The organism is Halobacteriovoraceae bacterium, assembly GCA_020635115.1.
Taxonomy (GTDB): domain Bacteria; phylum Bdellovibrionota; class Bacteriovoracia; order Bacteriovoracales; family Bacteriovoracaceae; genus JACKAK01.
The window spans coordinates 1-57,671 of record JACKAK010000001.1; the positions used below are offsets into that span (position 1 = coordinate 1).

The window sequence follows — 57,671 nt, forward strand, 5'->3', positions numbered from 1 at the left end:
TCCTGATTACTTATTTTAGCAGGAGGAAAAATTTATAAGATTTTAAATAGTTAACAAGGCACATGAACAGGTTTGAATAGGTTTTTAATCAACAGCTGAAACCCTGATACTCAATTTTTCTACTGCATTGTTTCTTCTATTTCAAGGTTCAAACTATTGAACAAGTTGTCTCTTTTAATAATCTAAGAAATTAATTTCTTCAAAATGTAGTCGATTTTTATGAAATCTATAATCCTAATTTTTGAATTACATTTTCAATCTCATCTTTCATTTCTTCAAAGTCAAAAGGTTTTGAAAATAACTTCAAATTCCCAATATCTTTCGCTCTTTTGTTGTACTCTTCAAGATCAAGAGCACTGGCCATATATATTATGAGATCAGGATATTCTGATCTTAACTTTTTCACAAGCGTAAAGCCATCCATTTTAGGCATAGTTATATCACTAAAAAGAATTTTAATATTTGTCGAATTTGAGTTAAGTTTGAAAAAATCATAGCATTCTGAACCATCCATAAAATGATGAAAAATATAGCGCCCCCCAGAAATTTCCTTTCTAAACTTTAGATCAAAAATCTTGTGTAAGGTTACTTCGTCATCAACGAAAGCTATTTCTATGGCCATTATGTTTTCTCTTGTTTTGGTAATTCAATTGTAACCTCACACCACTTTCCTTCTTCTGCATCCACATGTATTGTACCACCAATACTATTAATTGTATCAGAAGCTAAATACATTCCTAATCCAGTTCCCTCTCCTACACCTTTGGTTGTAAAAAATGGGTCAAATATTTTTCTCAGCTCGACTTGTCCCATTCCAATACCGTTATCGTATATCTGAACAACAAGCTGATCTCCTTTTTGTCTCGAGCTTACATTAAGTTTGGGAATAAAATTCATATCTTTTTTTAGTTTTTTATTTAATGAATAAAATGAATTTTCAAGTAACCCTAAAATAACTCTTTGAAAAAGTGATTCAGAGACGTAAAAATCCTCTGCTCCAGAGATGTCTTTATGAATGGTAACATCAATCGGATTTTTTGCTCGCATCGTATGATAGGCCAAATCCATTGATACGTTCAATATTACTTGGGCACTTTCCTTCTTACCTGAGTCCTCTTTTGCATGTCCTAACATATTATCTATAACATCATTAGCTCTTTTACCACTATCAATAACAATTTGTGAGGCCTCATTCAATCCATCTTTAAGTTCTTTATCCTCAATATTAATTTCATTTAATAATTCCTGTATAACCTGTCCGGAACCAATCACAAGATTTAGTGGATTTCTCAATTCATGCGCGATTCCTGCTGTTAACGTTGCCAATGTTACCATTTTTTCTTGTTGAATAAGTTTTTTCTGTGCATTTTCAAGTTTTTTAGTTCTCTCTTCAATGACGGCCTTCAATTCATCATTAAAATTTTCTATTTTCTTAAGCTGAGTAAGTACACTATGCTTATCAAAAATCATCGCTGTAATAACACCTATCGAATGTACAAACTGCTTTTCTCTTTCGCTCCAACTTTTTTTCTGTTTCAAGTATTCTAAACATAGAACTCCAAGAACATCATCCACTCCCCAAATTGGTACATCATACATAGACTTTGACCTTAAACCATTGACTAGTCCAGTCTAAAGATGAGTTGCACTGAGTCTGTGTTTTACATCTTCTCGTTCCTTTTTGACAAATTCTTTAGGTGTTAAATATTTTAATGAACTGTGTATTCTCTCTTCATTGTATTCTTTTCTCCAGCTTTCAATTACAACTCGTGCTTCTGCCAATGTAGAAAACCAATTTTGATTTAGACATTCATCTCGAAAGCTACCATTAAAACTTTCAATATAAGCATTATCTGTTGGTTTTCCTGGACGAGTAAAATCTATTTCAATATTATTCCTGTAACTCCACTCCAACATGGCCTTAGATGTAAATTCTGGCCCATTATCTACTTGAATTCTTTTTGGTTTTCCATGTTCTTTTATCATTCGATCAAGTTCTTTGGTTACAATTATTCCCGAGATTGAATGATTAATATAAAAACCTGGGGAATACCTTGTGAAATGATCTATAACTGTCAATATTCTAATCTTTCTTGAATTTGCAAGTGAGTCTGAAACAAAATCCATAGACCAAACTTCACCCCCCATCGATGCCGAAGGTTTTACTATCCGTGGAAAAAATTGTTTTTTCTTTTTTCGTTTCAATTTTAAAGAAAATCCCTGCTCAAAATAAATTCTTTGGGTTCTCTTGCGATTTTGGACTATTCCTTCTCGATTTAGAATCACATGAACTCGTGGATATCCATATCTTCGATGTTTATGTACAATTTGTTGCATTCGATTAATAACAATTTGGTCATTCTTAATCAAAGTTAATTCATATCGATAGCTTGATCTGTTAATATCTAAAACTTGGCACGAATGCCGCTCACTGACCCCAAACTTATCAATGAGCATTTTAGCTGCATTTTTCTTTTGTTTGGGCCTTAAAAGTTTCCCTTTGTAACTTCCTTGAGCATTTGGTTATCTAAACTTAAATCAGCAACGAGTCGTTTTAAACGTCGATTCTCCTCTTCAAGACTTCTTAGTTTTTTAGCATCAGATACCTGCATCCCGTGATATTTTTTCTTCCACTTATGAACTGTTTGCTCGGCCATTCCATATTTGCGTCCAAGTTCTTTTGCTGGAATTCCAGATTCATATTCCTTTAAAATTTTGAAAATCACTTCTTCTGAAAATTTTTTTCCTTTCATTTTATTGTCTCCTTGTTTTATTTTTAACACAGTGAGACTCATCCTGAGAATGGACTAAATTTTGGGTTTATGGTCAACTTAATACCCAAAGGACGTAAATAGCCCTCACTAAAACATTCTGTGGACTCATTTTTACAAGCATCAGCAGCTTCTATAATCATCTTCTTTTCTAAAGCAGCAAAGTATTTTGGAAATTCAGACTTTCTCATCACTTGTCCATTTTCCTTTCTACCTTCTTTCAGTGTAAATAGACTTTGTGAAATAATCGCCTCTTTTTCATCAAAATAGGACCAAACTGAAACTCTATCCACTTTTAAGAAAGTACTTAAAGACTCAGTTACTTTATCTAAGTTTCTATAGAGATCACTTGATTTCTCAAAATTCAAATTTTTATATAAATTGATTAAAAACTCATCTATCGATCTCATATTATTCCTATTGCTATACTTATCGACATAACAAAAAAAAATATAAGAAACAGTTGATATTACTAAAGAATAAAATATAACACACCAAGCCGCTCAACTTCTTTGACTTAAATAAAGCAAATGTCTATCATGCTTCAAAATTTAAAATGGGGTCAAAATGAAAAAGATCACTCTCCTCTTTCCAGGGCAAGGCTCTCAATATGTTGGAATGGGAAAAAGCCTTGAGGGAAAACCAAGTTTCAACCTCTTTTCAAGGGCCAATCAAATTCTTGACTATGATCTTTCAAAAATATGCTTTGAAGGGCCCGAAGAAGAACTAAAACTTACTCAAAATACTCAGCCGGCCATCTTGACTCATTCACTCGCACTATTTAGTGAGATTCAATCATTTTTGGACAAAAAAGGTCTGGCCATTCATAGAGTACTTGGACATTCAGTTGGAGAATTTGCGGCACTCGTTGCGGCCGAAACTTTAAAATTTGAAGATGCGCTTAAAGCTGTTTACCTCAGGGGAAAATATATGCAAGAAGCCGTTCCGAAAGGTGAAGGCAAAATGATTGCCCTTTTAAAAATTCCAAATGAAATCGTCGAAAATTTCTGTAAAAAATGCAGTACAGAAAATGAAAAGGTGATGCCTGCCAATTTTAACGGGCCTGGTCAAATTGTAATATCTGGCCACACCACTGCATGTGATAAACTTCTGGAGTCCTTAAAAGAAAATTATACTGAACCCTATCGGGCCGTGGAATTGAGTGTTTCTGCGCCATTTCATAGTTCTCTTATGCAACCTGCGGCCAAAAAGCTTGCCACTTTTTTTAACGAAATTACGTTTAACAAAAATGATATTCCCTATATTGCAAATATTGATGCCAAAGAATATCCAGCTCAGACTAATGGAGCAATTATTAAAAACAACCTTATTGAACAGGTTTGCGGTAGTGTGAGGTGGGAGCAAAGCTTTTCTCTTATTTCAGAAAATGAACTGTGCTTAGAAGTTGGACCAGGCAAAGTATTAATGGGTCTAGGAAGAAAAATTAACCCAAAAGTGAAAATAATACCTATGGATAGCGAGGATGCTTTTGCCAAATTAGAGGAGCTACTATGAGTGCAATTTATAGCGACTTAGAAAATAAAACTATCCTTGTTACAGGAGCAACAAGGGGAATAGGAAGGGCCATTGCCCTTGAGTTGGCCCATCAAAAGTCCCATGTCATTTTTAATTTTCGAGAAGGTAAAGAACAGGCCGCCCAAGATTTGGTAAATGAAATAAAATCAATTGGAGCAAAGGCCGATGCTTTGATGTTTGATCTTACAAATTTAGAGCAAATGAATCATGCTTTAAGTGAGTTCTCCAAAACTGGAAATCTTATCCAAGGGCTAGTCAACAATGCTGGTATTTCAAAAGATACATTATTACTAAGAGTTAAAGAAAACGATGTTGATTCACTTATCAACACAAATTTAAAAGGCCCAATCATGCTCACACAGTCTCTGAGTCGTCAATTTCTGAAGGCCCAGAATGTGTCTATCGTAAATATGAGTTCTATTGTTGGACTCATGGGAAATACTGCACAGGCCATCTATTCTGCTTCAAAATCTGGTTTACTAGGATTTACAAAATCAATTGCAAAAGAGTTAGGAGGCAAAAATATCAGATGCAACGCAGTGTGTCCAGGTTTTATCACAACTGATATGACTGATGGACTTGATGAAAAGATAAAAGAACATTATATTACCGGGATACCAATGAGAAGATTTGGCGAAGCACAAGAAGTTGCCTCATTGGTTTCATTTCTCCTTAGTAATTCATCCAGTTATATAACTGGAGAAGTTATTAAGGTAGATGGTGGGATGTACATTTAATACTCAATACTCAAAATTTAGGAGAAAAAAATGGAAGAAAGAGTAATAAGAATAATCAGTGAAGCTACAAAAGTTGACCCTTCTAAAATCAATGCTAGCACAAGTTTTTCTGATGACCTTAACCTTGATTCATTGGACATTGTAGAACTTGTAATGAAAATGGAAGACGAGTTTCAAATAGAAATTCCTGAAGAGGATGCAGAAGGACTTAAAAAAGTTTCTGATGTTATCAGCTACTTGGAAACAAAACAATAGCATTACAAATTCATAATTTTTTTATAATGTTTAAGGGTCTTAATGGCCCTTTTTTTATACTTAGATGACAAGGAGTATCATATGGCGATTAATCCAAAAAAAGTAGCAATAACTGGTATGGGAGCTATCTGCGGTTTAGGAAACAATCTCAACGATATTTGGTCAAATTTAATAGAAGGAAAATCTGGTGTTAGCAATATTGAGGTAAATGCAATTGATGACCTGGCCGTAAAATTTGCAGGAGAAGTAAAAAATTTTTCACTCAGTAACGATTTGCTTCCAGAAAAAGAATGGAATCGATATGATCGATTCATTCATTTTGCACTTGCTGCCAGTGATGAAGCATTAAAAGATTCTAAAATCCTTGAAACCGATATTGATCGCAATGATATAAGTTGCCTATTTGGTGTAGGAATGGGTGGATTTACGACCATTGAAGAAAATTTCAAATTATATGAAAGCAAAGGGCCTAGAAGAGTAAGTCCATTTTTTATCCCGGCCATCATTCCCAATATGGCCTCGGGACTTGTAAGTATCCGTTTTGGACTAAAAGGAATGAACTATACTCTGGCCAGTGCGTGTGCCTCAGCATCACATGCAATTTCAGCAGCAGCTCAAGAAATCATGCTTGGACATAGTAAAGCTGTCGTCACAGGTGGTGCTGAAAGTGTAGTAACCAACCTACCAATGAGTGGTTTTATCAATATGAAGGCCCTGTCTAAACGAAACGATTCTCCACAAGAGGCCTCACGTCCATTTTGCGTGGGAAGAGATGGATTTGTTATGGGAGAAGGTGCAGGAATACTAGTTCTCGAAGATTATGAACACGCTCAAAAAAGAGGTGCAAAAATATATGCAGAACTTGTTTCATTTGGTGCAACCTCTGATGCCCATCATATAACTGCTCCCCATCCTGAGGGAGAAGGTGCAGTGAGATGTATGAGTGAAGCAATTAAAAGGGCCGGAATCAAACCAAATGACATTGATTATATAAATGCCCACGGAACATCTACCCCACTTGGCGATGTGGCCGAAACAAAGGCATTAAAAAATGTGTTTGGAGATCATGCATATAAATTAAAAATTAGTTCTACTAAATCAATGACTGGTCATCTTTTGGGTGCAGCAGGTGGAGTAGAGACAGTATTTACAGCAATGACCCTTCATTCAGGAGTAATCCCCCCTACAATAAATTTAACAGAACCTGATCCGGATTGTGACCTAGATTATGTTCCAAATATTGCTCAGAAAAAAACACTCAAGTATGGACTAAATAATTCATTTGGATTTGGAGGGACAAACTCTTCAATCATTTTACGCAATCCAAATATATAATTTACTCTTAAGTATATCTATTATAGATTCAACAAGTCTTATAACATTGGAGAAGAGCTATGTTTCATAAAGATGCTAACCTACTTTCGAATATGGACCCTGAAATTTCAGAACTCATAAAACTTGAAAAACAAAGACAAGAAGAAGGACTAGAGTTAATTGCATCAGAGAATTATACTTCTCCAGCTGTCATGGAAGCTCAAGGTTCGATTCTTACAAATAAATACGCTGAAGGGCTTCCTAAAAAACGTTATTATGGTGGCTGTGAATTTGTTGATACAGTGGAAGAACTTGCGATTGAAAGAGTTAAAAAACTTTTTAATTGTAAATATGCCAACGTTCAACCCCACTCAGGATCTCAGGCCAATATGGGAGCTTACTTTTCACTTATTCAACCAGGAGACACAATCTTAGGCATGGATCTTTCACAAGGAGGACATCTTACACATGGATCTCCTGTTAATTTTTCAGGAAAATTATTCAATGTCATCTCTTATGGACTTGATATTGAATCTGAAACGATTAACTACGAAAAACTTGAAGACATCGCTATTCAAAATCGTCCTAAGATGATTATAGCAGGAGCATCGGCCTATCCAAGAATAATTGATTTTAAAAAGTTTAGAGAAATCGCTGACAAAGTTGGGGCCTATCTCGTTGTAGATATGGCCCATATTGCTGGACTTGTGGCCGCGGGTGTTCATCCTTCACCTATTCCACATGCTCATGTTGTCACATCAACGACACATAAAACCCTAAGAGGTCCAAGGGGTGGAATTGTATTAACAAATGATGAAGAACTTTTTAAAAAAATCAATTTTAATATCTTTCCTGGAATTCAAGGTGGCCCACTTGAGCATGTTATTGCCGCGAAAGCGGTTTGTTTCAAAGAAGCACTTGAAGATCAATATAAAATTTATCAAAAGCAAGTTGTTGCGAATGCAAAAGCTCTTGCAGATGCCTTAAAAGCAAACGAAATTGATATCGTATCAGGCGGAACAGACAATCATCTCGTTTTGATAAAAACTGATTCAGTAAACCTCACAGGTAAAGAAGCAGAAGCTTGTTTAGAAAAAGCTGCAATTACATGCAATAAAAATATGATTCCAGGTGATAAAAGATCACCTTTTGTGACTTCCGGTATTCGTATTGGAACCCCTGCGATCACGACCCGTGGACTAAAAGAAAAACACATGGTCACTTTAGCAAATTGGATTAAAACTGCTCTTACAAATAGTACAGATGAAGCAATCTTAAAGAAAGTTCACTCAGAGGTAATGGAGCTTTGTAGGGAATTTCCGGTATATACTAAGGTGTAGATGTCAAAATTTGACGTTTTCTAGTTATATTTTGAGACTCTTGGTTTTCTCTAAAATCTTTCAATCTATTCAATTCATTAAAAGTTGAGAAGGACGGATAATATTGATTTTTTTCATTAGTTTCTGATAAATTTTCTTTGAACAGTGGTCTTTGTCCATAAAAGTCCTCTGGTGAAATTTCATATTCAATATCATTAAATCTATTAACTTCTCCTATAATTTGATTAAATCCAGGGCCGGCCAAATTGGCCGGAGATCTATAATTTAAAATATTATCATTTAAAAATTGAAGGTTTGAATCGACCTGTCCCATTGAGGCCTGAGATGTAAAAAGCCCATTATTATATCTCAAAGTATAATCATTTGAACCGAATGCATCTCCCATAAAGTTTATCAGTGCTACAAAACCAATCACAAATAGACTAAGCTTCATACCCACCTCCTCTTTCTAGCTTCTGATTGTTTAGTTCAAGACTGGTGCCAAAACGTCACTGATAAGTTTTTGAAATATGTTTGGGACTATAATCAACTTCATGAAATTCCTACACATTTGTCAAAATTTTAGTCACTTTTTAAATCACTTGAAAAGCTGGTGTCAAAAAATCTCCATATAAACATTACTTTGTGTTTTTTAAAAAAACTTTTATGAACAAAAACTTATTGTTACATTCCGGCCTATGAGTTGTTCCGACCCCATATGTCTTAAGGAGGCAAATATGAAAGGATCTTTTTTACCATTAGTTGCTTTATCTCTTTTAGCTGTTGCTTGTAACGATAAGAATACTTCAAGACCAGCTCCGACTTCATCAGTTTCTACTCCTCTGCCTTTTTTCGAAAAAGATGTTGCTCAAGAAGACTTTTCTCAAGAGGAAGTTTCTCTCATTGATGAAGAAACTCAACCACTTGTTCATGAAGAAATGATTAAATTTGAAGAAGCAAAAACATTTTCACAAGAAGTATGTGAGATTCAAAAACCAATTCTCGACAAAATTCTAGAAGAAACAGGAGCTGATGGATGTGAGTCAATTGCAAAGTCTGATCTTGAAGAGATTGATGAATTGGATTTAAGCTATAGTGATATTCAAAACGTCACTGAATCAGATCTTAAATATCTTCCAAATTTAAGAAGTGTAGAGCTTTATGGAAACCCTATTTATGATCTTAGAATTTTTGAGGCCAGAAATATTGAAGTTGATACAATTGATAATGGTGAAATGTTTTGGGAAAGTTTAGATGCTTCACCAGTCATCCAAGGTATTAAAAGTGCCTACAATTACTTCACTTCAGATGAACCAGAAATTGATGATTCAAAAAGTGATGTTGTACAACAAGATTAATTTTAACTCGCAAAAGGGTCAGGTCTCTGGCCCTTCAATTTTTAATACTATCTTCTTTTTCTCTATATCCCTTTGGAGATGTTTTAAACAAAACGCGAAAACTTTTAGAGAAGTTTTCATAATTATTCATTCCTAGATCTTTTGACACTTTATTTATTTTTTCATCACTATGAGTAATCATAAGTGCTGCTTGAAAGTATTTTAAATTTTTAAGATAGATTAAAGGTGTAACCTCATACATTCTCTTGAATACTCTTGTCATCACATCTGGTGAATAATTTAAGGCCAATGCTATTTCACTTATTGATAAGTCTTTTGAAAAATGTGAGTCGATATAGTGTTTTATTCTAATCGCAGAGCCCAGGCGTTCTTTTTCAAATCCTATATTGCACCAGTTTTTTTGATTTTGAGTGATTTCATCAATGATTGTTTCTTCATTAAGATGAAGTTTCCTTTCACAAGGAAACATGATGGGTACATCTGTTTTAATACAACCCATATTTGAAATTCCCTGATATGAGAACCATTCAAATTCATCAACATAAAAGTTCCATTTTAATATTGAAAAAGTGGGAACATAAATGGACATGTTCCCATAAATTCTTTTTTCTCCCTCTGGTGTTGAGAGTGAAACTTCACCGTTGAAATTTTTTTGAAAATAAAGCCAAAAATCTGGAAAACAATCAATAACACATGTACCTATTTCAGCTTTCTGTTCCCTGAAAAAAACACCTAAATCGGATCTTAAACGGTAGTAATGTTCTTTAAGCCAACATGAGCGTCGTATTGTTTTATTATAATTTTTAAAGTTATTTTCAAACACTTCCATCTATCAAAGGGCCTTTGTAAATTTTGTATAACTTTTTATTAATTTCTAAAACTTGTCAATTTCCGACTTTTTGTATTCCGGCCAAGGAATACGACTTCATGCAATGCTACAATAATGAATAAAAAAGGAGTACAAAATGGAGTCTATGAATAGTGATGATTTTAAGCATTTGACACTTATAGCAGGAGGCCATACAGCATTTCAACTAATGTGGTCAGGAATTGAACTTGGTCTTTTTGACCTATTAAACAAAGAAGGCCCTAAAAGTTTAGAGGAAGTTGCTGCTAAGTTAGGCCTTGATTTACGGCCTACAAGGATATTACTTACGGGTCTTGCGTCCTTAGATCTGCTTGATAAAGAAAATGGCCAGTATTCAAACTCAAGAATTTCTAAGAACTGGCTAATCGCAGGACACCCCGGAAATATCGCTGATATTATGGGTTGGCAGAGATACATTGTTTATGAAGGACAGATAGATTTCACTAGAGCTCTTAAAGAAAACAAAAATATTGGTATAGATTTTTTTCCAGGAAATGGAGATACATTATATCAAAGATTACAGAGTGATCCTTTTAAACAGAAAGTTTTCCAAGATTCAATGAGCGCCCTTTCAAAGATAGCAAATTCAGAAATGGTGAGGTCGCTAGATCTTAGTCAAGTTAAACATATAGTAGATGCTGGAGGTGGAAATGGAACGAATGCAATAGCTCTAGCAACAAAAAATCCACATCTAAAAGTTACAGTGTTAGATTCTGAACCAGTGTGTAAGTTAGCTCAAGAAAATATCCTCAAAAATAATCTTCAAGAGAGAGTTTTCACAAAAGTAGGAAACTTTTTTAATGCAGATTTTCCAGATGAAATTGATGCTGTCATTTATTGTCATATTATGACGATATGGTCTTTGGATGAGATCGTTCAATTATTAAAAAATACTTACAATGCTCTACCAAAAGGAGGACAAGTCATAATTTTTAATATGATGGGAAATGATGAAGACACAGGTCCACTTTCAACAGCACTTGGCTCACCTTATTTTCTATCAATTGCTACTGGCAAAGGAATGCTTTATTCATGGTCTGACTATATAAACGCTATGGAAAAAGCGGTTTTACACTTTCCAAGCAGATAAATAACCTTCCTCTAGATCATGGAATCATTTGTGGAGTAAAAAAATAACTAAACCAAATCTCCATCTAGAGCACAAAGTCTTTGGATGGAGATCAAATTTAATTAGATATTAACTTTTGTAAATGAGCTAGAAACTATAAACTTGATTTACAACGACGATTAAAAATAGGGCAACTACAATTTGAGCAAACAAACGCATAAATTCCTCTAAAAAAAATAGGTCCAAGCAACATAAGATTAATAGATAAATTCGTCAAGTTGCACTCGGTGATGACAGACCATAAATAAAAGTCTTTTATTTATGGGATTAGATAGTGCGAAACAACAATTCTCTTGCCATTCAAGTGAGTTACCGGATAAAGATGTTCTTGTAAATCAGAGGTTATATGCATATTCATCCGAAATCACTTTCAAGGTATTTTGCCTTCCAGTTTCTTTATCGCTTTTTTTTAGATAATTTTTCATCTAGTCTTCATGAAATACTGCAGTCCGATAAAAACACTAAAGAAGAAGATCTCCATCAATTAATAAATGAATTTGCTGAGGGTTTGTCCATTCATGACGATGAACAGATATATTCTGATTTTTCATTAAAAGTTCGCTCAATTTCAGAAATTTTAATTTTTGGAGTTATCAATCAATATCAAAAGTTGGTTGATACACTGAAACTTGTCTTAATTAAAAGAAATATAGAAAAAGTTGAAAAAATAGAACTCACACTTTTATTGCTTGGGACATATGAACTAAAAAATACTCAGGACACTGATAAAAAAATAATTATTAACGAATATATAGAACTTGCAAAAAAATTTGGGCCAGTTAATTCTCCTTCGTTCATTAATGGTGTATTAGATAAAGTTGCCAAGACGCACACTAATCTTTAAAATCTCTCTATGAAAGGAATAGATCTTTTAAAAGTCATAGGCCCTGAGGCCATTGGGTTAATTTGGATTACTCAAGATTATCTAATAAATGTTCCAGAAGGACTTCTGCAGATAGATTATCTTCTCGATGGACAACTTATAGATTACTTAAATAACAAAGATAAAGTTAACAGGGATTACAAAAAAAACTTATTCATTGGTGAGCAGTTTGGAAATCCTTTTTTCCTTGGTCATGTGAGAGAAGAAAATAATAGTGTTGCAAGCGATGTTTTTGAAATACTTGACGTAACAAAATCATTTCATTTAAAAGACAAAATAATCTTCACATATGGACTAGAAAAAGACATTTTAAATAGATGTAATCAAAAATACTCAGACTATACTTTCAAATCTATCTAAGTTTACTCAAACTCGATTTCAAGATTATTTAAGTATTCCTCAAACTTCGAAATATAATTAATCAAATCTTCACTTTTTTTGTTTTTTGCAGATAATTCGATCGCCTTCCCTAAAAGTCCAAGGTCTGAAAAACCATAACTCCCAGAAGCTCCTTTTATACGATGGCCAGCTAGTCTGATATTTTCAAAATCCATCTTTTCTCTAAGTTTTAAAAGCTCGTCGAGGTCTTCTTTTCTCTTTTGTAAAAATAAGTCCATGAGTGGTTCAAGATCTCTATCAATTTTAACAAGAGGCATATTAATACTCCATTAGTGAAATCATTGCACTTTCAACTTTCTTTGTATTGGGAAGGACAGCTCTTTCTAAAATTCTATTAAAGCCAACGGGTGTATACTCAGCACCAATTCTTCTTATCGGAGCATCTAAAAATTCAAACGCTTTTTCTGTTATCATCGCTGAAATCTCCCCTCCAAAACCTGCAAATACTTTATCTTCATGTACAATTAGGCATCGATTTGTTTTCCTAATAGAATTTAAAATTGCTTTTTCATCCAATGGATTTAAAGATCTTAGGTCAATAACTTCAATTTCTGCACCTGTGCTCTTATGAATATTTTCCGCAGCTTCAAGACAGTGGTGAACTGTGTTTCCATATGTTAACACAGTAAGATCTGTTCCAAGTCTTCTTATTTTTGCAACTCCAAAAGGAACTTCAAAATCTTCAGGACAAGAAGTTGCGGCCCACTTCGCGTTATAAAGAGATTTAGGTTCTAAAAACAATGTTATTCCCTTTGAGCGTATGGCCGTTCTTAACAATCCTGCTGCATCATCAGCAAAAGAAGGAACAACAACTCTTAAACCTGGAAAAGTCGTCAGAGTGGCCTCAATATTTTGAGAATGATAAAGACCTCCACCTATATAACCACCAGAAGCTAGTCGAATAGTAATATTTGGACAAAATGCCCCGTTAGATCTCCAATAATCATGAGATGAATCTACAAGTTGTTCCATCGCTGGCCAAAAATAATCGGCAAACTCAGCTCCTTCAACAACAATACGGATCTTTTCATCAAATCGACTAAAACCATTTGCAGTACCAACAATAAAATCCTCAGCGATAGGAGCATTAAAAACTCTATTTATACCAAATTCTTTTTGCATCCCCTTTGAGACATTAAAAATTCCGCCCTTATCTTTATTGGCCATATCCTGTCCCCAAATAAAAGTATCAGGATTATGTCTAAACTCTGCTTTCAAAGTATTGTTTAAGGCCTCAATCATTGTAATGGGTTCAGAAGAGTCGTTGTGTTCTCCTGTTGGATATTTTTTCGAATGATAAGAATCTGGTACTACAAAATCGTAAATTGACTCAGGCGTTGGATTTGGAGCTTTCATCGCCATTTTATGAGCTTGGACTACTTTTTCTCTGGCCTGTGAATCTATTTCACCAAGTTCTTCAGGTGAAACTAATTTAGAGTCTAATAGTAATTTTTTAAATCGATCCAATGGATCCTGTGCTTTTGCGGCCTTTAGTTCTTCTGGAGAACGATAAAGTTCATGTCTATCAGAGTTAGAGTGTTGGTGAATTCTTACACATTCTGCATAAACCATGACAGGTTCTTGATTCTCAATTGCATGTTTTCGAGCTTCATACATAGCGCTCATAGAATCAAATACATCTTTTCCATCACATCTAATTATTCGAAAATTTTTAAGTCCTCTATAATTATCACATGCAAATTCGTTTGCTGTTTGATCTTTTTTGGGAACAGAAATTCCATAGCCATTATCTTGAACAACAAATATGACAGGAAGTTTTTCATTTGTTGCTCCGTTGATAGCTTCATAACAATACCCTTCAGAAAGGGATGACTCACCTTGCGAAGAAATCGCAACCCCTTTGTGTCCATATCGTTTCATTGCGCGTCCAACCCCAACAGCGTGTAAAGTATGATTTCCGGTACAACTAGAAACGTTATGTATATTAATTTCAGGAAGCGCAAAGTGGTTGGACATATGCCGTCCCCCACTGGCCTTATCAGTTGCTTTTGAAATACCATTGAGGATAATTTCTTCTGGAGATATTCCTGCAGCTAATGCTGCCAACATATCTCGATAATAAGGGAAAAAGTGATCTTCACCTTTCACAAAATTAAGACCAAGTGCCAATTGAATTGCATCATGTCCTGCATAGGGAGCGTGATAGGACCAACCAATTGCTTGTTTTAGATAGTTTGGCGCTCTCTCGTCGAGCATGCGTCCAAGAGACATGAGGGAGTACCAATTGAGAAGAGTTTCTTTATCTGTATTTTGAATGGTGAAGTGTTTAGGAAACTTTAATGTTTCGTCTTTGTTCATCATTTTTAGGCCCTTAAGTAAATATATTAAATTGATAGAACAATCAGTATATCCTTTCTATTACGTAAGAAAAAGGGCCGACAAAGGCGAAGGTTCGCACTTCAATGATCTTATGAGCGTTAACTAAGCAAAGATTAAGTTAAAGCTATGGAATTCCTACAATATAAGTTACCCAAGATTCACAATTTTCTTCATTGTCGGAGACATAGAACTCTCCATCTCCAGACCCATCTTCATCATCGCCTTCCCAATAAGCAACTGTATCTGAAAAACCTGCATCAATCATTATGTCTCGAATTTCTTGCAGTCCCCAAAATCTCCAATCATAGGTAAAGACATCATGATACATGACTCCATCTTTTTTAAAATGTATTTTATAGAGGCATTCACTTGTAATGGGGTTGTATTTGTCACAGTCCCAGTAATAGGAAAAACCTTCATGTTCGGTTTCCTCTAGTAACTCCTGTCGACACTCTGTTCCTCCAAAGAGGTCTACAAAAAAGAGACCTTCTTCGCTTAGTCCTTCTCTAACCATTTTGAAGTAGTCTAATAATTCGTTTCTTTTTTTGAAAATAAAGTATGAAAAGTTAAAAGCGACAATGATATCACTTTTAAAGTCATGAGAATCGAGCACGTTGGCCTCAATATATTTCATTCTCGTTTGATCTTCTTTGGATAATTGTTGGAAATGGGTTTGTCTTCCATAGCTAATAGGTTCAGGATCTAAGTCAACGGCAAAGGCCTTATGTTCACTACTTTGAGCTGTCCATTCGCATGCAAGTTTTCCGGTTCCACCAAAATCTTCTCTTAGAATATGGGCCTCTCTACCACGAATTCTCATAAACTCTTTATTAATAAACTCAATATCAGCAGTTGTTGATTGAACAGATGATTCATAAAGTGCGTGTTTTTGCTCAACAGAGAGCTGATTGCTGCGTTTTGTCATATCTTCCTTCTTGTAATGATCATTTTTTAAGGAGACTAATACCTAAGAGTTAAAATGTGAAGGCATAATGGTCAATCTCAAATTCTATTTCGGTTTAATCTGGCCAGATATTTTATGTTAATTGAGATATAAAATTAAAATCAATTTTTTTAAATTTGCGAGTGCCGACCTTTTTTTAAGCCGGCACGATTTGATTATCGATGTCTTCTTTCTAAATTTTTTCTTTTAAACTCATTTGAATCAACCAACTCCTTAATCGCCTGAACTGAATTTCCAAATCTAATCATGCGAGAATAGTGATGCAATCCTTCTCTTTCAGGGTTGCGGTTAAAGAATACTCGGAATATATTCTCTACAATTGTTTGAGGTCTATATTTTCTAAGAATTTCTCTTTGAAATTCAGAACTAGAAGCTAACTCACCAGCAATCTGAGTTAGACCATTAAGTCCATATCTTCTTAATTTCGATGTATAATGATCTAGTCCGGCCAAATCTGCCTTTCTAAAAAGTATACCATCGTAGAGTAGTTCAACTAATTCCTCGGCCTTATACCGATTTAAATAACGATCTTCTCTTGAAAAAGTATCCAAATCATAAGCTTGGGCAGAATAAAAATTAACAAAAAAAGTCAAAAACAAAACAATCCTTTTCATATTTATCTCCTAATCCGTTAGTCTGATAACAAATTTAACAGCAATGTTTATGCCAAAACGTATAAATGTAAGTTTTTCCTGAGAATGTTAAAACTCCCCCGTTATAAATAATGTTTAGAAAAATCACAAAAAGTAAGAAATTATTTTTACCCAATTCACTTTGACTCTAAGATCATATTGGCACCAGATACAGAAGAAAATGATCCCAGTGTATGAAAATAGTCAACTAAAAATAGGACTTCACTTCTTGTATTTTGGATGAAAATGTCTGGTTGATTCTATTTTTTAGCTCAAATCTTTTATCATTTGTTATGTAAACACTTCTGGCCAGTCTTATAAACTCCTCATCGAAATCATTTAGGGCCTCTTTACTACGAATTTCATCTTCAATATTCCACAGATTTAAGTTTATTTCACGTAAAGTTTGAATAGAACTTTCAACGTTTTTTAGTGCTAATTCTTCTATTCGAAGCCTTAATGATTCCCACTCTTTATTAATTTTTTGAAGTTTAATTGGATCTGTTATTTTTTCTCTTTTAATATCCAATATTGAATACTTATCCAAAAGTTCACCTATTGAAATTTCACATATCGCTTTCATTGTATTTCCTTATACACAATTGTTAAAATCTCGTACTCCCTTTTTCCTTGAGGAGTACTGACTTCAATTGTATCACCTTCCTCTTTGCCAAGCAGGCCTTTTCCTAAAGGGGATTTCCAACTAATATGCCCCTTAGAAGTATTAATTTCATCAACTCCTACAATAGAAATCATCTTTTCTGTACTTTCATCGTCAATTATTTTTACTGTTGCTCCAAATTGAACAGTAGACAATGTCAGACCGATTGGGTCAATTACCTTGGCATTGTTTAGTCTCGAATTAAGAAAACGTATTCGACGGTCAATTTCTCTCAACTTTTTCTTGTTGTATTGATAGTCTGCGTTTTCTGACCTATCACCTAGGCTTGCTGCCCAAGCTACTAATCTAGTAACTTCAGGTCGTTCTACTTTTGTAAGATGATCTCTTTCATCTATTAATGACTTGTAACCATTTGGAGTTATATAATTAAATTCTTTTTTGCTCAATGTTTTGACTCAGCATTGGTATCGCACCCTGTATCTCCACCTTGCAATTGAAAAACCTCTTCCTTCTTCTCTGTAAGTTTTGCTTCTACTTTTTGTTCATCTTCACAACCTGCATCTTTTTTTTCTTTGAGATCAGCAAAGTCATCTTCATTCCTAACTTCACTTTTTATTTGGTTTGAAAAATTTGAACTAGAATTCGAAACTATTTTTGAAGACACTTCGACTTTATCTTTATTACAAGAAACTAATAAGAATAATGCAAATAAAGTTGCTGTTTTCATACCGACTCCTATTTAGAAAAATTAAATAATCTAAAGCTCATTAATCTCCTATAAATTCCTCTAGGCATCCGGTCTAATAGATAAACTACAAATTTCATGGGGAAAGGAAAAATATAGAGAGTTTTTTTCTTCTCAATGGCATCGACAATTTTGAAAGATGCAGCTTCTGAGCTCATCATAAAAGGCATTTTATGATTGTTTTTTTTTGTCAAAGGTGTATCTATAAAACCAGGAGCAATTGCAGTCACATCAATTCCAAACTCCTTCAAGTCAATTGAGAATGATTCACACAGTTTTAAAACCGCGGCCTTACTAGCACTATAGGAAGAAGCACCTGGTAGACCAATCATTCCTGCAACAGAAGCAATGGCGACAAGATGTCCTTTTTTATGAGGATACATTAACTCAAAAGCTACTTCAAAAGAGTTTATAACACCTTTGATATTTATATCAGTCAACAAACGTGCTTTTTTAAAATCTGGAATTTTCGATTTACTCCCAACACTAGTACCTGCATTAGCAATCATTATATCAAGTTTTCCTTTAGCAAAATCTCTTACTTTTTCATGTAAGAGTTCGTGGTCGGTTACATCAACTTGATAAGCATGAAACAATCTATTTTCAGTAAGCTCTTTTGGAATTTTTCCAATATCTCTTCCACAAACCCCGACTTCAAAACCATTTTCTATATATCTCTTAGCAAGTTCCAACCCAATACCTGAAGTTCCTCCGGTGATAAATACCTTCATCATATCTCTAATTTCCGTGACAACATGTTTTCTTAGGTTTTTTGAACAATTTGTTAATTGGAGTTTTTATATAGAGGCCCCTTAAAAGTAAAATACACATTATCATCGCACATAGTTGAGAAAAAAGCGAGACGTCTTGGTGCAAATGATCATGTCCTAATGCAAAATCTATTGGTATATTGAAATTTAAATATAACCAATCCGTCAAACTTCCCATTATTAGGGCCATGGTTACAATAGAAATAATATTTATAAATACACCTTTTTTACCAATGTATTGAGCTAGGACTAAAATGTTTGAGATGTTTGTTGCAGGTCCAACTAATAAAAAAATAAGCCCCATTCCAGGTGACATTCCCTTCAATATTAAGGATGCCGCTATAGGGGTTGAAGCTGAAGCACAAATATACATAGGAATACCTACGACGAGGATAAGTAACCGACCAGTCATCCCCGACAGACCGTTGAAAAAATTCACAGGAATAAAAATCTCAATTAATGCAGATACTATAATTCCAATAGACATCCAAACTGCAATATCTTCTAAAAGATCAAAATATCCATACTTAAGAGATTTTATGGCCCGTTTAGAAAAAGTTTCAGAATCTTCATTTTTATCTTTATTTTTCGAACAACAATGCGCACCTACATCATTTGTTTCTTTTGTAGGTTGATTTACATCTTTATTAAAGAAAAATTGTAAAGTGCCCGCCAAAAAAGCTGAAAGAAAAGCAGATATTGGCCTTAAGATTGTCATTGGAAAATCCATTAGTGCATAAGTCACAGAAATTGAATCAATTCCAGATTCAGGTGTTGAGATAAGAAAAGAAGAAGTGGAAGCATTAGTGGCCCCACTTTTTTTGAGTTCAACTGCTGTGGGAATGACTGAACATGAGCACAGTGGTAATGGGACACCGAGAAGAGCAGCTTTAAATACCCCTGAAAATTTCTTTTCTCCAAAAAGTTTTTTAATGACTCTTAGAGGCAAGAAACTATGGACAATTCCTGCAATAAATAGCCCAAGAAGTAGAAATGGGGATGATAAAACCAAATATTTCCAAACTGCACTGATAAATTCTGACATACTTTTCCTTTTACAAATCGCAATGTTATTATGCAGGTAAAAGGAAAATTTGCCTATGATTAATGATCTTGTTTTGCTACCAATTGCAGGAATTTTTATTGGATTAATCTCTACAATATTTGGAGTAGGTGGTGGAATAATAGCGGTTCCAACTATTTATGAGTTATTTCCAGCTTTAACACCGGCCAGTGTTATCGGTACTTCCTTGGCCATGATTTTTTGCAATTCGCTCTTAAATTTGTCTAATTTTGCAAGAAAGGGTCAAAAAATTCAAATAAACACACTAGGTTCAATTGTTTTACCAATGTCTGCAGGAGTCCTCATTGGCATTGAGTGCATTGATTATCTCTCGACTACACAAGTCAAACTCTTCTTGGTTTTTATTGTCTTCATGACAGCTGTTCGTTTGCTATGGAAGGCCTACTTTTATCACAAAAAAAAATTTCAAAGTATTTCATTTTCACAGAGGCCAAAACTGCTTATTTTCATCATATTAATTGGTGGATTTGTATCTGGACTAACTGGCCTTGGTGGAGGTGTTGTTATTATTCCTTTGATCATTAATTTTTTTCATACACCCCTGAAGGAACTTCCTGTTATTTCAAATTTTGCAATAGCTTCAGGAGCATTTGTTGGACTTATACGTTTTAGCACAAGTGAGAACATTGAGTTAGGTTTAACTGAATTATTGAACCATTTCCAAATTGGAAAAATAAATTTTCTCATTGCTTTTTGTTTATTTACAGGAAGTTTTCTTACATCGAGACTAGGTGTCAAATTAAGTGGCAAGATACATCCCAGGCTTGCGAATATTTTATTTGCATCTCTGCTTATTATCATGGGGACTAGATTATTAATAAAGACTATTTAAAGATAAAACTTTAAAATATTTTCTTGACGATTATGTAGCAAATACTTATATTTCAAAAATCGAAAAAATGCGGGGGCGTAGTTAAGTTGGTTATAACGTCTGCCTGTCACGCAGAAGGCCGAGGGTTCGAGTCCCTTCGCTCCCGCCATTTTTTTCGCTATCCGAACGTTTGTTCTCAAATAAAATTTGACTCTACACACTTAATGGTGCAACACACCGCACTCAATACCTCAACGACAGGCACAAAGCACTTTAAATCGATAGTTAGATTCTTCCCAATTCGTGCTAAGCGGGCCATTCAACTTCACACTTAATAAAAAGACGGACACCATCAAGGGTAAAGAGAGGATCCACTCTAGGTTAGAAGGAGTAATTTAAGTTTATCTTTCCACCAGAGCTATATGGTATCAAACTTACGCTAATATTACTTTTTGTTTTCTTTGAACTTAATAACGAATTCAATCCAATACCAAATACTGTACCAATCGTAGCTCCAGCAATTACATCATGCAAATAGTGACGATTAGCATTTATTCTTTGAAATCCTACGAGACTCGCTAGTAGGTACGCTGGTACCCCGTAATACCAAGGATGTCTTTCGGCAACAACAGATGCAAAAGCAAAGGCCGTTGTCGTATGCCCCGAAGGAAAAGAATTTCGTTGATCACCATATGGTCTTTTCTGTCTGATCGTATATTTTAAGATATTAGTTACAAGTCCAGAATATGCTGTGGCCTTAAACATAATTTCTGCGGCCTCAAGATAAGTACTTTTATTTTCTTTAGAAAAATAAGCACCTCCAAGCATAGATACTGTATAAAGAGCATTTGGAACAACTCTTCCCATTAATTCTATCGTTGCATCATACTGCCCAAGTCTATTCTTTTCTGTGACCTCTTCTTGCAAAGGATTGATAATAGTGTCTTTAAAAAAAACAACCAATACAGTTGTTACTGCTCCTCCAATAACAAGGGTTTTCTTTGCCCTTTGATCATTTAATGGTGAACTTATTTCAGAGTAGAAATTTTTATGATTCCATGAATAAGCACTACTTGGGTGGCCTATATAAACGAATATTACTAGAAATGATAAATATATTATTCTACCTTTTCTACCCAAAAAATTTAGGGGCTGTCCAGAATTCGACTCAGGGCCGTATGCATAATTGAAAGTAAGTCCTTAGAATTGATTTGCAAAAAACAACAAAGGACTTACTTATGCCTCGATTAATGCTCACAGATGAGCTTTGGTCGAAGTTATGGCCAATAATGTCTCAAAATGGCATCTATGACAAGCCTGATCTTCGACATACCACAGAAGGAATTTTGTACAAAATGAGAGTTGGATGCCCCTGGAGAGACTTACCACAAGAGCACTGGAGCTGGAAAAAAGTGTATTCGCGATTTAACGACTGGTCCAAGTACGACAAATTAAAGAGTATATTTCTGAAACTTGTAGTTGAACCAGATATGGAGTGGAAAATTATTGATGGAAGTGTAGTCAAAGCTCATCAACATGCTTGTGGTGCACGTAAGGACGCCGAGAGTGGTATTGGAAAAACAGCTGGAGGCAATAGTTCTAAAATACATATGGTTGTTGATTCTCACGCGAATCCAATTGATTTTGAAATTACTGAGGGGCAAGTTCATGATATAAAAATGGCACCAGAACTTATAGAAAGAACTCCTCATAGTACTTATACTATTGCTGATAAGGGGTATGATGGTGAATATCTTCGTTGGGTAATCAGAGGAACAAAATCAATTCCAGTAATCCCCAGGAAAGAAAACTCGAAGATTGGAAACACTAATTTAGACAAAACGGCCTACAGAGAAAGATATAAAGTAGAAAATATTTTCGCTAGGTTGAAGCACTACAGGTCCATTGCAACTAGGTTTGATAAACTCAAAAGAAATTACAAATCCATGCTTTCTTTGGCATGTGCTTATATATGGTTAAAACTTTGATGCGAGGCCGGGAATTCTGGACAGCCCCTAACAATACCTTTATTTTATCCATTTGCTCATATTCTTTACTTTGATGTTACTTATAAAAACTAAAAATTTAAAGTCTTACGTCAAATAATTTATTCACTTGTTTTTAATTCATAGATAATCTTTAATCTGACAAATATGCATTATCCTTTTATAAGAAAAATCATTTAAAAATTTCATTCTTTTAGTTTTTAAAAAAAGTAATTTTTATTTTTACTTTTGTACCATCTGTTATTCCTTCTTTTTTCCTAATAGAAAGCTTAATTGGTACAAGATAACAGTTATGTTTAGTATCAAACCATATAGAAGTTTTCCAAGTTAATTCACCAATAGAAACCAACGATTTTAATCTTCCCCATCCTTCCTCTGAATTCTTATGAATATTTCTGATTATTTTGGATTTTGACTTTGGGACATTGGCAAAATACCAACTGTTTGGACCTTCATGCTTCCAGACACTGGCCATAAATTCATATTCGTCGAGGGTATCTTCAAACACTTTTTGCCTCCTTCTATCTACTATGATTCATGGACACTATTAAGCCCAATTAGCCATTTATATCCTGGGCCTTTATAACTTTTTTTGACTATACCCCAAACAGAAGTTTGTAATTCCTCCAACTCGCCAAGAACTATTATTTCATCATTTTGACAGAATCTATTTTTAGCGACTTCCGGTACAACAGTAAAACCCAAAGCTTTTTCAGTAATCACTTGTAATAAATCGATGTCATCGGCCTCTCCGATGATCTTTGGCGTAAGTGAGTTTTTAGAGAAAAATAATTCAATTTCATATTTTAAAAAAGAGTCATTTGTATAATTAAAAAATGGAATAAAGTTTAGGCCCTTAGGGAAGTTTTTTTTATGTTTCGCAAATTTTTTATGCGCCACCACAAATGTTTTATTGATTCCGACCCTATATGAGTCCATTGTACTCGAGATGTTTTCCTTACTGTCTGTGAATACAATATCAATATTTCCCTCCTCTAAATCGGCCAGGAGAAGATGTCTTTGATTCTCTCTAATATTGATGGATACATCGTCTTGTCCAAAAAGGGGAAGTATGCTGTTGTACAGAAAATACTGTGACATAAACTGTGTGATACCTATATCTAGGCTTTTTTTAGGGAGTTGAATTTTATTTCTTAGTCTATTGGTTAATTCACTAGACAGTTCGAACATATTCTCAGCGTATTTTAGGGCCAGTTTTCCTTCTTTGGTAAGGTGTAATCCCCTATTTTTTCTCTCAAAAAGCATACAGTTAAAGTACTCTTCAAGAAGTTTAAGTTGATCACTTATAGTTGGCTGAGAAATATGAATTTTTTCTGCCGCGGACTTAATAGAGCCCTCTTTTGCTACGATATAGAAGTAAAATAAGTGATTGAAATTAAGTCGATCCATCAAAAAAAATCCCAAATGATTAGTTTTATCCTAATTATTTTGACTTGTAAAACGATTTTTTCTAAATCCATTTTTCTACGATAATGGCGCTAATAACACACGTCTTATAGGAGATGATATGAAAAAGATTATGCTATTAATGTTTTGCTTAGGAATGACTAGTGGTAGTTTTGCAAAAGCAGATGGACCTTGTGGAAAGAAGAAGTATATAGATTGCAAAGGTGTGGAAGGACACAAAAGAGATTATTTCTGTAGCAAAAAAAATCCTGCAGAAAAAAAGAAAGTGACGAAATGTAAGACTGCAGAAGCTGCAAAGAAACAAAATAAGACAACAAAATAAATTTTTCTAAAAGAGAAAGGAAAAAGACTTAAGGAGTATAAAAATGAAATTAAGTAAATTAAGTGTACTATCTCTCGTATTAACTGCAATTCTATCAAGTTTTTCAATGGTAGGATTAGCTGAAGAGGGAATCACGATTCAACCTCCATCAGCAGAGGGAATGCAACCAGCAAGTGAATCAACTTCAAATGAAGAAGTGATTTTGAATGCTGATGATGAATCAACAACATTGCCAAGTTCTGATGAAATTATGACAGACGAATAATTTACGTCTAGATGTTTTAGAGGTTCTCTCTATACATCTTGGACATGAATTATCTTAGGGGCCCTTGATTACTATGTCCTTAGTTCAAGGGCCCTTCTTTTTTAAAAATATATTTTAAAATTTATTTCTACATTGCTTCAGAAGATTTCTTTCTGCCTTTGAAATCATCCATACTTTTATAAATTCCAAAGACATTGCCTGCGAGAAAATCAAATATTCTAAAAGGAAATAGGCCTTTGAGAAGTGTTACAAAGTTAATTAGAAATGGCATTCTCAAGAATACTTTGTTTTTTTCGATGGCCTTAATAATTTGAGTTGAAACATAGTTTGGTTTAAGTATTGGGATAACAGGAGACTTTACCCCATCAAACATTCCAGTATTTATGTAATAAGGTAGAACGGTGGTTACATGAATATCATCAAAATCACTTTCTACTTCTAGCCTCACTGAATCTGACCAACCAGCTACGGCCCATTTACTTCCACAATATACTGACATTTTTGGATTAGAAACGAGGCTACCGGCCGAAGCGATGTTAACGATATGTCCTTTCTTATCTTTTATCATTTGTTTGAGTGCAACGAGAGTCAGATGCATTAAGGCACTGGAATTGATCTTCATTGTTCTGTCAATATCGTCATGGGAATGTTCCCAGAATTTTTTACCAACGACTATTCCTGCATTATTAATGAGGATATCTATTCCTTTATGCTCTTGAAGTAAAGTGTTCATACCTGAAATAATTTGTTCACGATCAGAAACATCAACAACTTGCCCGAAAACATTTAATTTATTTTCTCTGAATTCACTCACAACTTTGTTAAGAAGAGTTTCATTGTAATCCCAAATGATAACTGATTTTGCACCTTTTTGGATCAGTTCATTTACCATACATAATCCAATACCTGATGCTCCACCTGTCACGAGAACTCTACTGCCTGAAATCTTACTCATCATTGCCCCCTTAGCATAATAGATTTAAATTCTTTTAACTTTTTTAAATATTAAGAAAAGATTATTAAGATTTTGTGTCGAAAAATTAGAGTTAATTAAAAACATACTCAAAAGAATAATTATTGCGCCAGTGATTTCGTAAGTATTCAAAATTCTTGCATTTATTAAATAATCTAAAATCATGGCCACTACCGGTATAAAAAAAGTGACTGAGGATGTTTTCAATGATCCAAATACTCTTATTAGTCTATAAAAAATAATAAAAGCAAGAGTTGTAGAAAAGAAAGAAAGATAAAGAATACTAAGAATAACTTTTTGCTGAGTTAATAATTTTAGATTTGGAAAACCTTCGGTAAAAAGTAATATTATGCCAATAAAAATAAGAGAAGATAATTGTTGAGAGAAGGTATTTAATCCCTTTATAATTTTTTTATTTTTACAAAGAACTCTTCTATTATAATTTATCCCAAATGCATAAAAGAATGCCATTCCAGTTAAGGCAATCAGCCCCTTTAGCTCATTGAGGTTTCCGGCAATATTAATTTTTGGATAGAAAATAAATAACATCCCTATAAGTCCAAAAAGTAATCCTAATATTTTTACAATTGTAATATTTTGTTTTCCTTCAAAGAAAAACATTGAAATAATTAGAGTCCAAAAAGGAACGGTTCCATTCATAATCCCAGCAATACTAGGCCCTATAAATTGTTCCCCCCAAAATAATAAGCAAAATGGAAATCCAATCGAAAACAGACCGGCCATCGATGATCTTGCAAGTTCAATTTTAAATTTTGAGCATGAGAATCTTATCTCTTTGCCATAAATTAAAATGATAAACAATATTGAAAATAAAACTCTATAAAAGGCAGATGTAATGGGAGGGACAGTCCCAATGAGTTCATTTATAGCTATAAATGATCCACCCCAAAAAATTGAAATCAAAACAAATAAAATATAGTTAATCAAAATCTTAACACTTCTAAAAATTTTTAAATGTGTTTTAGCTTATTTCTATGCGGCCTGCACTTTTTTTCTTACTTTTTTTAAAGCTTCAAGTAATTTTGACTTTTTTATGGGTTTTTCAAGAATGTCATCAATGCCTGATTCGAAGCATTTCTTACGCTCAGCAGGCATAACGTTGGCCGTCAGAGCAAATATTGGAGTGTGCTTGCCCATGTCTTTTTCATATTCTCTTATGAGTCTGGTGGCCTCCCATCCATCCATCACTGGCATTTGAATATCCATAAAGACGACATCGTAATTGTTCGTGATTGCCATTTCTTGACCTATTTCACCATTATTAGCGAGATCAACTTCAAGGTTAAATTTTTTCATGATACGTTTAAAAAGCTCTTGGTTCATATCATTATCTTCAACATACAAGATTTTTAGATCCTTATCTATTTGCATAGAACTTGTATCACTAATATTTTCTTTTTCAATTCTTCCACTCGCGCAAAAAAACTCGAACGAAAAATGGGTACCTTTTCCAACTTCGCTCTCAACAATAATTTCGCTCCCAAGAAGTCGAACTAAGCTTTGAACTATACTTAGACCAAGTCCTGTTCCACTGAAGTTTCTAGTCATTCCTGCATCGGCCTGATTGAAGGATTCAAATATTTTTTCAATTTTTGACCAGTGAATACCCGTTCCAGTATCTTCTACACTAACCTTAAGTTTTAAGTTTTTATCATCCTCCTCAAGTAATTGAGTTTTGACTAATATGCTTCCTGATGAAGTGAATTTAAAAGCATTATCAATAAGATGTAGTAAGATTTGTTTTAATCTTAAAGCATCAATTAAAATAAATTTTGGAATTTTTTCATCAACTTCTATTTTGAATTCAACATTTTTCTGCTTGGCCTTCAAATCAAAAATTGATTTAAGGGATTCATTAAATTCACTATAGTCTGTGTTTGTTTTGATTATATGAAACTTTCCATTTTCAATATCAGAAAGAAAAAGAATGTCATTTATGAGATCCACTACACTTAAGGCAGCAGATTTAAGGTATTTTATATTTTTCTGTGCATCTTCAGAGAGATTTTCATCATTCAGTAAATCTGCAATCCCTACTACGGTATTTAGAGGAGTACGTATTTCATGAGACATATTGGCCAAAAACTGCGTTTTTAAAGTTGTGGCCTCCTGAGCTCTTTCCATCTGAATGATCAATTTGTTTTCAATGTTCTTTTTCTCAGTAATATCATAGCGTATTGATATAAAAGAATCTAAATTTCCGTACTCATCAAATTGTGGGACTATTCTTGTATCGACCCAATAAAAATTTCCATTTTTTGATTTATTACAAATCTCACCTTTCCAAATTTTTCCACTTAGAACTGTTGACCACATCTCTTTAAAAAAAGATTTTGGATGGAGCCTGGAATTTAATATACGATGGTCTTTCCCAAGTACTTCTTCTTTTTCATATTGGCTTATTTTTGCAAAGTTCTCGTTGCAATCTATAATTTTCCCATCCTTATCAGCAATAGTCATGATGGCAGACTCCCTTAAGGCATATCTGTAATTTCTAACATCTTTTAGGGCCGCTAGCATTTCTTTTTCTTTTTGTTCTCTCTTTTTGAGTAAAGAACTTTCCTTAAAAAATGCGGAAATAAAGCCTATTATGCATAATATTGATAAAACTATCTCAATCGTTTGATATTTTTTGGCTTTAATTTCATATTCAATTGATCTTTCGTTTTGGAATTCACTCAGAAAAGATTTAGTTATATTGAGTTCATTATTCAAAATAATAATTTCATCTACTATTTGCTGGATATCTTGTGTGGTTGCTAAGTTATTTTTATCAAACTTATTAACTGTTAAAATTATTTTTTCAAATTTGTTTTGAATATTTATAAATGTGTTATTATTATTTTTAATTTTTAAATTTTCATTAATTAAAGAAGAGAGAGAATTAATAATTTTTTCTTTAAATATTTTCGTTTCTAAACCTATTTTTGATAATTCATCACTATTAAAATTTGATTTCTCTTTTGAAATCAAAATTAAGGTAGCATTTTGAAAACTTTCAAATAAATCTATTGTTTTACTTATTGATTGATTCTGATCGTTTAAATTTTTAAGATCTTCACGGACAACGTTATTAAAAAAAAGAAAACTGAAAATGAGAATAAAAAATATCCCACTTAAGATATATCGAAGATTATAAATTCCCTTGAAAGCATTTTTTTTCATAATTGAATACTTATCGGTATTTAAGGGATATTCTTAAATAAAGAAGTTGAAATCTATATACTCTAAACTCTTGAAATTATTTAATTTTAAATCACTCGTCCAATCTGCTCAATAATTTCACGACGACTAAATGGTTTCAGAATTGTTCCTGAAAATATACTCATATCACTTATGGACTCGTCCATATAGCCAGTCATGAGGATAATAGGAATATTAATTCCATGCAATTTAAGTTGTTTTGCTAGTTCAAGTCCAGTCATTTGAGGCATTGTTAAATCTGTTAAAATAAGACTAATCTGATCAATATTTTGGTTTTTAATATAGTCTAGTGCTTTAAGTGGTTGATCAAATTTTTCAACTTTAAATCCATTTTTTTCTAGAACTTTAGCACATAAACTCAAAGATTCTTTTTCATCATCTATAAGGACAATTCTTTTGCTCTCGAAGTTTTTTTCGATATTATCAAATTGAGATTCGTCCTCTTTTAAGATCTCTTTATTTGTTAAGGGAAGTAAAATTGTAAAAGTCGTCCCTTTATTTATTTCAGAACTAACAGATATTCTTCCTCCTAAATTTTGAATTATTCCATGAACGACAGACATTCCCATTCCAGATCCCTGTCCACTTTGTTTAGTTGTAAAAAAAGGTTCAAAAATCCTATTTCTAATATCTTTAGTCATTCCATGTCCATTATCTGAAATAGTTAAGACAGCAAAGTCCCCATCCTTTAATTTTCTTTGATCAAGATTTAAAGTAATTGTTCCATTTTCATCCAAAGCATGTGAAGCATTTATACAGATATTTAAAATAATTTGATTAATTTGAATATTACTGGCCAGTACTTTTAAACTATTCTCAAATCCACTGAACTCAATATTGTGATATGAGGGAATTGTCGCTCGAACCATATGTAAAGATTCTTCAATTGTACGTTGTAAATCAATTACCTTTTCTTCAGCAACATCTTTTCTACTAAATATGAGAATTTTTTTAATAAGTTCTTTTCCTCTAAGGGAAAAACTTTCAATATTTCTGATGCTCTCTTTTTCTTCTTCTTGAAGATGTTCAGAATCTATTAAACTTAAAGCATTAAAAATACCTTGTAGAATATTGTTAAAATCATGGGCGATTCCACCTGCAAGAGTTCCAAGAGCCTCCATTTTTTGAGTCTGATTTAATTTCTCTTCAAGTTCTCGACTTTTTTGCTCCTGAATTTTTATATTTGTTTTATCAATTAATACTCCTGTCCAAAGGATGACTCCATCGACTTCTTTAAATACATTTATATTTAATTGCCCCCATAATGTTTTATTATTGATGACAATTTTTACTTCCTTTAAGATTTCTTTTTCAATTTCATCATGAAACACTGATTGACTGATTTCATATACATTTTCTAGTTGAAGAAGTGCTAGTAACTTTGCTGGATTATTTAAAAATAAGTCCTCATCGACTTGGTATATATTTTGGCCACCAGTGCTAATATGTGTGATTGTAATCTTGTTTTCTGAAACCTTAAATTGGAAAACGAGTCCTGGAATATTGTTAGAAATTGTGAGAATTTTTTTATCTGTTTCAATCAATGCTTTTTGATATTCGATTTTCTTTTGAAAATCTTCTTTAAGTCGTGTTCTCATTGAATTTAGAGAGTCCACAATATGATCTAATTCATCCGTTTCATTTTTATTACTCTTTCTTTTTAGCGATAATTCTTCCCCAAGAGAATCGAGGTTTATTGAAGAAGCAAAGTTTGAAATCGTCGAAAGGTGCCTACCAATAAGCTGATAGAAAATTAAAAGTATAAAGAATGAAACAAAAAAAGTTTTTGTCGTTTGTGAAAGGAGAATAATGATAGATTTTTCTCTTAATCTATCCATCATTGTATCCTTACTGGCCACAACTTTCAGCTGTCCAAGAGTAATTTCTTGCCCATCAATATTGTTTTTTATCTTATAAATCCTCTCTAGTTTGTTACTGATATTATCTGTATTTCCAGTTTTATAGACCTCACCGATATCAATTTTAAGTTCTAAATATTCTATATCTGGTATTTTTAAAAGTCCCTCTAGTTGGATTTTAATTTGCTCTTTATTTAAAACCCAAACACTTTGTGCCAAACTTGAAATATTTGAACTCTCAATCTCACTGAGTTTATGAAGAAGAAAATTATAATCATCCAGATAATCTTTAGATAGCTGGAAACTTGTTAAGATTAGCGTTACAAATGAAGATACAAGTAAAATCCTTACAAGTAATTTTTTCGCTAGAGGTCTTTGAATATTATCTTTGGTGATTTTTAATAAAGAATTCATAGCGTATCCAATTAGTTGATTTTAGTATTAATTATGCACTTTTTTGAGAGTACTGAAAAGCCTGGCCAAGTGTAGTTAATATTGCTACTTATTCGTAGGAAACAAGGAGTTGTTATGCTTGAACAAATCAATCAAGAAATTAAAAACGCGATGAAGGCCAAAGCAAGTGATAAACTTTCAGCGTTAAGATATCTCAAGAGTATGTTGATGGAGAATTCTACGAGTAAATCTCCAAGGCCAGAGATGGATGTTATTATCTCTCATGTAAAAAAACTTAAGGACTCTCTGGAAAATTATCCTAAAGAATCTGATCAGTACCAAAAACTTGTTCAAGAAATAATGTATGTGGAAGTCTATCTACCTCAACAACTAAGTGAGCAAGAAGTTGTTAAATTTATTACAGATATCATAACTAAGTTAGATAATCCAAATATGGGTGGAGTAATGAAGGAACTCTCTCCGCTAATTAAAGGTAAATTTGATGGTAAAAAGGCCACGGAACTTGTTTTAAAAGAACTGGCCTAATTCTAGGCCTAAGCACTTAAAGCTCTCAGTTCTTTTCTGAGAATTTTTCCAACATTTGATTTTGGGAGATCATTTTTAAATTCAATAAATTTGGGAATTTTGTAACCTGTTAGATTTTCTCTACAGAATTTCATGAGTTCACTTTCTGAGAGACTGGGATCTTTCTTTACTACAAATATCTTTACCACCTCACCACTTTTATCGTCAGGAACACCTACTGCCGCACATTCAAACACTTTTTCATGTTCAGTGATTACATCCTCAATTTCGTTTGGATAAACATTGAAGCCGGAAACCAATATCATATCTTTTTTACGATCAACGAGTTTCACATATCCTTCAGGAGTCATATATCCCATGTCTCCAGTTTTGAATTTTCCATCTTTAGTCATTACTTTTTCAGTTTCATCAGGCCTATTCCAATAACCTTTCATAACTTGGGGACCTGAAATTGTAATTTCACCTACCTCGCCTATGGGGAGCTCGTTTTCATCATCATCTAAAATAACAACATCTGTTGAACAAATTGGTAGGCCAATATATCCGTTATAATCTTTGAGATCCATCCTATTCATACAGGCAGCGGGAGAAGTCTCTGTTAGACCATAGGCCTCAACAAGAGTTGTACCTGTTATTTTCTTCCATTTTTCTGCCACTGATTGTTGTACGGCCATCCCTCCACCAAGAGCAAGTTTAAGTCTTGAAAAATTTAGAGATTTAAAATCTTCATTATTAACTAACCCATTAAAAAGAGTGTTGACTCCTGTTAAACAAGTGAATTCCCATTTTGATAATTCTTTTACAAATCCGCTAATATCTCTTGGATTTGTAATCAGTACATTTAGTGACCCTAGAGAAGAGAATATGAGACAATTCGCTGTAAGAGAAAAGATATGGTAGAGAGGTAATGGAGTGATAATTATTTCTTTACCTTCTTCAACCGCAGGTGAAATCCAAGTTTTGGCCTGGATAACATTTGCAACGATATTTGAATGAGTCAAGATCGCACCTTTACTTACACCAGTTGTTCCGCCAGTGTATTGTAAAAAAGCAATATCATTTGGTGTAATTTCTGGCCTAGAAACAGTTTCAGCATTGCCTATCTTTAGGGCCTTATTAAAATTAACAGCATTTGGTAATTTCCAAGAAGGAACCATTTTTTTTACATATTTTATAACTGAATTTACAATCACAGATTTTGGAAAATTAAGCATATCACCAATTGCAGTTATGATAACATTTTTCACACTTGTTTTATCGATTATTTCATCGAGAGTGTGGGCCGCATTTTCAAATATAATGATCGTTTCTGCACCGGAATCATTTAATTGATGTTCCAACTCTCTGGGAGTGTAAAGTGGATTAACATTTACAACAACCATACCTGCCTGCAATATTCCAAACAAAGCGATTGGATATTGCAGTATATTTGGCATCATAATCGCAACCCTATCTCCTTTTTGAAGACCTAATTCATTTTGCAAATATGAGCTAAACTTTAGAGTGTAATATTTCAATTCATTATAGGTGATGTGTTTTCCCATGCATGAGAAGGCCAAATTATTTGGAAACCTTCTATAGGCCCCATCCATTATTTCTGAAATATTACTGTACTTTGCATAATCAACATTTTGAGGAATACCCTCAGGGTAACTATTATACCAAACTTTATCCATTCGACCCTACCTTACAGTTTTATCCACGCCATGATATACCTAGAAAGGGCATTGTGTCCATCTTTGGTACTAATATGCATTGATTAATAGTCTTTAGAGTTAAACCAACATCCCGGTCTTAAAGCTTGTGGCCAACTCGTTAATTCATCCAAGCAAGAGCCTTGTGAAATATTTGTGGAATCAAAGGGAATTTTATGCTTGAAGGAACAATGTGCGCCAGAAATGAGGGTGTCTAATCTGCATTGAGGGGCAGGGTGAGTATGTAAAGTTCTGCCAATCTTAAATAAATCTTTGGCCCTGAGTGAAGGTGCTTTCCAGTAAGGTTTAAATGTGGCGATCATACTCGCAAAATCAAGTGCAGTTTTGGAAACTCTCTGACAGTAAATATTTGCACCACATCTCTTCTCAAGATCTTCCCTAAGTTTCTGAGGATACTTGTCAATTTGTCGTTTATTATCAGCTTCACGAAATATTTTGGGTAAACATTTCGAGGACGCAAAAAAATCGGCCTGTCCCTCTACGCTATCCCAGCCGCGAGTATTATCGTTTCTCATTTTTTTTGGCGCGCCACCCAAATGATGACCAAGTTCATGACACAGAAACATCAACAATACATCTTCAGTTAACATTGAGTGTTCTAGAAAGGGTCTTGAGACGTAGATTATTGGATTGTGTTGATTATCTTTAGTTGTATAAACTTTCGCCCTTGAAGTCCTTTCGTCAATTTTTACATCCAAGTATTTTCCAAAATATAGTTCCACTTCAAGTGACATTCTCGACTTAAAATAGTTCAACGTTTCATAATAAGATTCAGCAGCAGAAATCCCTATATTGTTTTTCAAGGATTGGTTTTGTGCGGGGAAATCAAAGCAATCCACGTATGCTTTAGCAATTAGCGATTGTAAGAAAATAAGATTTAATATAATGTAAATGTAAGTTTTCATACACAATCCTTCGCGTATAAGTTTAAAACAATTATATCTTAATTATATTCTCACAATCTGACAAAAATCAGAATAAATAAGCTTCTTAATCATGTTCATATTCTTCATAAAGGTTTAGATTATTAGTATACAGAATGTCAGACTAAGGAAGGAGGACTCCATGAAAAGAAATCGATTATTTTTAATTGCTGCTTGTCTTATCTCTACTCAGCTTTATGCTAAAGAAATGAATCAAAAGAAATTCCAAATGGATCATATAAATGCTGCCGCTATTTATGTGCCACTAGGTTATGATGCCAACGATAAAATTGAGATTGTCGTTGAGGCCATGCTGCCAAATTTATGTTTTGAAGCACCTGAAACAAAAGTAAAAGTTGAAGGAGATAAAATTGCAATAGATCTTAAAGCTAAGCATTTTATACCTAGAAACATCTATATGAATTGTGCAGAGATGAATGTGCTTATTCCACAGACAGTTGACGTTGGGACGCTTTCTCAAGGTGACTATAAGATTTCATTAAATGAATCTCAAAAGCGACTTCCAAATGAAAATATTATGCAAGATTCTCTTCATGTTGATGAAACTAAAAGTGATGGTATAGATAATAATCTTTATGCCAATGTTGAGTATATAGATAAAATTCCAGGTTCAAGAACAGTTTATTTGAAAGGGAACAACCCATCACCATGTTATGAGCTAGATACAATTGAGTATTTTAACAATGGGAACAATACTTACTCAGTGCTTCCAATACTAAAACAAGTTTCAGAGGTCTGTCCTCAGGTAGTAGAACCATTTAGTTATGAATTTACAGTACCAGAAGATCTTAAAACTGACAGAGTAATGATACATGTTAGAGCTTGGGGTGGGGAGTCCGTCTACACAATTTTTAACAACTTACTCCACCTTTAATAAAAATGGCCAAGGATGATACTCTACGCGTTCTTGGCCATATCAACATACTGCTCCATTACAATTTTTAACTTCCTCTTCATAATGTTCTTAATTTTCTGATTTATTTTGTCAATTAAAAGGGTTTCTGCATGCTGTGTTTAAGATATATTGCTATAGCATTAGTCAGTTTATTTTCTGTAAATATTTATGGTAACAACGGAGAAATTGTAGATATACCTTTGCAAAAGATCTACACACCCCATGGATTAGATACAAGTGAGAAAATTCATATCGTAGTTGAAGCAAAGCTACCTGATTACTGTTTTGATTCAACTATTGAAGTGAAATACGAAGTAAATAGTTATACTAAAGAAATCACTTTTTATGCATATGCACCAATTCCTCAACATGACGATTTTTGCATTCAATCTCAAAAAACTCTTTTAAAAGAAATTGTTATGGGAAACCTTGAGCGTGGTGAGTGGAAAATCATCTTGAACAAAGATACTGAAGATTATTATGAAACGAATATCTTTATCAATGATCAATTATTAAAAAATTCGGGTATATTGAAACTGGCCAATATAACAAGTGTTGATTATGAATATGGTGATAAATTTTTTATTTTAAATGGTATTGCTGAAAGTGACTGTGATGCATTAAATGGGGAACCTATTTTTATTTCCAATGGGAAAAATACATTAACTGTCATCCCTCAAATTTCAAAATCTTCATATTCTATTCCACTCTATTATCCATCAGTTTGTCCTAAAAAACAGATTTCATTTTCACATAAAGTTTATTTTCCTGAGGACTTAGATTTGGAAGAAAAAACTGTTTTACTTCATATTAAATCTTCGGGTAAGAAGTCTTACAATTTTTTAGTAGAACTGCCATAACAAAATGAAACAAAAACAACATGAAAACAAGATTCACTCTAGAGATTTTTTGAAAAGTAGAGGATATTGCTGCAAAAGTGGTTGTGAAAATTGTCCCTATGATGATTTTGAAAAAGGAAATCCAAATGTTCCTTTTGAATTTATACAACAAAATGATCATTCTAATTACATATGTGAACAATACGAAGAAATTGAAAAAGAACTTTTTAAAATGGAAGGAGATCTATAATTCCATCTACTATGGAAGGAAAATAAACTCCCAATGCTAAACCAATTGAAGTAAAACCATTCAATTTATACTGAACATCATAAAGAGTTAATTCATAATTTATTTTTTCAAAATACAATTTTGCATAATACTTTTGCTTAATAAACCAATAAAGTGAGATATCCATTTTATAACCTAAATTTATTCCTGAATATGTCTCGTCAATATTATCTATACCGTTGTAGTATACACCTCCAATACTATAGCTCGCTTCTAAATTTAAATACGGAGTAAATAAGCTCGCAATAAGTCCATAGGAAAGCATCCAGTCAATATTTTGAAAAACATATTTATTCGGATCATCAAATAAAACCCTATATGCATTTCCGGTAAAACTTGGAGCTAGTTTAAACTTGTAATCCCAACGAGAATATAAATTGGGATTATCAACATGAGACATTCCAAAAATTGAAAGTATCTTAGGTAAATCATCTGGATTGCGTTCAATTTCTGAAGTTGCATCGTCAAAGCTGGAAAGTGTTTCTACTCCTGTATACATCGAGTTCGATATAGTCACACTATTTGGAATAAAGAAAATATTTTCGTCAAATATCTTTTTAAAAAAACTTCTGCCATTTTTAGATGTCTTAATTCGAACGGGAGTTTGCTTTAACTTCATTCTCTTCAATTTAAAAGCATCATATTTTTTTGCTTTTAAATAAGTCTTTCCTTTTTTTTCCAAAACTGAAAATGAAAGAATATGAGTGGCCTTATACTTTTCTCCTAACTCTATAAGTGTACTTTTACTAATTTCATTTGGTGTCCAGTCTCTTTTTCCATCGATGCCAAATCGCATGAAATCTTTCCAAATACGATCATCAATTTTCACTTCTGAGTCCATTCCTAGATATTGCTTATTTTTCTTGATCCAATTTTGAATATTTCTTCTCATCATAGGGCCAACTGATTCAGAATACGGAAGTGCTATGTAGATGTTTTTTGAATTATTTTTTCTGGATTTCCCTCTAGATAGACGACTAAAAACATCATCTTCACATTTATACATACCATCCCATACAAAATCACTCACTAACAAAGCACCTGATAAAATGGGTGATGCTAATGCTAAGTAGAGATCAGGTAAAATAGACTCCGTCCAATTCAACTTACATTTATAATTAATATTTTGCTCTTTTTCATTTTCCCAAGAAAATTTAAACCGATGGTCATTTTTCGAAGATAACTTATAAAAAAAAGGAGTTGTTCCTATATCAATCTGTCCCTTTTGAACCTTGGCCATTCTAGGATAAGAGTCAACGATAATTTTTTGATCCTTATTTAACATTAGCCCACAAGATGACAATGAAATTGAAAAAAATAAAATTGATGGCCAACGAAGCAAAGCACAATCTCCCTTTAAAGTTCATTAAAACTTTTCCATGAAAAAGAATAGCTGGCCAGAAAGAATTTTCTCTATAAAATTTAATTTTATTCTTAAACGGTATGTTTTTTTATGAGTTTTACAACTTCTCTTTTGCTTAGTTTTTGATTGAGGGAACTCACAATATGAACCATATCATCCCCCTTAAGGCCCATTCTTTTCGCTTTTTTTATGGCCTCTATTATCATTGAATCATTTGCATGAACTTTCTTTTCACTAGTTAATTTTTGAAAAATGTCTTTAATCATAGCTCTACCCTAATTTGAAGTTTGTTTAGTTATAAAACCTTGTTCAACACCATGCCCAACTCTGACAAGTAATGATATTACAAATAATCCTGCGGCCCAAATTGAAACAGTAACACCTACTTCTAATAAAGTCGGAGTATACTCTACAACCTCACCAAGGGGAGAAGGAATAAATCCTGGAACCACTAAACCCATCCCCTTTTCTATCCATATCGCAACAAAAAGAAGTATGCAAGAAGGGTACAAAAAGATCGCTTTATTTCTAAATTTTGGAATACATAGAATAATCGTCGCAAGTACGTTTAAAAATATAGACGTCCATAGCCAAGGTACTAAAGTACTGTGTTCTCCAAGTCCAAAGAATAGGTATACTGCACTTAGACTGTGTTCTGTTACATTGTAGAATTCTTTGAATACTTCAGAAAAAAGCATGATTATATTAATTATTGCTGCAACTGTTACTATTTGAGATAACTTTTTAATTACATTATGAGCAACAATGAAAGGACTAAAGCGATCAACAAGACCAAGTAAAACAACAATGAAAGCTGGCCCTGCTGCAAAGGCAGATGCCAAGAACCTAGGGCCCATTAGAGAATTGTTCCAAAATGGTTTTGCTGAAAGGCCAGCATAAAGAAACGCTGTGACAAGATGAATCATAAACGCCCAAAAAATACTAATTAAAATAAAAGGTAAATACACTTTTTTACTTGGTATCTTACGATTATACCGAGAATATAAAATATAAAATGGTATAAAAAAGTTAATAGCTAAATAGACATTTAATACGATTACATCCCAAGTTAATAAAGATTGTGGCCAGTTAAAAACTCCGATCATAGGAATTAAATGCCAAAGTCTATGTGGGCCACCCATGTCAGCAGTTACAAAAAGTAGGCACATAAAGAGCGCACCAACAGCAACACCCTCTCCGACTAAAACAATATTATAAAAATCATAGTCACTTAAAAGATAGGCCGGAATGACAATCATAACAGCGGCCGCTGCAAGACCAACTAAAAATGTGAAATTTGAAATATAAAGTCCCCAACTCACATAATCAGTCATTCCTGTTACAATAAGACCTTTATCTAATTGCACCAAATAGAGATAAAATCCCATCCCCATAAGTATGACAAGAAAGCTTAACCATAGGCGGTAATAAAGGTTTCCTTTAAAGCTGAATTTCAAACATTCCGATAGAAAGTTGATTAAATTTTTTGATCCAGATTCCATATGACCTCTAATCCATGTAATACCAAAATTTTGGTTCTGTTCCTAATTCTTCTTTCAATCTGAAAACTTTCTTATTTTCAATAATGTGTCTTATTTCACTATTAGGATCAAGAAGATTCCCAAAAACTCTTGCACCAGTTGGACAAGCTTCTACGCATGCAGGATTTTCTCCATTTCTTGTTTTTTGTACACAGAAAGTACATTTTTCCATGACACCTTTCATTTTACTTCGATTACCAAGATAATGTTGAACGGGATTGAGTTCATCTTGTGGAACCTGTGGATCTGTCCAATTGAAACGTCTTGCAAAATATGGACAGGCAGCTTCGCAGTACCTACATCCTATACACCAATTATAATCTATAACAACTATCCCATCCTCTTCTTTCCAAGTGGCCATTGTTGGGCATACTGGAACACAAGGAGGATTTTCACAATGCATGCATTGAGTTCCCATATAGAAATTACCATCTTGTGGTACTTCATGATAGAAACCAGCATCTGCTTCATCGAAACTTATATTTCCATTTTTCATTTCGAAGACTTTTATATACTGCATATCACTGCTGCGGTCTAAGTTATTTTCTTCAACACATGCCTTGATACAATCCATATATCCTTGACATTGACTGATGTTGAAGGCGTACCCAAAAAGTACACCAGGAATTGGCCCTTTGTCTGATATCTGAACTGTTTCATTTCTTCTAAGTTTGGCCAGTTTCTCAAGTCTTTTGACGGCCTTTCTTTTTTCTCTTTTGGTCATGAGGCGATAATTTTTCTGAAAATATTCTTCCCAACTGAGAGCTGCTTTTTCTCTTATATCATCATTTAAAAGAGGAGTCGCTCCCATGGCCATCAGAGAGGCCCCTACGCCTGCAGATCCTGCTGCGGTTTTTAAAAAAGTCCGTCGGTCAGTTTGTTTATTTTCACAGCTACAATTTGAACATGTTGAATGAGTAGCATCATTTTTATCTTCATGCTTATCTTTTTTTAATAGACGAGATATCAATTTGATCATAATTACTCTCAATGTTTCGATAGGCCTTTAAAATTGGCAGACTGAGGGTTAATACTTGGAAATCTCTTTTCAATAGAAGGTGTATGGGGATTATGGCAAGAGCTACAATTTTGAACAACTCGAATATCTCCCCAACCACTGGCCCTTTTTCCATGTGAACCCATTTTCCAATCTTTCACTTGAGTTGAGTGGCATTTCATGCATGTTTCAAAACTTTCATTCATTGATATTTTTGGGCCTTCAAGATTGTGAAGCATCCAGGGTTTATTTGAATCATGACAAGTCGAACAATTCATAATGTCATTACCAGCATGTTTAATTTTAATTCCAACATGAGACGATGGAATATTTGAAGATTTTTTCACTCCAGCTTCATGACATTGCATACACTTTCCAACCTCTGTATCAGAAAAGCGTTTAAGAACATTGAAGTTATTTCCATCTTTGAAACTAGTCGCTATTAGTTGCGATGGTTCAAACTTTGAAACTTCAAACTCACCAATGCTGGTGGTGAGTGTATTTTCTTTAATGATTTTACTGAGAGAAACATGATTTTTCTCTGGGTGACAAGAAACTAAGACTAATAATATAGGCAATATTTTATAAAGCATTACTTCCTTCCTTATCAGACTTTCTGCCCCACAAAGTATTTGTTTTAACAGTAATATGGCATTGAAGGCAATTCACTCTTTCGGGATGTCCGGTTCGAATGTCTTTCATCGCCGATGGTCCCCAATGGCATGAGGCACAGTTTTCTCTAAGTTGTAGGCCATGTGGAATGATAGGTGGAGCACCTGGTAATGAGGTATTCCTAAGTTTTTTTGGTTCTGGCCTTTTCCAGTCGATTCCAGAAAATCTGCTACTTGTTTCTTTAGCAACATGACATTGTCTGCAGTTCATATAGTCCGGGTGAGGAACAACTGGTGCGTAAGCATTGAACTCAGGAGCGAAGTTTCCATTTTTATGACAATGCAGACAATATTGAACTTCTCCGCCTTCCATGGTTGTTTTAATTTTATGAGGGATTACTGGAGGAGCACCATGATAGGCCCTTCGTTCTAAATACTCATCCATTGATCTTGGGTTAGATTTAGGCAATTGATATGAATCCCAACCCCATTCTTTAGAGATAAACGGGCCAGCTTCTTGAGCAAGTCTTTCATCTATTCCCAAAAATTGGTTTTGAGAAACATTTTTGGGTTCATGATCGACGTTCACAAAATGTTCCACAAAATAACATTTCGTAATCCACCCTCCTACAAAAAGGATGATTGCTATTATGATCAAGTAAATGTAGGGTCGTTTTCCATTTTCCATTTTTTACCTAAACATGTTTTTCAACTTTCACTGCACATTTTTTATAGTCTGGTTGTTTTGAAATTGGACAAAAAGCATCCAATGTCAGCTCATTAATAAGTAGTTTTTCATCAAAAAATGGTACAAATATTTGTCCTTCAACAGGTCTCCCTCTTCCATTAATCTGAGCTTTAAGAACAATCGTTCCTCTTCTCGAGGAAACTTTCACCTTATCACCATTTGTAATTGATAATCTCTTTGCATCATTTGGGTTTAGCTCTACATAAGCTTCTGGCATGGCCTGGTGAAGAGCTGGAACTCTTCTTGTCATAGAACCTGTATGCCAGTGTTCAACGACTCTTCCTGTATTGAGTAAAAATGGATACTCACTATCTGTTGGCTCGGGCATTTCTTCAAATGGACGAGCTATAATACATGCCTTGTGATCTGGCTTTCCGTAAAAATCAAATCCTTTATCCTTACAGGCTGGATCGTATTTTCCATTAAATCTCCAGCGTGTTTCTTTTCCATTCACATATGGCCATCTCATTCCAGGATTTTCCTTAAGCACTTCAAATGGGGCCATTCCATGTTTATTTCCTTCATGAAATTGTGAATACTCCTTATAAATCATTTCAATATGATTTGATTCATCCCAAGGGAACATATCTTTGAAGCCCATTCTTCTGGCAACTTCTATGATTTGCCATGTATCACTCATTGCTTCACCTGGGGGTTTTACAATTTGCTCAAAATGTTGAGTTCTTCTCTCAGAGTTTCCGTACATCCCCTCTCTTTCTATCCACATTGCTGAAGGTAAAATAACATCCGCTATATCCGTTGTGGGAGTTGGATAGATATCAGAGACAACAATAAAACGATCTTCTTTTTTTGCACCATCTCGGTAACGATTTAACTTAGGAATTGTCACCATTGGATTGGTCACCTGGATCCACATAAAACGTATATCACCTCTATCTAGAGATCGAAACATTGAAATAGTATGATTACTTGGCTTAGGATCTATTCTTTCAACTGGAATATTCCAAATTTTTGCCGCAAATTTTCGGTGATCCTCATTCATAACAACACCTTTAGGGAGTTTATGAGTGAGAGTTCCAACTTCTCTTACAGTTCCACAAGCAGAAGGTTGTCCGGTTAGAGAAAAAGGGCCATTACCAGGTTGTGAAATTTTTCCAGTTAGTAGATGTATGTTGTAAATAAGATTATTGACCCAAGTTCCTCTAGTGTGTTGATTTGCACCCATACACCAAAATGAAGTTACTTTGAGTTTTGGATTTCCATAAATTGAGGCCAGATATTTAATATCTTTCGCCTTAACACCTGAGATTTTCTCTACTTTTTCAGGTGTGTAATCTTCTAAGAACTTTTTATATTCTTCAAGTTCTAGATTTTCTAATTGATCCTGAAATTTAAATTTATCTTCTAATCCATACCCAATATTGGTTTTTCCTTTTTTGAAAGAGCAGTGATTTTTTACAAATGTCTGATCTTCCCAACCATTTTTAAGGATTTCATAGCAAATAGCGTTTGCAAGCGCCAAATCACTTTGTGGTTTAAAAAGAAAATACTTATCAGCAGCTAAGCTAGTTCTTGTTACTCTGGTTGTGAGATCAATTATTTTTGCGCTTTTTAATCTGTATTTTCTATCTAGCATCCTTGAGAACAAAACAGGATGCATTTCGGCCATATTATTTCCCCACAATACGAAGACATCTGCATAATCGATATCTTCATAACAACCCATGGGCTCATCTGCTCCAAAAGTTGAGAGAAACCCAGTTACAGCACTGGCCATACATAGCCTAGCATTTGCTTCAAGATTATTAGTCCCAAGAGCACCTTTCATAAATTTCGAGGCCACATATCCATCAGGTATAGTCTACTGCCCACTTCCATACATGGCCACTGAATCTTTTCCATGCTTTTTGATAGTCTCAGACATTTTACTCGCAACAAGATCAAGAGCTTCACTAATAGGTACATCAACAAATTTGCCATCTCTTTTTACTTTGGCCGTCTTAATTCTGTCTGTTCCATACATTGTTTGGATTGAATGATATCCCTTTACACAACATAGACCTTTATTGACAGGAGATTCTGGATCACCTTTTACGGCCACGGCCTTACCATCTTTTACAGCAACGAGAAGTCCACATCCAACACCACAAAATCGACAAGGAGTTTTTTTCCAGTCTAAAGGTCCTAGATGCTTAAATTCATCTTCTCTTGCAAAGATAATTCCTGGAATCATGGCCTTTGCTGCGATGATGGCCGAACCAATGGCCATTTGTTTTAAGAAAGCTCTTCTGTTCAGGGGTAATTGATCAACAAGATTCATTCTCAACCTCTATTATAGTTTCATCTGATAATGCGTATACTAAGTTTAATATTCCTAAAGATGGGATGTTCTTTAATTTTTCTTGGAGAACCTCATCTTCTTGGTCAGTTTTTGTATCAGTTAGAATGATGAGTGTGTTGTCATTTTCGGCCGGATAAACCTCAGTATTTTCTAGATGAGCGAGTTCACTTAAGAGAAGTTCTCTCTTACCTTCAAGAGGTTGAGCGATATAACTCATTATGGGCATTCCATTCGCCTTTGATAAATTTTGCTATAGATATAATCTATAATATTTATTTTGAATATACAATCTTCATTTCAAGGAAAAAGTTTCTTGTATAGTAAAGATTCTTAAGCAATAGTTGATAGCGAAATATATTTTTAAAATATGATTTAGATTATCTTTAATCTATCTTTGAGAACGGAGTTTTAGTTTGATTGGAGTCGTTGAGGCACTTGAAATTTTAAAAGCAAATACTTTTCCATTTTACTCAGAGGTTATTGGTCTTGAATTTATTTGTGGCCGTGTATTGGCCCAAAACATTTATGCGACACGTATGCAACCCCCTTTTGATAGAGTGGCCATGGATGGAGTTGCTATAAATTTAAAAAACTATTCACAATCTTCAAATATTATAGAAGAAGTACAAAAGGCCGGGGAAAAAGCAAAAAATTTGGAAAATCTGCAAAATGTAATTGAGGTTATGACCGGGGCCACACTTCCAAATGGGACAGATACAGTTGTCCCCTATGAAGAATGTCATATAGAAAACAGTAGAGTTGAAATTTCAAATATGGATCAAGTAAAACTTGGCCAAAATATACATTGCTTAGGAAGTGATTGTCAGACAGGAGATCTTCTCATTCAAAAAGGAGTTCAGATCACATCAGCGCATGTTTCATTAATTGCTGGACAAGGGATATCAGAAGTTAGTGTCTATAGATTTCCAAAAGTTGCCATCATTAGTACAGGTGATGAATTAATCGCTCCAGGAATTTCCTGCGAAGATTATCAAATCTGGCGCTCTAATCCTTATGCTGTTCAAGCGGAGCTTATTGCAATTGGTGGAACAAGGGAGAACATTAGTCTCTTTCATCTTTTAGATGATGAATCTGAAACCGAGGAAAAAATTAAAGAAATCTTAAATTCCTTTGATGTCCTTATTCTATCTGGAGGAGTTTCAAAAGGTAAATTCGACTATGTACCAAATGCCCTTAAAAACTTAGGTGCTCAAATCCAATTTCATAAGATCAAGCAAAAACCTGGCAAACCCATGCTTTTTGCAACTGTTAAGGAAAGAAATAAAGCGATATTTGGTTTACCAGGAAATCCAGTGTCTGCGCTTATTTGCTTTAAAAGATATGTTGTCCCTTATTTCAATCTATGTATGAATATTAATCCTAAACCCAAAACGGCCATCTTTAATAGTGACATAAAACTGAAAAAAGATTTTACGTTGTTTTGCCCTGTAATTACAGAAATTGATGATAAAGGTCAGACCATTGCCACATCAATAGACTCTAATGGTTCTGGTGATTTTATCAGCTTGGGAAATTCACATGGTTTCTTAGAAATTTTACCGCAGAAAGAAAGTCAAGTTTGTGAGTATTTTCAATGGGGCCAATTATAAGTTCTATCCATATCGTAGTTTTTAAATCTATAATTATTGCCATATACATTGAATGAAAAAATCTCACTTTAAATATTAGGGGGAAAGATGTCTTTTTTTGATTGGAATAGTAATTTTGATATAAAAGTAGAGCAAATGAACGATGAGCATAAAAAACTTATAGCTCTTATGAATAACGTCTATGTATTAAATGATAAAAGTTCTCCGCGCGTTGAAATAATTAAATCAATGGATGAATTAAAAGAATACATCAAAATTCATTTTGCAAATGAAGAAAAATACATGTCTGAGGTCAACTATCCAAAATGTGAGACTCATAAAATAATACACAAAGAACTCCTCAATTCATTTGAGGATCATTATAAAAGTTATGTTAATAGTGCAGAACTTCTTTTACCAAATTCAATATTAATGTTTTTTAGAGATTGGTTGTCAGCACATATTTCAGGGATTGATAAAGAATATGGAAGCTTTGCAAACAATGAAAATGTGAATTAGCATCATTGCAAAGAACTCACACCATCAATTAAAGAATAACAATTTTTGAGACCTTGTTGTCTTAATTTTGAAACGAGATTTTTACTCCTGATTCCTTTTTGACAGACAAAAAGATAGGTTTCTTCACTTGAAACTTTTTCCTTCCATTCTTCATAGGCCGACAAGGGCCAGTTCTCATTTATATCTTCAGGGCCTCTCTCACTAGATTCTCTAATATCTATAATTTTGAATTTATTTTCTTTGAAATCCTTTAATTCAAATTCTTCGAAGAACTCATATTGATTACCTACAAAAGGTATAATTTGAGCACTATGAGAACATAAAACACAATTAATACTTTTGTTCCATGCAAGATTTTGAACTTCACCAGTTAAAAGATTTAAAATGAATGTTGAATTGTGGCGAACAGTTCCCAATTGCAATCTTAACTTGATAACTTCCATTGCACATAATGTTCCTATACTTCCAGTCACCGAACCTATAATGCCGGCCTCAGCACAATTTTGAACACAATTTCTCTCAGGAATTTGAGGCCAAAGACATCTTAGACATCCTTTTTCATTCTCAAGAGAAAAATTAAAAACTTGAATTTGTCCCTCAAATTGGTAAACAGAGCCTTGCACTAAATCCTTCTTCAACGCCCAACAACTATCATGTAACAGAAATTTTGTTGCAAAATTATCTGTGCAATCAACAACCAAATCATTTTGTTCAATTAACGTTTTTGCATTTTCCGCATTCAATTTAGAAACAATTGATTGGATTTCAATAAAAGGATTTTGCTTTGATAATTTTTGTGCAAGAACCTCGGATTTATTCTTTCCAATATCATCTAAATGAAAAAAAATCTGCCTGTTTAGATTGCTTTGTTCTACCTTATCAAAATCAATAATAGTTAATTTCCCAATTCCAGCTGCTGCTAAATAAGTTCCTAACGGATGACCAATTCCACCAGCTCCCACAATGAGTACTTTAGATTGCTTAAGTTTCTCTTGGCCAAATTTTCCAATTTCATGAATTGAAGTTTGCCTACAATAAAAGACTTCTTCTTTCATCTTTAATGTCCATGATGTGTGTGTTCCTGACAACCATGGCATGCAACCCAAACAGGATCTTGATCAATATAATACTCTCTCTTCCATATAGGAACTCTACTCTTTACATTGTCTATAATGTACTGGCATGCCCTAAAGGCCTCTTTTCTATGTCTTGAGGCCACATGTATCCACACTGCAAGATCCTTAAGATTGAGATGGCCTATCCGATGTACGCAAAACGCCGAATGTAATTCATATTGACTTAAGGCCTCATTAATTATTATTTCGCCTTCTTTGCTGGCCATTTCCTTGTAACTTTCATACTCAAGAGAAGTCACCTGGTGTCCATTATTAATATTTCTGACTCGACCTTCAAAAGTTACAATTCCACCACTATCATCGTTATTATAAGCAAACTGATTTTTTATCGACTCTATTTCCTGTTCATGAATTAAAAACAAACTATCCTCCCGCTACTGGTGGAATAAAAACGACAGTATCGTTTTCTTTCAATGGATGATTAAAAGGTACATATTTTTCATCTATTGCAACTTTAATGTTTTTAGCATCTAATAAAAATGAATACTTCTTTGACAATTCTTTATAGAGGTCTTCTGGATTAGAAACACTTGTAGAAATCTCTTCCTCACTCTTTCCAGTCTCTTCACGAAACTGAGCAAAATATTTGATTTTAATCTTCATCGAAACCTATCCTTAATTTCATTAAACTCTTGTGGTGTGTTGATATTTAAAAGTATATTTTCATGAAGAGGTTGTAAACTTTTTACTCTAGATTGATACAATAACTTACGAGGGCAACTAACACCAAGAGACATCAATTGCCAAAATCTTATTGAGGCCTTTGGCTCGTAAATTGTAAATAATGGCTCATCCCATTTTTTTTCAGGATTGTTAAAACATGTGGCCATTTTAAATGGATCACGATTATTTAACAAAAAAGATATTGCCTCTTCATTAATAAAAGGCATATCACAGGCCAGTACTAAAAAAGCTGAATTTGGAAATTCTAAAAATGCACTTAAAATTCCTCCAACTGGCCCAAAATCTGAAAACCTATCCTTTATACAAGGAACGTCAATATCTTGCTCTGGTCTTATTGAACAAAAAACAGTGTTTAATTTCAAACTAAGAGTATCAAAAAGATACTCAATTTGTGTTCTTCCATAATACTGAATCTTTCCTTTTTCTCGTCCCATTCTTTTAGATCTTCCACCATTCAATATAAGTCCGTTTATAGGAGGAGGACTCCACTGTTCAAAAACAAACTTATTAATAGATTCGATATCATCGATATGAAAAATCGGTAGATCTACATTTGGGCCAGTAGAAGTACGAGTCACAATTGCTTTTAAAGAATGTGGATTAGTATTTAAATAATTTGAAAGTAAATTTTGGTCTTCTTCAGTTCCTGTCCAAACTAAAATCTTATCTCCAAGGGAATTTTTATATCCTTCTATGTAAATAAAATCATCATCTATAAACAACTGCTTATTTATTATTTGGTTAATTGGATTTTGAATTTGGAAGGCCTGTCTATCAGGGGAGTTTATCCCAATTGTTTTCGCACCGGCCATTTTAGCCTTGTGAGTATCCTTTCCCTCTCTATCTATTTCAAATTTATGGGCATCATGCTTCATGTATCCAATTTGATATTTATTTGAGTTACGTTCGATCAGACGAGTTATTAAAGTAGTTTTCCCACTACCAGAATGTCCACAAAAAGACATTTCAAAAGGATGAAATAATTTATTGCCTTTTAGCGTAATCACTTTTACCACCTTTTTTCATAAGGAGATGACAATTTCTGATTTCTATTTCCTGACTTAATGCCTTACACATATCATAAATTGTGAGGGCAGCTATTTGCACTCCAACTAACGCCTCCATTTCAACGCCTGTTTTTCCACTGTTTTTAACAGTGGCAACAATTTTTGCTATTTGCCCATGAAGTTCAATATTGATTTTTATACTTTCAATATTCAATTGATGGCAAAAAGGTATGAGATTACTCGTGTTTTTTATCCCCATTACTCCAGCAATGATGGCCGTTTGAAAGACTGGACCTTTTTTTGAATTTATATCTTCACCATCAAATAATTTACAAATATTCTCTGGAAGCCAAACTTCGCCAACTGCGGTTGCAACCCTTTGTGAAATTTCTTTTGAAGAAACATCCACCATTGTTGGGTTATTATTGTTATCAACATGACTTAGTTCACTCATTTATCCCCCAATTTGATTCATGGGTTGATCGACATCATAAATTCTACTTACAGGTTTCAATGACATTGTTTTATACAATATATCTGTGATCTCACAGATATTTTTGTTTTTTAAACTAATTCCTTCGTTTGTCATAAGACATGGCCTTAATTCACCTTTTGCAGTAAGTCTCAAACGTGAGCAGCTATTGCAAAATGGCCTAGACTCAGAAGCTATAATTCCTATATTTGCACCATTGTCCAAGAGAAAATTAAACGAAGTTGAATCAACCGGAAGAGTAATCGGTTTTAACTCAGAAAAGGCTTTAAGCTTTTCGATTATTTCAGAAGCACTTACAAAGTAGCTTTCAAAACTGTTGCGAGCGGGACCTATTCTCATCAATTCTAAAAATCTCACTTCAATAGAGTGTTCTGCTGAAAAATTTACAAAATCTGCAATTTCATGGTCATTCAAACCTCGCATGATAACTGCATTTATTTTGACAACTAATCCCATTTCTTTGGCCAGAAATATTCGACTTAGTATAGTTTCAAGATTACTCGAACCTGTCATTTTCTTTAGCCCAATAGGATTCAGAGAGTCTAAGCTAAAATTGATATACCTACAGTTGGTATTCTCTAGTTGCTTAAGAAGTCCAGGACTGAAAGTTCCATTACTTGTGAAAGAAAGTTTTTCTAATGGAAGTTCGGAAAGACCTTCTAGTATCTCAATAAAATCTGATCTTAATGTTGGTTCCCCTCCAGTCACTCGAATTTCGTCAATCCCTAAATCGACTAGTGCTGTTACGAGGTTAATAATTTCAAGACTACTCAAGAGTTCATTCGCGGGGAGAAACTTTGGATTATTTGGCATACAATAGACACATCGAAAATTACAAGCGTCCAACAGGGCCATTCTAAGTTTGTGTATATGTCTCCCGTGTGCGTCGATCAATTTTTGTCCTCTTTTCATAATCATCGAGGTTTGATCTGTATTTACTTGCATCTCTTTCCTTTTATTTCTTTAAGGAATAGTGTTTCTTCTATGAACTTGAATTTTTATAAGGCCATTTAATTTTTGATTTTAATTCTCAGAAATTTTCTTTTCCTCAGAATTTTTGTTTTCAATGACATGACTATCATTGTCAATTTCTCTTAATCCTTCTTTAAAATTCCTTAGGCCCTTTCCAAGCCCCTTTCCTAGTTCGGGTAATTTTTTTCCCCCAAAAATTAAAAGCACCAGCCCGCCTACTACGGCCAGCTCTCCTATTCCCAATCCAAACATATGCTTAATCCTGTTTGTGTTGACATACCTTTTGTCACCATTATTAATAATGATCTAGATTTTGTATGATGACAATAAAATAGCTTAAGTAGTGCTGATGTTTAAAAAAGTAAAAATTGCTTTTCTCATGACCTTCTCCAGTATGGCCTTTTCTGGAACTGTTCACATTGGAGTTGCTTCGAATTTTATTAAAACAATGCAAAGCTTAATTGTAGAATTTGAAAAAAAGACTACACATCAAGTCATTGCCAGCTATGCATCATCAGGAAAACTGTATACACAAATTTTAAACAACGCACCATATGATATTTTTATGTCTGCCGATCAACTCAGACCTCAGCAGTTAATTCAAAAAGATATGGCCATAAAAGATTCAAACTTCAGTTATGCTCAAGGACAGCTTTTACTCATTTCAATTTATCCCAAATTAAATCTTCAAAACATTGATGAATTTATTACAAATAAAGTTAAGCGAATAAGCATGGCCAATCCCAAATTTGCACCTTATGGAAGGGCCGCAAAAGAATTTTTAGAAAATAATAATTTTTATATAAAAAATAAATCTAAAATTATTTTAGGTGAAAATGTTTCTCAGGCCATACATTATATGTCCAGTGGGAACGTCGATATGAGCTTAGTTGGAAATTCCCAATGGCAATCTTTAAAAGAAAAAAAAGAATTTCATAAGTTATTCATTCCTGAGAATAATTACAATCCAATTTTTCAAGATGTCATATTATTAAAAAAAGCTTCCCAAAACGAAGCAGCTCTTAGTTTTTTAAATTTTTTAAAAAGTGAAAAAGCAAAACAAATTATAAAATCATTTGGATATAAAATATGAGAGAATTTTAAAATGTTGGAACCACAAGATTGGCAGGCCATTTTATTAAGTCTTAAACTATCTTTAATTGTTGCAAGTTTACTTATACTTATCAGTTTACCTCTGGCCCTTTGGTTTTCAAATGGGCAGTCCCACATTAAATTTTTTTTCGAATCTATAGTATCATTGCCTATTGTACTCCCTCCGACTGTCCTTGGATTTTATTTTTTAATTTTTTTTGGGCCAAAGAGTTCGATCGGAAATTTGCTGCAGTATTTAGGTTTAGGATCCCTCCCCTTTTCATTTACTGGACTTGTTATTGCATCTTTGCTTTATTCGCTTCCATTTGTTGTAAAACCAATTCAAAATGCAATTGAAAAAATTGGATCTAGACCTTATGAGATTGCTGCGACCTTAAATGCTGGCCCAATTGACACTTTTTTTAATGTCATTCTTCCTTTGCTAAAACAACCTCTTATAACTGCATTTGTCTTGGGTTTTGCCCATACAATGGGAGAATTTGGAGTTGTCTTATTAATGGGGGGAAGTATACCTGGACAAACTAAAGTCATATCAATTCAAATTTATGAGCATGTAGAAGCACTTGAATACGCAAAAGCACATACCTTATCTCTCATCATGTTAGTGATTTCATTTTTATTTTTATCTATACTTTATTTTTTAAATCGCAAAAAACCTTTAGAATTGGGTGTTTTAAAGTATGAATTCTGAATTCTTAGAATTTAAATTTACTCATAAGCTTGCTCATTTTGAAATGCAGATGAATGGAAGTATTCCTTTAACAGGATTAACGGCCATTACAGGACCAAGTGGTTGTGGGAAATCAACATTTCTCAAAGTACTTGCAGGAATAGTTAAGGCAAAAAATGCAAATATTAAATTCAAAGACAAAATTTGGCAGGATCAAAGTTATTTCATTAAAACATATAAAAGGCCCTTAGGGTTTGTATTTCAGAGTGATAATTTGTTTGATCATCTTTCGATAAAAAAAAATTTAGAATTTGCAATAAAAAGATCTCGAATAAAAATAGGTCTATGTGAAATAGAAAGATTATTAGAAGTGTTTGAAATTCATAGGCTGCTAAAACTTTATCCTAAGCAAATATCTGGTGGAGAGGCCCAACGAGTTTCAATAGTAAGAAGCTTATTAAGTAGTCCTGATTTATTATTTTTAGATGAACCGTTGGCATCGCTGGATGAATCTTCTAAGCGAGAAGTTTTGATATATTTAAAGAGGCTCAGAGATGAGTTTAAGATTCCAATGTTTTATATCACTCACTCAGATTATGAGATAGGAGCACTGGCCAGTCGTGTTGTAGAAATGAGGCAAGGCAAGATTGAAAGTATAAGGGAGTTTCATTTTAAGGAATCTATAAATTTAAGTAATTATATTGAATCGGAATGTATTTCCTATAATTTTGATTTGAACAAATCTACATTTTTGATAGGTGAAAATGTTGTTCAGTTTAGTGGTAAATATATTGTAGGAGAAAGATATTTGATAAATATTCCCATTGATGGTTTAGAAATATTGCCAAATATTTCTAAAAGGTCATTGCTCGTCAATTCCGAAACAATATTAGTTTAAGAAAACTAAGTTTACCTTGCCAATTTGTGAAAAAAAAAGCAAATTTGCTCCATTCAAACATAATTCGGACCGTAGCGCAGTTTGGTAGCGCACTATTCTGGGGGGATAGGGGTCGCTGGTTCAAATCCAGTCGGTCCGACCATTTAAATCTCACGAACCCACGACCACCTCACTTGCCTAAATACCTAATTTTACAGGACTTTAAATTTGGTTCGTTTGCCATTTCACCTGATGGTGCAGATGGCGTATCGAACCGTCTTAAGTATTCTTCCAAAATTGAGACAGAATACACCGACAGTATTTACTGTCATCTCAGGCATTTGTGATGTTTTTAAAAATTTAACCTGGTAAACAGTTGCACAAATGCAAGTGTTGTATATACTCATATATCATGAGTAACAAAATAATAAATTCACCAATTGAACGTACCACCAGAAAACTATTTAGTATGGTTATTGAACGCCTGGCCGTTGTCATTAGCAAAGAGAGCTTAAGCTTCTCTCAGGTCGCCGCTCTTCACATTATAGATCGAGAGGGGTTCATTAACATTAATGACATTTCAAACAAACTCAATCTCTCAGTGTCTGCGACTAGCAGGATGATTGATGAACTTGTTAAAAAAGAATTTGTTGAAAGAAAAGAAGATCCAAAAAATCGAAGAGTTAAAATTTTATCGCTTTCGCCAAATGGTGAAAACTTTATGAACAACCTCAGTATCGAAAGAGTGAAAATAATAAGGCAATCAGCCAATTTGATAGCAGAAAAAGTAAAATTAAAAATAATCAAAAACAGCAAAGGGGAAAAAAAATGAAAACTATTATAATTACATCACTAATTTTGATGGCAAATGTGGCGAGCGCACAAAGCCATGATCATCATCAGAATCATTCTAAAAAAAGTAATAACCATATAGATATTAAAAACCAGTTTACTCCTACTAATGATCTTAAAGTTCGAATGGAAAAAGTTTTAAGTCTGATGAAGGAATTAAAACTAAAGAAAGATGATGTAAATAGCATTAAAGAATACGGGGATAAACTCACTCACACTGTGAATGATATTTTCAAGACTTGCAAACTTGATCCTGAAGCAGATGAGGCCATTCACCCTTCTTTGGGATCAATCCTTGAAGGAGCAGAAGATTTTAAGAATGGTAAATACGAAAGTGGACACAAAAAAATTCACGAGGCTCTTTTAGATTATGAGAAATTATTTAAGCATGAAGGATGGAAACACTAAAAAAATAATTTATAAAGTTATTCCCTCAGACTGGATAAAATGAAAGGAAAGTATGGAAACTCAATTGGATGGAAAGAAAAACATTGTGATTGGTCTCTTTTCGATGGCGGCGTTCATGCTGTATGGCTTTTTATTAATATATTTAAGAGACTTTGCACCCGATGCCGCGGAATGGGCCGCTGCTTATGGCAGTGGTAAGCATTTTGAAGCAAGATTAGCTCATGTCCATGGTAATCTTTTTGCTTTTCTAAATATTGTTATTGGTTATCTACTTTTCAAGCTCGACATTAGTTCAACTCAAAGAAAGATTGTGTCTTGGCTGGGGGTTTTGGGCCTACTAATGCCGATTGGCATCCTGCTAGAACTACTTTTGTCTGCACCTCCAATTTTTGTACTTATTGGAGCAGTTTGTATGACGGCTAGTGTTTTTTTGTTGGGCTATTTTTTAATCAAATCCAAAAAGGTTGTGATTTGAACGCTGTTCGCTCGAAGCAGTTATGAAAAAGGTAATTAAATGAAAAATATAACCCTCTATTTTATAAAAAGACCAATATTGGTAAACTTTATTTTGGCGCTCAATTTTATTATTGGTGGTTATTTCATTTATAAAGTTCCAAAAGAAGCCTTCCCCGGCGTCTCAATGAATCAGATTGTTATTGTGACTAAGTACCCTGGAGCATCAGCCAAAGATGTTGAATTGAATGTCACTGCAAAGCTTGAAGAGAAGATCGCAGAAATTGGAAATATCAAAGAATATCGTTCAAGCTCCATTGAAAGCGTATCGAGGGTCACAATCTTTGCAGACGATAATCTCAATGAGCTACAATTCAAAGATCTTTTATTAGATGTGCAAACAGAAGTTGATAAAATTGATGATTTTCCATCAGATATTGAGGGACAACCAATTATTACAAGTGTCACCACTGAAGATCGCCCAATTATGGAGATCGCCTTTACTGGCGATTATCAGCACTTAAAAAATATCTTACATGAAATAGAAAATGATCTTCGTAAAATTTCAGGTGTTTCAAGCGTAACTATGGTTGGTCTTCCAGATGAAGAAATTAACATCGAAGTGGACGCCAATAAAGCTCAGGAGAAAGAAATTGATCTTAATTCGATTTACTTTGCGATCAACACCAGAAATCAAGTCGGCACAGGTGGAACACTTGAATCTTTTTTATCTCAAAAAAAGATAGTTTCATTTAATAAATACGATAAAGCAGAAGATGTTTTGAAGACAGTGATAAGAATGTCTCCTGATGGCCAAGGAGTTTACTTAAGCGACGTCGCCGAATTAAAATACCGACCGAAAGATGAAAAGCTTATTGTTCGTAATAATGGAAGCCGTGGGGCTACAATTCTAGTGGCCATCAGAAGTGGCGTGGACCAGTTGAAAGTATCTGATCAGATTAAAGAGTATTTAACAAAAGTAGAACTCCCAGATGGTGTAACTTATAAGCTAAATAATGACGTATCTGATAATGCGAGAAGTAAGTTCTCTCTTCTCAAGAATAATGGCCTTATCGGATTTGTTCTTGTTCTTATCCTGCTCTTTTACTTCCTTGGTGGTAAACCTGCCTTCTGGACAGCGTTTGGTATACCCTTTTCCATTTTTGGAAGCATGATTATGTTTGTACCTATGGGCATGACCCTAAACTCAGTTTCAATGGGTGCATTTGTAATCGTTCTTGGGATGATTGTTGATGATGCTATGGTGATAAGCGAACGCTTCGATGTCAATATCGAAGATGGACAATCACCAGAGGAAGCAGCCAGTAATGCCGTGGGAAGACTATGGAAACCTGTGCTGGCATCATCTTTGACAACAATAGTAGCTTTTTTACCATTATTAGCTTTAGGTGGCTTACCAGGGAAATTTATTTGGCAGATGCCTACAGTCGTTATGATGGCGTTGTTTGTTTCACTCATTGACTGCTATTTATTATTACCGGCCCATCTTGCTCATGGGGCAAATAAAAGCGGGCAATATCAAAAAAGCAAATTTATCGTTTTTGGGGAGAATTTATATGAAAAATTACTCCGCAAGTTGATTGATCACCGTTATTTTGTAACGCTTGGATTCCTAGGAATTCTTGTTTTTAGTGTCTTTATCGGTGCAACGAAAGTAAGAAAAGATTCTTTTCCACAAGAGGCCTCTGAAGGATTCACAATTAGAGCAACCCTTAAAAAAGGATATGCTCCCGAAAAAGTTGAAGAAATAATCAGTGAATTAGAAAAGAGTATTCAAAATCTAAAAAAGAATGAACTTGTAGGCTACACCACTAGAATTGGTACACATAGTTTAAGTTCTCTCACAAATTTGGGAACCGAGGAGAACTTAGTTGCTTTCATGGTTTATTTAACTCCCTACAGTGATAGAAATAGAACAGCTCAAGATATTGTAGATGATATTCACGAAAAACATTACGGATATTATACTGAAAAAGGATACGATTTAGAATTTGACCTGATGAGGATCGGTCCCCCTCTTGGCGAGCCATTTGAAATAATCATTTCTTCAAATAACAATGAGAATCGGGCGAACTCCTCATTAAAAGTGGCCAATTTCTTAAAGTCTATTGATGGTCTCTCTGATGTAAAAGACGATCAAATTGAAGGAAAAGACGAGATTAATCTTAGGCTGAATTATAAAAAAGTTGCTCAAGCAGGTTTAACACCGGCAGAGATTATCAGGACTTTAAGAATTGCTTTTGATGGTCAGGTTGTCACAGATTATTCGTCAATCAATGAAACTTATGATTTTCGACTAAGATTGAACAAAAAAGCGAGAGGAGATTTTGATTTTGTTTCCAATCTTCCGATAGCAAATAAGCGTGGTCAGCTTATTAAATTAAACACGATGATTGAATATGAAGAAAGACCATCTTTTGCAGAGATTAAGCATTTTAACGGTCAGCGATCAACATCTATTACGGGAAATATAAATACCGAAAAGATTACAGCGGTTGAAATGCTCAAGAAATTTAACGAAAATTTTGTCAAAGATAAAAATGTTAAATACACAATTAGTGGACGTCCAGTAGAAGAAGAAAAAATATTTGCTGGTTTAAAAATTGCTGCGGTACTGGCGGTTATCGGAATATATTTTATCCTAAGTTTAATGTTTGATTCTTATGCAAAACCTTTTTTAATATTAACAGTAATTCCTTTTGGAGTTGTAGGAATATTTCTATCCTTTTTTGCGCATGGATTACCCATTTCGATGTTTGCAGGAATCGGTCTAATTGGTCTTTCTGGTATCGTTGTTAATGATTCTATTGTTCTTGTAGATCATTTAAGTCAACGACTAAAAGAAAATGGTAAATTCTCTATAGATGTACTTATACAGGGAGCCAAAGAGAGGCTCCGTCCAATCTCATTAACTACAGTAAGTACGATTCTTGCGGTAGCTCCAACTGGTTATGCTATTGGAGGCTATGATCCGCTATTATCTCCTTTGTCATTGGCAATATTATATGGACTATTGTTTGGAACTACAGTTGTTCTTATTTTTATGCCAAATATGTACGCAATTGGTAATGATCTAGGA

Annotated in this window: 65 protein-coding genes, 2 tRNA genes and 1 pseudogene (1 of these 68 running past the window's edge); 28 read left to right on the top strand and 40 right to left on the bottom strand. The window is 33.9% G+C overall.

The window, feature by feature from the left end; all coding sequences use genetic code 11:
• Nucleotides 1-226 precede the first annotated feature (226 nt).
• The 5 genes from H6622_00005 to H6622_00025 are packed head-to-tail and all read right to left on the bottom strand — an operon-like array spanning nt 227 to nt 3,181.
• Entirely contained in the window at nt 227-622 is a 396-nt protein-coding gene (locus tag H6622_00005; protein MCB9059887.1) for a response regulator, read from the bottom strand.
• Entirely contained in the window at nt 622-1,599 is a 978-nt protein-coding gene (locus H6622_00010) for a HAMP domain-containing histidine kinase (GenBank protein MCB9059888.1), read from the bottom strand. Before H6622_00010 ends, H6622_00005 begins: the two co-directional genes overlap by 1 nt.
• A gap of 33 nt (nt 1,600-1,632) precedes the next feature.
• A complete protein-coding gene (locus tag H6622_00015; GenBank protein MCB9059889.1) occupies nt 1,633-2,457 on the bottom strand; it encodes an IS3 family transposase in 825 nt (274 codons plus the stop codon).
• A gap of 29 nt (nt 2,458-2,486) precedes the next feature.
• The gene (locus H6622_00020) at nt 2,487-2,753 is read right to left on the bottom strand and encodes a transposase (GenBank protein ID MCB9059890.1); all 267 of its coding nucleotides are present in this window, start codon (nt 2,751-2,753) and stop codon (nt 2,487-2,489) included.
• 38 nt (nt 2,754-2,791) lie between these two features.
• Nucleotides 2,792-3,181, bottom strand: coding sequence for a hypothetical protein (locus H6622_00025; protein MCB9059891.1), 390 nt, complete (start codon nt 3,179-3,181; stop codon nt 2,792-2,794).
• Nucleotides 3,182-3,338: 157 nt separating this feature from the next.
• Here H6622_00025 and fabD point away from each other — a divergent pair, with 157 nt between their 5' ends.
• The 5 genes from fabD (at nt 3,339) to H6622_00050 (ending at nt 7,953) form a co-directional block, all read left to right on the top strand.
• The gene (gene fabD / locus H6622_00030; protein ID MCB9059892.1) at nt 3,339-4,286 is read left to right on the top strand and encodes an ACP S-malonyltransferase; all 948 of its coding nucleotides are present in this window, start codon (nt 3,339-3,341) and stop codon (nt 4,284-4,286) included.
• On the top strand, nt 4,283-5,044 hold the full coding sequence (gene fabG / locus H6622_00035; protein ID MCB9059893.1) for a 3-oxoacyl-ACP reductase FabG: 762 nt from the start codon (nt 4,283-4,285) through the stop codon (nt 5,042-5,044). The genes fabD and fabG overlap by 4 nt, the downstream gene beginning before the upstream one ends.
• A gap of 30 nt (nt 5,045-5,074) precedes the next feature.
• Nucleotides 5,075-5,299 carry an acyl carrier protein gene (gene acpP / locus H6622_00040; protein ID MCB9059894.1) on the top strand — a complete coding sequence of 75 codons (225 nt, stop codon included), beginning with the start codon at nt 5,075-5,077 and terminating at the stop codon, nt 5,297-5,299.
• An 81-nt stretch (nt 5,300-5,380) separates the two neighbouring features.
• Nucleotides 5,381-6,634, top strand: a complete 1,254-nt coding sequence (fabF, locus tag H6622_00045) for a beta-ketoacyl-ACP synthase II (protein MCB9059895.1) — start codon at nt 5,381-5,383, stop codon at nt 6,632-6,634.
• 59 nt (nt 6,635-6,693) lie between these two features.
• Entirely contained in the window at nt 6,694-7,953 is a 1,260-nt protein-coding gene (locus H6622_00050; GenBank protein ID MCB9059896.1) for a serine hydroxymethyltransferase, read from the top strand.
• Here the strand turns inward: H6622_00050 and H6622_00055 are convergent.
• Entirely contained in the window at nt 7,943-8,386 is a 444-nt protein-coding gene (locus tag H6622_00055; GenBank protein MCB9059897.1) for a hypothetical protein, read from the bottom strand. The genes H6622_00050 and H6622_00055 overlap by 11 nt on opposite strands.
• 283 nt (nt 8,387-8,669) lie before the next feature.
• Between H6622_00055 and H6622_00060 the strand changes: the two genes are divergently transcribed.
• On the top strand, nt 8,670-9,290 hold the full coding sequence (locus H6622_00060) for a hypothetical protein (GenBank protein ID MCB9059898.1): 621 nt from the start codon (nt 8,670-8,672) through the stop codon (nt 9,288-9,290).
• 34 nt (nt 9,291-9,324) lie between these two features.
• Here H6622_00060 and H6622_00065 read toward each other — a convergent pair whose 3' ends face one another.
• Nucleotides 9,325-10,119 (bottom strand): helix-turn-helix transcriptional regulator, encoded by a 795-nt coding sequence (locus H6622_00065; GenBank protein MCB9059899.1) that lies wholly within the window; start codon nt 10,117-10,119, stop codon nt 9,325-9,327.
• A gap of 136 nt (nt 10,120-10,255) precedes the next feature.
• Between H6622_00065 and H6622_00070 the strand changes: the two genes are divergently transcribed.
• The 3 genes from H6622_00070 to H6622_00080 all read left to right on the top strand — a co-directional run bounded on the left by H6622_00070 (nt 10,256) and on the right by H6622_00080 (nt 12,530).
• Nucleotides 10,256-11,248: a methyltransferase domain-containing protein gene (locus H6622_00070; GenBank protein ID MCB9059900.1), complete on the top strand. Its 993-nt coding sequence runs from the start codon at nt 10,256-10,258 to the stop codon at nt 11,246-11,248.
• A gap of 385 nt (nt 11,249-11,633) precedes the next feature.
• A complete protein-coding gene (gene nusB, locus H6622_00075) occupies nt 11,634-12,131 on the top strand; it encodes a transcription antitermination factor NusB (GenBank protein ID MCB9059901.1) in 498 nt (165 codons plus the stop codon).
• Between the two features lie 9 nt (nt 12,132-12,140).
• A complete protein-coding gene (locus H6622_00080; protein ID MCB9059902.1) occupies nt 12,141-12,530 on the top strand; it encodes a hypothetical protein in 390 nt (129 codons plus the stop codon).
• A 2-nt stretch (nt 12,531-12,532) separates the two neighbouring features.
• On the opposite strand, the gene H6622_00085 is transcribed toward H6622_00080, so the two are convergent.
• The 9 genes from H6622_00085 to H6622_00125 form a co-directional block, all read right to left on the bottom strand.
• Nucleotides 12,533-12,826 carry an Hpt domain-containing protein gene (locus H6622_00085; GenBank protein MCB9059903.1) on the bottom strand — a complete coding sequence of 98 codons (294 nt, stop codon included), beginning with the start codon at nt 12,824-12,826 and terminating at the stop codon, nt 12,533-12,535.
• A 1-nt stretch (nt 12,827) separates the two neighbouring features.
• Complete coding sequence (locus H6622_00090; GenBank protein MCB9059904.1) at nt 12,828-14,888, bottom strand: 2-oxoisovalerate dehydrogenase; 2,061 nt, start codon at nt 14,886-14,888, stop codon at nt 12,828-12,830.
• Nucleotides 14,889-15,033: 145 nt separating this feature from the next.
• Nucleotides 15,034-15,834, bottom strand: a complete 801-nt coding sequence (locus H6622_00095; protein MCB9059905.1) for a class I SAM-dependent methyltransferase — start codon at nt 15,832-15,834, stop codon at nt 15,034-15,036.
• Nucleotides 15,835-16,028: 194 nt separating this feature from the next.
• Nucleotides 16,029-16,487 (bottom strand): DUF4214 domain-containing protein, encoded by a 459-nt coding sequence (locus H6622_00100; protein ID MCB9059906.1) that lies wholly within the window; start codon nt 16,485-16,487, stop codon nt 16,029-16,031.
• 226 nt (nt 16,488-16,713) lie between these two features.
• Nucleotides 16,714-17,088 (bottom strand): hypothetical protein, encoded by a 375-nt coding sequence (locus H6622_00105; GenBank protein MCB9059907.1) that lies wholly within the window; start codon nt 17,086-17,088, stop codon nt 16,714-16,716.
• A complete protein-coding gene (gene greB / locus H6622_00110; GenBank protein MCB9059908.1) occupies nt 17,085-17,573 on the bottom strand; it encodes a transcription elongation factor GreB in 489 nt (162 codons plus the stop codon). The genes H6622_00105 and greB overlap by 4 nt, the downstream gene beginning before the upstream one ends.
• Entirely contained in the window at nt 17,570-17,854 is a 285-nt protein-coding gene (locus H6622_00115; GenBank protein MCB9059909.1) for a hypothetical protein, read from the bottom strand. Before H6622_00115 ends, greB begins: the two co-directional genes overlap by 4 nt.
• Nucleotides 17,855-17,862: 8 nt before the next feature.
• Nucleotides 17,863-18,603, bottom strand: coding sequence for an SDR family NAD(P)-dependent oxidoreductase (locus H6622_00120; GenBank protein MCB9059910.1), 741 nt, complete (start codon nt 18,601-18,603; stop codon nt 17,863-17,865).
• Between the two features lie 7 nt (nt 18,604-18,610).
• The gene (locus H6622_00125) at nt 18,611-19,687 is read right to left on the bottom strand and encodes an SO_0444 family Cu/Zn efflux transporter (GenBank protein ID MCB9059911.1); all 1,077 of its coding nucleotides are present in this window, start codon (nt 19,685-19,687) and stop codon (nt 18,611-18,613) included.
• A gap of 55 nt (nt 19,688-19,742) precedes the next feature.
• On the opposite strand from H6622_00125, the gene H6622_00130 reads away from it, so the two are divergent.
• Both H6622_00130 and H6622_00135 read left to right on the top strand, forming a co-directional pair.
• Nucleotides 19,743-20,558 carry a sulfite exporter TauE/SafE family protein gene (locus tag H6622_00130; GenBank protein MCB9059912.1) on the top strand — a complete coding sequence of 272 codons (816 nt, stop codon included), beginning with the start codon at nt 19,743-19,745 and terminating at the stop codon, nt 20,556-20,558.
• Nucleotides 20,559-20,629: 71 nt separating this feature from the next.
• A tRNA-Asp gene (locus tag H6622_00135) sits at nt 20,630-20,706 on the top strand.
• 212 nt (nt 20,707-20,918) lie between these two features.
• Here H6622_00135 and H6622_00140 read toward each other — a convergent pair.
• Complete coding sequence (locus H6622_00140) at nt 20,919-21,677, bottom strand: phosphatase PAP2 family protein (GenBank protein MCB9059913.1); 759 nt, start codon at nt 21,675-21,677, stop codon at nt 20,919-20,921.
• A 98-nt stretch (nt 21,678-21,775) separates the two neighbouring features.
• Between H6622_00140 and H6622_00145 the strand changes: the two genes are divergently transcribed.
• Nucleotides 21,776-22,525, top strand: coding sequence for an IS5 family transposase (locus tag H6622_00145; protein MCB9059914.1), 750 nt, complete (start codon nt 21,776-21,778; stop codon nt 22,523-22,525).
• Nucleotides 22,526-22,736: 211 nt separating this feature from the next.
• On the opposite strand, the gene H6622_00150 is transcribed toward H6622_00145, so the two are convergent.
• Nucleotides 22,737-23,018 (bottom strand): DUF1905 domain-containing protein, encoded by a 282-nt coding sequence (locus H6622_00150; protein ID MCB9059915.1) that lies wholly within the window; start codon nt 23,016-23,018, stop codon nt 22,737-22,739.
• A 53-nt stretch (nt 23,019-23,071) separates the two neighbouring features.
• Nucleotides 23,072-23,953, bottom strand: coding sequence for a LysR family transcriptional regulator (locus H6622_00155; GenBank protein MCB9059916.1), 882 nt, complete (start codon nt 23,951-23,953; stop codon nt 23,072-23,074).
• A 118-nt stretch (nt 23,954-24,071) separates the two neighbouring features.
• Here H6622_00155 and H6622_00160 point away from each other — a divergent pair, with 118 nt between their 5' ends.
• Both H6622_00160 and H6622_00165 read left to right on the top strand, forming a co-directional pair.
• Nucleotides 24,072-24,293 carry a hypothetical protein gene (locus H6622_00160; GenBank protein MCB9059917.1) on the top strand — a complete coding sequence of 74 codons (222 nt, stop codon included), beginning with the start codon at nt 24,072-24,074 and terminating at the stop codon, nt 24,291-24,293.
• A gap of 43 nt (nt 24,294-24,336) precedes the next feature.
• Complete coding sequence (locus H6622_00165) at nt 24,337-24,558, top strand: hypothetical protein (protein ID MCB9059918.1); 222 nt, start codon at nt 24,337-24,339, stop codon at nt 24,556-24,558.
• A 127-nt stretch (nt 24,559-24,685) separates the two neighbouring features.
• Here H6622_00165 and H6622_00170 read toward each other — a convergent pair whose 3' ends face one another.
• From H6622_00170 to H6622_00185, 4 genes are all read right to left on the bottom strand, one after another.
• The gene (locus H6622_00170) at nt 24,686-25,513 is read right to left on the bottom strand and encodes an SDR family oxidoreductase (GenBank protein MCB9059919.1); all 828 of its coding nucleotides are present in this window, start codon (nt 25,511-25,513) and stop codon (nt 24,686-24,688) included.
• Between the two features lie 24 nt (nt 25,514-25,537).
• Nucleotides 25,538-26,479, bottom strand: coding sequence for a DMT family transporter (locus H6622_00175; protein ID MCB9059920.1), 942 nt, complete (start codon nt 26,477-26,479; stop codon nt 25,538-25,540).
• Between the two features lie 45 nt (nt 26,480-26,524).
• On the bottom strand, nt 26,525-28,717 hold the full coding sequence (locus tag H6622_00180) for a response regulator (GenBank protein MCB9059921.1): 2,193 nt from the start codon (nt 28,715-28,717) through the stop codon (nt 26,525-26,527).
• Nucleotides 28,718-28,803: 86 nt separating this feature from the next.
• A complete protein-coding gene (locus tag H6622_00185; protein ID MCB9059922.1) occupies nt 28,804-31,029 on the bottom strand; it encodes a response regulator in 2,226 nt (741 codons plus the stop codon).
• A 114-nt stretch (nt 31,030-31,143) separates the two neighbouring features.
• Between H6622_00185 and H6622_00190 the strand changes: the two genes are divergently transcribed.
• The gene (locus H6622_00190; protein MCB9059923.1) at nt 31,144-31,554 is read left to right on the top strand and encodes a GatB/YqeY domain-containing protein; all 411 of its coding nucleotides are present in this window, start codon (nt 31,144-31,146) and stop codon (nt 31,552-31,554) included.
• Nucleotides 31,555-31,562: 8 nt separating this feature from the next.
• Here H6622_00190 and H6622_00195 read toward each other — a convergent pair whose 3' ends face one another.
• Together H6622_00195 and H6622_00200 are read right to left on the bottom strand one after the other, a co-directional pair.
• A complete protein-coding gene (locus H6622_00195) occupies nt 31,563-33,230 on the bottom strand; it encodes an AMP-binding protein (protein ID MCB9059924.1) in 1,668 nt (555 codons plus the stop codon).
• Nucleotides 33,231-33,313: 83 nt separating this feature from the next.
• A complete protein-coding gene (locus H6622_00200) occupies nt 33,314-34,174 on the bottom strand; it encodes a hypothetical protein (protein ID MCB9059925.1) in 861 nt (286 codons plus the stop codon).
• Nucleotides 34,175-34,334: 160 nt separating this feature from the next.
• Between H6622_00200 and H6622_00205 the strand changes: the two genes are divergently transcribed.
• From H6622_00205 to H6622_00215, 3 genes are all read left to right on the top strand, one after another.
• Nucleotides 34,335-35,087, top strand: a complete 753-nt coding sequence (locus H6622_00205; protein ID MCB9059926.1) for a hypothetical protein — start codon at nt 34,335-34,337, stop codon at nt 35,085-35,087.
• 131 nt (nt 35,088-35,218) lie between these two features.
• Nucleotides 35,219-35,968: a hypothetical protein gene (locus tag H6622_00210; protein MCB9059927.1), complete on the top strand. Its 750-nt coding sequence runs from the start codon at nt 35,219-35,221 to the stop codon at nt 35,966-35,968.
• 4 nt (nt 35,969-35,972) lie between these two features.
• Nucleotides 35,973-36,197, top strand: coding sequence for a hypothetical protein (locus tag H6622_00215; protein ID MCB9059928.1), 225 nt, complete (start codon nt 35,973-35,975; stop codon nt 36,195-36,197).
• Here the strand turns inward: H6622_00215 and H6622_00220 are convergent.
• From H6622_00220 to H6622_00255, 8 genes and pseudogenes are all read right to left on the bottom strand, one after another.
• Nucleotides 36,175-37,578: a hypothetical protein gene (locus H6622_00220; GenBank protein ID MCB9059929.1), complete on the bottom strand. Its 1,404-nt coding sequence runs from the start codon at nt 37,576-37,578 to the stop codon at nt 36,175-36,177. The genes H6622_00215 and H6622_00220 overlap by 23 nt on opposite strands.
• Before the next feature lie 92 nt (nt 37,579-37,670).
• A complete protein-coding gene (locus tag H6622_00225) occupies nt 37,671-37,865 on the bottom strand; it encodes a hypothetical protein (GenBank protein ID MCB9059930.1) in 195 nt (64 codons plus the stop codon).
• 9 nt (nt 37,866-37,874) lie between these two features.
• Complete coding sequence (gene nrfD / locus H6622_00230; GenBank protein ID MCB9059931.1) at nt 37,875-39,101, bottom strand: polysulfide reductase NrfD; 1,227 nt, start codon at nt 39,099-39,101, stop codon at nt 37,875-37,877.
• Between the two features lie 7 nt (nt 39,102-39,108).
• Nucleotides 39,109-40,119, bottom strand: a complete 1,011-nt coding sequence (locus H6622_00235) for a 4Fe-4S dicluster domain-containing protein (GenBank protein ID MCB9059932.1) — start codon at nt 40,117-40,119, stop codon at nt 39,109-39,111.
• 8 nt (nt 40,120-40,127) lie between these two features.
• On the bottom strand, nt 40,128-40,730 hold the full coding sequence (locus H6622_00240) for a hypothetical protein (protein ID MCB9059933.1): 603 nt from the start codon (nt 40,728-40,730) through the stop codon (nt 40,128-40,130).
• Nucleotides 40,720-41,436 (bottom strand): nitrate reductase cytochrome c-type subunit, encoded by a 717-nt coding sequence (locus H6622_00245; GenBank protein MCB9059934.1) that lies wholly within the window; start codon nt 41,434-41,436, stop codon nt 40,720-40,722. The genes H6622_00240 and H6622_00245 overlap by 11 nt, the downstream gene beginning before the upstream one ends.
• A 7-nt stretch (nt 41,437-41,443) precedes the next feature.
• Nucleotides 41,444-43,777, bottom strand: a pseudogene (locus H6622_00250) (molybdopterin-dependent oxidoreductase).
• Nucleotides 43,764-44,024, bottom strand: a complete 261-nt coding sequence (locus H6622_00255; protein MCB9059935.1) for a hypothetical protein — start codon at nt 44,022-44,024, stop codon at nt 43,764-43,766. Before H6622_00255 ends, H6622_00250 begins: the two are co-directional and overlap by 14 nt.
• Before the next feature lie 187 nt (nt 44,025-44,211).
• Here H6622_00255 and H6622_00260 point away from each other — a divergent pair, with 187 nt between their 5' ends.
• Nucleotides 44,212-45,408 carry a molybdopterin molybdotransferase MoeA gene (locus H6622_00260; GenBank protein MCB9059936.1) on the top strand — a complete coding sequence of 399 codons (1,197 nt, stop codon included), beginning with the start codon at nt 44,212-44,214 and terminating at the stop codon, nt 45,406-45,408.
• 87 nt (nt 45,409-45,495) lie between these two features.
• Nucleotides 45,496-45,906, top strand: coding sequence for a hemerythrin family protein (locus H6622_00265; GenBank protein ID MCB9059937.1), 411 nt, complete (start codon nt 45,496-45,498; stop codon nt 45,904-45,906).
• 2 nt (nt 45,907-45,908) lie between these two features.
• Here the strand turns inward: H6622_00265 and H6622_00270 are convergent, their stop codons facing one another.
• The 7 genes from H6622_00270 to H6622_00300 all read right to left on the bottom strand — a co-directional run bounded on the left by H6622_00270 (nt 45,909) and on the right by H6622_00300 (nt 50,450).
• Nucleotides 45,909-46,961, bottom strand: coding sequence for a ThiF family adenylyltransferase (locus H6622_00270; GenBank protein MCB9059938.1), 1,053 nt, complete (start codon nt 46,959-46,961; stop codon nt 45,909-45,911).
• A 2-nt stretch (nt 46,962-46,963) separates the two neighbouring features.
• Entirely contained in the window at nt 46,964-47,404 is a 441-nt protein-coding gene (locus H6622_00275) for a molybdenum cofactor biosynthesis protein MoaE (GenBank protein MCB9059939.1), read from the bottom strand.
• Between the two features lies 1 nt (nt 47,405).
• Nucleotides 47,406-47,645: a molybdopterin converting factor subunit 1 gene (gene moaD / locus H6622_00280; protein ID MCB9059940.1), complete on the bottom strand. Its 240-nt coding sequence runs from the start codon at nt 47,643-47,645 to the stop codon at nt 47,406-47,408.
• Nucleotides 47,642-48,733, bottom strand: coding sequence for a molybdopterin-guanine dinucleotide biosynthesis protein B (mobB, locus tag H6622_00285; GenBank protein MCB9059941.1), 1,092 nt, complete (start codon nt 48,731-48,733; stop codon nt 47,642-47,644). Before mobB ends, moaD begins: the two co-directional genes overlap by 4 nt.
• Entirely contained in the window at nt 48,711-49,187 is a 477-nt protein-coding gene (gene moaC / locus H6622_00290; GenBank protein ID MCB9059942.1) for a cyclic pyranopterin monophosphate synthase MoaC, read from the bottom strand. The genes mobB and moaC overlap by 23 nt, the downstream gene beginning before the upstream one ends.
• Nucleotides 49,188-50,171, bottom strand: coding sequence for a radical SAM protein (locus tag H6622_00295; protein ID MCB9059943.1), 984 nt, complete (start codon nt 50,169-50,171; stop codon nt 49,188-49,190). It abuts the gene before it with no gap.
• 78 nt (nt 50,172-50,249) lie between these two features.
• On the bottom strand, nt 50,250-50,450 hold the full coding sequence (locus tag H6622_00300) for a twin-arginine translocase TatA/TatE family subunit (protein ID MCB9059944.1): 201 nt from the start codon (nt 50,448-50,450) through the stop codon (nt 50,250-50,252).
• 97 nt (nt 50,451-50,547) lie between these two features.
• Here H6622_00300 and modA point away from each other — a divergent pair, with 97 nt between their 5' ends.
• The 8 genes from modA to H6622_00340 all read left to right on the top strand — a co-directional run.
• Nucleotides 50,548-51,291 (top strand): molybdate ABC transporter substrate-binding protein, encoded by a 744-nt coding sequence (gene modA, locus H6622_00305; GenBank protein ID MCB9059945.1) that lies wholly within the window; start codon nt 50,548-50,550, stop codon nt 51,289-51,291.
• A gap of 12 nt (nt 51,292-51,303) precedes the next feature.
• Complete coding sequence (gene modB / locus H6622_00310) at nt 51,304-52,002, top strand: molybdate ABC transporter permease subunit (GenBank protein MCB9059946.1); 699 nt, start codon at nt 51,304-51,306, stop codon at nt 52,000-52,002.
• Entirely contained in the window at nt 51,992-52,879 is an 888-nt protein-coding gene (locus tag H6622_00315) for an ATP-binding cassette domain-containing protein (protein ID MCB9059947.1), read from the top strand. The genes modB and H6622_00315 overlap by 11 nt, the downstream gene beginning before the upstream one ends.
• 65 nt (nt 52,880-52,944) lie before the next feature.
• Nucleotides 52,945-53,021: transfer RNA gene (locus H6622_00320), tRNA-Pro, on the top strand.
• A 249-nt stretch (nt 53,022-53,270) separates the two neighbouring features.
• A complete protein-coding gene (locus H6622_00325) occupies nt 53,271-53,690 on the top strand; it encodes a MarR family transcriptional regulator (protein MCB9059948.1) in 420 nt (139 codons plus the stop codon).
• The gene (locus H6622_00330) at nt 53,687-54,118 is read left to right on the top strand and encodes a hypothetical protein (protein ID MCB9059949.1); all 432 of its coding nucleotides are present in this window, start codon (nt 53,687-53,689) and stop codon (nt 54,116-54,118) included. Before H6622_00325 ends, H6622_00330 begins: the two co-directional genes overlap by 4 nt.
• A gap of 64 nt (nt 54,119-54,182) precedes the next feature.
• Nucleotides 54,183-54,593: a hypothetical protein gene (locus H6622_00335; protein MCB9059950.1), complete on the top strand. Its 411-nt coding sequence runs from the start codon at nt 54,183-54,185 to the stop codon at nt 54,591-54,593.
• A gap of 39 nt (nt 54,594-54,632) precedes the next feature.
• Nucleotides 54,633-57,671: the 5' portion of an efflux RND transporter permease subunit gene (locus H6622_00340; protein ID MCB9059951.1), read on the top strand. It continues 1,488 nt past the right edge of the window; 3,039 of the gene's 4,527 nt are visible here — the first part of the coding sequence; the start codon lies at nt 54,633-54,635; its stop codon lies off the right edge, out of view.

Bases quoted from the DNA above. Each gene is read 5' to 3' on its own strand.
- H6622_00005 (MCB9059887.1), bottom strand. From the start codon at position 622: ATGGCCATAGAAATAGCTTTCGTTGATGACGAAGTAACCTTACACAAG.
- H6622_00010 (MCB9059888.1), bottom strand. From the start codon at position 1,599: ATGTATGATGTACCAATTTGGGGAGTGGATGATGTTCTTGGAGTTCTA.
- H6622_00015 (MCB9059889.1), bottom strand. From the start codon at position 2,457: ATGCTCATTGATAAGTTTGGGGTCAGTGAGCGGCATTCGTGCCAAGTT.
- H6622_00020 (MCB9059890.1), bottom strand. From the start codon at position 2,753: ATGAAAGGAAAAAAATTTTCAGAAGAAGTGATTTTCAAAATTTTAAAG.
- H6622_00025 (MCB9059891.1), bottom strand. From the start codon at position 3,181: ATGAGATCGATAGATGAGTTTTTAATCAATTTATATAAAAATTTGAAT.
- fabD (MCB9059892.1), top strand. From the start codon at position 3,339: ATGAAAAAGATCACTCTCCTCTTTCCAGGGCAAGGCTCTCAATATGTT.
- fabG (MCB9059893.1), top strand. From the start codon at position 4,283: ATGAGTGCAATTTATAGCGACTTAGAAAATAAAACTATCCTTGTTACA.
- acpP (MCB9059894.1), top strand. From the start codon at position 5,075: ATGGAAGAAAGAGTAATAAGAATAATCAGTGAAGCTACAAAAGTTGAC.
- fabF (MCB9059895.1), top strand. From the start codon at position 5,381: ATGGCGATTAATCCAAAAAAAGTAGCAATAACTGGTATGGGAGCTATC.
- H6622_00050 (MCB9059896.1), top strand. From the start codon at position 6,694: ATGTTTCATAAAGATGCTAACCTACTTTCGAATATGGACCCTGAAATT.
- H6622_00055 (MCB9059897.1), bottom strand. From the start codon at position 8,386: ATGAAGCTTAGTCTATTTGTGATTGGTTTTGTAGCACTGATAAACTTT.
- H6622_00060 (MCB9059898.1), top strand. From the start codon at position 8,670: ATGAAAGGATCTTTTTTACCATTAGTTGCTTTATCTCTTTTAGCTGTT.
- H6622_00065 (MCB9059899.1), bottom strand. From the start codon at position 10,119: ATGGAAGTGTTTGAAAATAACTTTAAAAATTATAATAAAACAATACGA.
- H6622_00070 (MCB9059900.1), top strand. From the start codon at position 10,256: ATGGAGTCTATGAATAGTGATGATTTTAAGCATTTGACACTTATAGCA.
- nusB (MCB9059901.1), top strand. From the start codon at position 11,634: ATGCATATTCATCCGAAATCACTTTCAAGGTATTTTGCCTTCCAGTTT.
- H6622_00080 (MCB9059902.1), top strand. From the start codon at position 12,141: ATGAAAGGAATAGATCTTTTAAAAGTCATAGGCCCTGAGGCCATTGGG.
- H6622_00085 (MCB9059903.1), bottom strand. From the start codon at position 12,826: ATGCCTCTTGTTAAAATTGATAGAGATCTTGAACCACTCATGGACTTA.
- H6622_00090 (MCB9059904.1), bottom strand. From the start codon at position 14,888: ATGAACAAAGACGAAACATTAAAGTTTCCTAAACACTTCACCATTCAA.
- H6622_00095 (MCB9059905.1), bottom strand. From the start codon at position 15,834: ATGACAAAACGCAGCAATCAGCTCTCTGTTGAGCAAAAACACGCACTT.
- H6622_00100 (MCB9059906.1), bottom strand. From the start codon at position 16,487: ATGAAAAGGATTGTTTTGTTTTTGACTTTTTTTGTTAATTTTTATTCT.
- H6622_00105 (MCB9059907.1), bottom strand. From the start codon at position 17,088: ATGAAAGCGATATGTGAAATTTCAATAGGTGAACTTTTGGATAAGTAT.
- H6622_00115 (MCB9059909.1), bottom strand. From the start codon at position 17,854: ATGAAAACAGCAACTTTATTTGCATTATTCTTATTAGTTTCTTGTAAT.
- H6622_00120 (MCB9059910.1), bottom strand. From the start codon at position 18,603: ATGAAGGTATTTATCACCGGAGGAACTTCAGGTATTGGGTTGGAACTT.
- H6622_00125 (MCB9059911.1), bottom strand. From the start codon at position 19,687: ATGTCAGAATTTATCAGTGCAGTTTGGAAATATTTGGTTTTATCATCC.
- H6622_00130 (MCB9059912.1), top strand. From the start codon at position 19,743: ATGATTAATGATCTTGTTTTGCTACCAATTGCAGGAATTTTTATTGGA.
- H6622_00145 (MCB9059914.1), top strand. From the start codon at position 21,776: ATGCCTCGATTAATGCTCACAGATGAGCTTTGGTCGAAGTTATGGCCA.
- H6622_00150 (MCB9059915.1), bottom strand. From the start codon at position 23,018: ATGGCCAGTGTCTGGAAGCATGAAGGTCCAAACAGTTGGTATTTTGCC.
- H6622_00155 (MCB9059916.1), bottom strand. From the start codon at position 23,953: ATGGATCGACTTAATTTCAATCACTTATTTTACTTCTATATCGTAGCA.
- H6622_00160 (MCB9059917.1), top strand. From the start codon at position 24,072: ATGAAAAAGATTATGCTATTAATGTTTTGCTTAGGAATGACTAGTGGT.
- H6622_00165 (MCB9059918.1), top strand. From the start codon at position 24,337: ATGAAATTAAGTAAATTAAGTGTACTATCTCTCGTATTAACTGCAATT.
- H6622_00170 (MCB9059919.1), bottom strand. From the start codon at position 25,513: ATGAGTAAGATTTCAGGCAGTAGAGTTCTCGTGACAGGTGGAGCATCA.
- H6622_00180 (MCB9059921.1), bottom strand. From the start codon at position 28,717: ATGAAAAAAAATGCTTTCAAGGGAATTTATAATCTTCGATATATCTTA.
- H6622_00185 (MCB9059922.1), bottom strand. From the start codon at position 31,029: ATGAATTCTTTATTAAAAATCACCAAAGATAATATTCAAAGACCTCTA.
- H6622_00190 (MCB9059923.1), top strand. From the start codon at position 31,144: ATGCTTGAACAAATCAATCAAGAAATTAAAAACGCGATGAAGGCCAAA.
- H6622_00195 (MCB9059924.1), bottom strand. From the start codon at position 33,230: ATGGATAAAGTTTGGTATAATAGTTACCCTGAGGGTATTCCTCAAAAT.
- H6622_00200 (MCB9059925.1), bottom strand. From the start codon at position 34,174: ATGAAAACTTACATTTACATTATATTAAATCTTATTTTCTTACAATCG.
- H6622_00205 (MCB9059926.1), top strand. From the start codon at position 34,335: ATGAAAAGAAATCGATTATTTTTAATTGCTGCTTGTCTTATCTCTACT.
- H6622_00210 (MCB9059927.1), top strand. From the start codon at position 35,219: ATGCTGTGTTTAAGATATATTGCTATAGCATTAGTCAGTTTATTTTCT.
- H6622_00215 (MCB9059928.1), top strand. From the start codon at position 35,973: ATGAAACAAAAACAACATGAAAACAAGATTCACTCTAGAGATTTTTTG.
- H6622_00225 (MCB9059930.1), bottom strand. From the start codon at position 37,865: ATGATTAAAGACATTTTTCAAAAATTAACTAGTGAAAAGAAAGTTCAT.
- nrfD (MCB9059931.1), bottom strand. From the start codon at position 39,101: ATGGAATCTGGATCAAAAAATTTAATCAACTTTCTATCGGAATGTTTG.
- H6622_00235 (MCB9059932.1), bottom strand. From the start codon at position 40,119: ATGATCAAATTGATATCTCGTCTATTAAAAAAAGATAAGCATGAAGAT.
- H6622_00240 (MCB9059933.1), bottom strand. From the start codon at position 40,730: ATGCTTTATAAAATATTGCCTATATTATTAGTCTTAGTTTCTTGTCAC.
- H6622_00245 (MCB9059934.1), bottom strand. From the start codon at position 41,436: ATGGAAAATGGAAAACGACCCTACATTTACTTGATCATAATAGCAATC.
- H6622_00255 (MCB9059935.1), bottom strand. From the start codon at position 44,024: ATGCCCATAATGAGTTATATCGCTCAACCTCTTGAAGGTAAGAGAGAA.
- H6622_00265 (MCB9059937.1), top strand. From the start codon at position 45,496: ATGTCTTTTTTTGATTGGAATAGTAATTTTGATATAAAAGTAGAGCAA.
- H6622_00270 (MCB9059938.1), bottom strand. From the start codon at position 46,961: ATGAAAGAAGAAGTCTTTTATTGTAGGCAAACTTCAATTCATGAAATT.
- moaD (MCB9059940.1), bottom strand. From the start codon at position 47,645: ATGAAGATTAAAATCAAATATTTTGCTCAGTTTCGTGAAGAGACTGGA.
- moaC (MCB9059942.1), bottom strand. From the start codon at position 49,187: ATGAGTGAACTAAGTCATGTTGATAACAATAATAACCCAACAATGGTG.
- H6622_00295 (MCB9059943.1), bottom strand. From the start codon at position 50,171: ATGCAAGTAAATACAGATCAAACCTCGATGATTATGAAAAGAGGACAA.
- H6622_00300 (MCB9059944.1), bottom strand. From the start codon at position 50,450: ATGTTTGGATTGGGAATAGGAGAGCTGGCCGTAGTAGGCGGGCTGGTG.
- modA (MCB9059945.1), top strand. From the start codon at position 50,548: ATGTTTAAAAAAGTAAAAATTGCTTTTCTCATGACCTTCTCCAGTATG.
- modB (MCB9059946.1), top strand. From the start codon at position 51,304: ATGTTGGAACCACAAGATTGGCAGGCCATTTTATTAAGTCTTAAACTA.
- H6622_00315 (MCB9059947.1), top strand. From the start codon at position 51,992: ATGAATTCTGAATTCTTAGAATTTAAATTTACTCATAAGCTTGCTCAT.
- H6622_00325 (MCB9059948.1), top strand. From the start codon at position 53,271: ATGAGTAACAAAATAATAAATTCACCAATTGAACGTACCACCAGAAAA.
- H6622_00330 (MCB9059949.1), top strand. From the start codon at position 53,687: ATGAAAACTATTATAATTACATCACTAATTTTGATGGCAAATGTGGCG.